Origin of the sequence: Burkholderia sp. LFS061 (genome assembly GCF_047978125.1) — a bacterium.
In the GTDB taxonomy this organism is placed as follows: domain Bacteria; phylum Pseudomonadota; class Gammaproteobacteria; order Burkholderiales; family Burkholderiaceae; genus Burkholderia; species Burkholderia pyrrocinia_C.
This window is the reverse complement of sequence record NZ_JBFPFS010000007.1, coordinates 1-57,671: the sequence shown is the minus strand read 5'-3', so window position 1 is coordinate 57,671 and position 57,671 is coordinate 1. Positions and strand designations below refer to the sequence as shown.

Here is a 57,671-nt window from a genome sequence, read left to right as displayed (position 1 = left end):
GAGGCGCGCACCGGGCGTCAGCACGGCATCGCGCGTGACCTCGGCATCGACGTACGCAAGGTTGACGATGCCGCGCAAGCCGTGGCCCAGGTCGCCGTTCCATTCGAATTCGACGCCGCGGCTGCGCACCTCGCCGGCCGCGCGCGAGAAGCCGGCGTTGGCCGGATCGGCGGTCAGCACGTTGCGCTTGTTGACGTAGAACGCCGCGACCGTCGCGAGCCAGCGCGTGCCGGCCCATTTCGCGCCGGCTTCGTAGCCGTGCCCCTTCTCCGGGTCGAACGCGCGGCCGTTGGCGTCGGCGCCGTTGTTCGGCCGGAACGAATACGCGGTGTTCGCATACAGCGACAGCGCGGGGCTCATTTCGTACACGACGCCGATGCGCGGACTCAACGCGGTCTGCAGCTGGCTGCTCGTCACGCCCTTCAGGCGGTTCTCGACCGACTGGTGGAAGCGATCCCAGCGCAGCCCGGCGAGGATTTTCCAGTGCGGCCCGAACGCCAGCGTGTCCTGCGCGTAGACACCTTGCCCGTCGTCGCGCTCGAGCAGGTTGGTCGCGGTGCGCAGCGCGGGTGCCGGCTGGCCGTAGACCGGATCGAAGATGTCGATCGCATACGGCGCGGCGGCGCTCGGCGTCGAGCGCGCGACGAACTGGTCGTAGTTGAAGCGATACGCATCGACGCCCATCACGAGCGTGTGGCCGATGCCGCCGGTGCGGAACTTGCCGGTCGTTTCGATACGGCCTTGCAGGTCGTTCGAGTGAAACGCGACTTGCCGGTAGCGGCGCCACAGCGTGCGCTCGTCCGGCTGCAGCGCGAATGCTTCGGAAGATCGTCCGGACAGGTCGGTGTCGCGCTGCGCGAAGCCGGCATTGATCGACCAGTTCGCATCGACACGGTGCTCGAGCGTGAACTGGTGGCCCGTGTTGCGCACGTCGTAGTCGCCGTCGCGCGGCTCGCCGAGGAAGCGCGATGCCGGAATCGCGCCGAGCTGCCCGTTGACCGCGACCACGCCGCGATCGAGCGGCGCGCGCTGGCGCACGCTTTCGAACTCGTAGTGGAGCGTCGTGTCCGCGCCGATGTCCCACGTGAACGACGGCGCGAACAGGTAGCGTTTGCTCGATACCGTATCGCGGAAGCTGCCGTTGTTCTCGTTCATCGCGACGAAGCGGTACGCGAGCGATTTCGTGACGGGCCCGGTCGAATCGAGCGTCTCGCGCAACGCGCCGTAGCTGCCGGCCGACACGCCGATGGTGTTCGAGCGCGCGAACTGCGGCTGCTTGGTCGTGTAGCTGATGAGCCCGCCCGGATCGCCGCGGCCGTACAGCGCGGACGCGGGCCCCTTGAGCACTTCCATGCGCTCGAGGTTGGCGGTGTCGCGCGGCACGCTGATCCCGCGGTTCCACGAGAAGCCGTTGACGAGGTAGTCGGTGCCGGACGTGTTGCCGTCTCCGGCAAACCCGCGCACCGCGTAGTTGTCCCACAGGCCGCCGAAGTTGTTCTGCCGTGCGACGCCCGCGACCCAGTCGTACAGGTCTTCGCCGCGCGTGGCGGCGACGGTCTGGGCCAGTTTCGCGTCGACGCTGCTGACCGCGAACGGGATTTCCATCACGTCCGTCTCGGTGCGCGTCGCGCTCGTCGATTCGGGCGCGCGAAACGGCGCGGTCGTGCGCTGCCCCGAGACCTCAATGGCGGGCAGCGACAACTCCTGCGCATCGGCGGCGCCCAGGCCGGCCGTGCCGACGACGATGGCCATCGGTGCGGCCGCCCAGTTCTTCCTGCTCATACCCCGTCCTTTGATGTGGTCTGCGTCCGGGCATGGCGGATGGCCTCGCGCCGACGGCTGTGTTCGAAACAGTACATTCGCGCCGGAATTTAATGCAAATGAGAGGCATTTGCAATCGTAAGTTGGTGGTGTTGCCGAGCGGGATGTGAAGCGGCCGGCAACGGGGCGTCGGCCGTCGGCGCTCGTATGGCCATCCATGTCGATGAATCCCGAATTGAGGGAATTTCGTAAAACCTACGCGAGGCGTGGCGAGCCGGGAGACAAGAGGTTTTCCCGGAAAATTCGGATATGAATCGGGTAAACGAGGATCGAATCGATCGTTTCCTCGGGCTCGCGCGGTATGCGCCGGGCCTGAAGGACTACATCCTGCGGATGCGTTTCAAGCCGATGCCGAGCTATACGCGGGGCGTCGTGCTGCCGGGGGCGCCGGGCGATGCGGTCGGCGGGATGATCGCGCAGCCCGACGTCGAAACGGCCGACGGCGTGCGCCGCAAGCTCGACGACGTGCTGGGCCCGTGGTTCTCGATCGTCGGCTGGCAATGCGATCCGCAGGCGTGCCTGAGCGACGACGATCGTGCGTACTGGGCGGCGCTGGGCGCGACGTTCGTGCAGGTCAGCCGTTCGCGCAGCGGGACCGGCCGCGCAGGGCGCGCGAAAGGCGCCCGTGTGCCGGTCAATCAGGGTCCGATTTCAGGCCACCGTCGATCCATCGCGCTTCGGACGCGCGAAGATGCGCGCGGATGGCCGTCTGGGCCGCGATCGGGTCGCCGGCCTGCAGCGCGTGGAGCACGTCCTCGTGCTCCCGCACGGCGGCGGTCCAGGTCTGAGGATTCTCCGCGTGGCCGCGCATGGCCGCGGCGATCGGGTCGTGGCGGCTGTCGAACAGCTCGCCGACGAAGCGGGTGAGCACCGAATTGCCGGCGGCTTCCGCAATCAGCATATGGAACTGCCGGTCGGCTTCGACGGGCGATTTGCCGGCCTCCGCGAGCCGCTTCATGCGCTGCACCGTGCGGCGCAGGCGATCGAGCATCGCGGCCGTCATCCGCGCCGCGGCCAGCGCGGCGACGCTGCCTTCGATGGCCGCGCGTGCCTGCATCAGTTCCGACGGGCTGTCGCCGAGCGTGCCCATCGTGCCGACGTCGTCGGCCGCCGTGTCGCGCACATAAACGCCGGAGCCCATCCGGATCTCGATCTGGCCGCCGATTTCCAGCGCGATCAGCGCCTCGCGAAGCGACGGACGCGATACGCCGAGCGTCAGCGCCAGTTCGCGCTCGGGCGGCAGGCGTTCGCCGACCGCGAATTCGCCCTGGCGAATCAACGCGACGATCTGGGCCGCGACCGATTGGTAAAGCCGCTTGGGTTCTGTCGATTTCATCCGATGGATCTTGGTCAATGCACTTTCCGCGTAAGCGCGCGTCGCAAAGTCTATCACGCTCGTCGTGTCGCCCCGGACGGCAGCCCGTTCGTGCGGATGTGCGGGTTTTCACCATTGGTAAGATCGGATGTAGATATATAAATTGGCTTGACCAAAAGTGGCTGGATTGATGTAATTCATCGAAATTGGACTGACCAGACGAAAGCGAGGTCGGCCCTTTCCAAGGAGACGCAATGGCAATGCCTCGCAATCTGCCCGGTCAGGCCGCACAGGGCGAAGCGGACCGGGAGATCCTGCGCCTGGAAGGGATTCGCAAGCGCTTCCCGGGCGTCCTCGCGCTCGACGGGATTCGCCTCGACCTGCGCCGCGGCGAGGTGCATGCGGTGTGCGGCGAAAACGGCGCGGGCAAGTCCACGCTGATGAAGATCATCAGCGGTCAGTACCTGCCCGACGAGGGCGTCGTCCACTATCGCGGCGCGCCGGTGCGGTTTCGTTCGGCCTCCGAAGCGCAGGCGGCCGGCATCGCGATCATCCACCAGGAGCTCAATCTCGTGCCGCACCTGAGCGTGGCGGAGAACCTGTACCTCGCGCGCGAGCCGCGGCGCGGACCGTTCGTCGACACGAAACGGCTCAATGCGGATGCGGCACGCTGCATCGCGCGGATCGGCCTGAACGTCGCACCGACGACGAAGGTCGGCGTGCTGTCGATCGCGCAGCAACAGATGGTCGAAATCGCGAAGGCGCTGTCGCACGACGCGCGCGTGCTGATCATGGACGAGCCCACGTCGTCGCTGACGGAGTCGGAAACGGTGCAGCTCTTTCGCATCATCGAGGAATTGCGTGCCGACGGCGTGGCGATCCTGTACATCTCGCACCGGCTCGACGAAATGGCGCAGATCGTCGATCGCGTGACCGTGTTGCGCGACGGGCGCCACATCTCGACGGACGATTTCGCAGACGTGAGCATCGACGACATCGTCGCGCGCATGGTCGGGCGGACGCTCGACGACGCGTATCCGTCGCGGCAGTCGACGCCGACCGAACAAGTGCTGCTCGACGTGCGGGAACTGCGCCGCGAAGGCGTGTTCGGGCCGGTGTCGTTCACGCTTCGCAAGGGCGAGATCCTGGGTTTTGCCGGACTGATGGGCGCCGGGCGCACCGAAGTCGCGCGCGCGATCTTCGGCGCGGACCGCCCGGACGGCGGCACGATCGAGCTGCACGGCCGGCCCGTGACGATCCGCTCGCCGCGCGAGGCGATCCACCACGGCATCGCGTATCTGTCGGAGGACCGCAAGAAGGAGGGGCTCGCGCTGCCGATGCCCGTCGCGGCGAACCTCACGCTCGCGAACGTGCGCGGCATCGCATCGCGCCTGGGCTTCCTGCGCTTCGACGACGAGCTCGACGTGGCGCGGCGCTACGTGCAGGACCTCGCGATTCGCACGCCGTCGGTGCAGCAGGTCGTGCGCAACCTGTCCGGCGGCAACCAGCAGAAGGTCGTCATCGGCAAATGGCTGTATCGCGGCTCGAAGATCCTGTTCTTCGACGAGCCGACGCGCGGCATCGACGCGGGCGCGAAATTCGCGATCTACGGGCTGATGGACCGGCTCGCCGCCGACGGCGTCGGCGTGGTGCTGATCAGTTCGGAGCTGCCGGAGCTGCTCGGCATGACCGACCGGATCGCCGTTTTTCACGAAGGTCGATTGACCGCGTTTCTCGACACCCAACACACCAGTCAGGAGGAGATCATGCACTATGCGTCGGGGCGTTCCCATGCTTGAAATGACATCGGATCGAAGCCAGGCCGACGAACGGGCGGCGCGACAGCGGCGGCGCGACCTTATCCAGAAGTTCGCGGCGCTGGGCAGCCTGGTCGTGCTCGTGTTCGCGTTTTCCGTATCGAGCGCGGCGTTTTTCTCGGTCGACAACTTGATGACCGTCGGCCTGCAGGTGACCTCCATCGCCTATCTCGGCGTGGCCGCCACGTGCGTGATCATCACCGGCGGCATCGACCTGTCGGTCGGCTCGGTGCTCGCGCTGGCCGGCGTCTCGTCCGCGCTGCTGGTCAAGGCGGGCGTGCCGGTGCCGGCGGCCATGGCGGCCGGGATCCTGGTCGGCGCGCTGTGCGGGTTCGTCAACGGCATGTGCGTGACGCGCATGGGCCTGCCGCCGTTCATCGCGACGCTCGGCATGATGCTCGTCGCACGCGGCATCGCGCTCCAGATCACGGGCGCACGGCCGGTATCGGATCTCGGCGACGCGTTCGGCGCGCTGGGCAACGGCGCGCTGCTGCGCATCTCGCGCATCGGCGCGGACGGATTCCCCGACACGACGTTTCCCGGCATTCCGTATCCGGTCGTGATCATGGTCGTGCTGTTCGTCGTGGTTTCCGTGCTGCTGTCGAGAACGTCGCTCGGCCGCCATATCTATGCGGTCGGGTCGAACGCGGAGGCGGCCCGGCTGTCGGGCGTGAACGTACAGGGCGTGAAGCTCTTCACCTACGTGCTGTCCGGCGCGCTCGCCGGCGTGACCGGCTGCGTACTGATGTCGCGGCTCGTCACAGGGCAGCCGAACGAGGGCGTCATGTACGAACTCGACGCCATCGCCAGTTCGGTCATCGGCGGCACGTCGCTCATGGGCGGTGTCGGGACGATTTCCGGCACGGCGATCGGCGCGTTCGTGATCGGCGTGCTGCGCAACGGCCTGAACATGAACGGCGTATCGAGCTTCATCCAGCAGATCATCATCGGCGTCGTGATCCTGGGCACGGTCTGGATCGACCAGTTGCGCAATCGCCGGCCCTGACCGGCAGCAGTTCCCACCAACGAGAAGCGGAGCGAGACATGAACAAATCCATCCTGCTGGCAGCATCGGCATGCCTGTTCGCGGCATGCAACAGCGGTGCGTACGCGGCGGGCGGCGAGATCGCCGTGATCGTCAAGACGGTCAACTCGAACTACTGGCAGAACGTGCAGAAAGGCGCGAAGGCGGCGCTCGACGGCGCCAAGGGCTACACGATGACGTTCCAGGGGCCCGCGGCCGAGTCCGACATCAGCGGGCAGGTCAACATGGTCGACAACGCGGTCACGCGTCATGTGGCGGGCATCGTGCTCGCACCGTCCGATCCCGATGCGCTCGTGCCCGCGATCAAGAAGGCGTGGGAAGCGCACATTCCGGTCGTGCTGATCGACTCGGCGATCTCGGACACCGGCAAGCCGTATTACCAGGCATTCCTGTCGACCGACAACGAGAAGGCCGGCGCGCTGTGCGCGAAGGCGCTGATCGACCGCGTCGGGCAGTCCGGCAAGATCGCGATCATGTCGTACGTGCCGGGCGCGGGCTCCGAAGTCAGCCGCGTCGGCGGGTTCCGCAAGTACATCGCGAGCCATTCGAAGCTGCAGATCGTCGGCCCGTACTACTCGCAGTCGCAAATGGCGAACGCGCTGAACCAGACGACCGACGTGCTGTCGGCGAACCCCGAACTGAAGGGCATCTTCGGCGCGAACGAGCCGACCGCGGTCGGGATGGGCCGGGCGCTGAAGCAGTCGGGCAAGGCGGGCAAGGTGGTGGCGATCGGGTTCGACGGCAACGAGGATCTGCAGGGCTTCGTGCGCGACGGCACGGTGCAGGCGATCGCCGTGCAGGGCTCGTGGCAGATGGGGAACCAGGGCGTGCGCACGGCGCTCGACGTCGTCGAACGCAAGCCGGCGCCGAAGCTGATCGATACCGGCGTCGTGATGGTCGACAAGCAGAACCTCGATTCGGAGGCGGCCAGGAACGTTCTGTACTGAGCGGCCGCGCAAGCCGCCCGAGCGCGGGCGGCGGCTGCCGGCCATGCTTCTTTCCCGCACCCTGTCACGAATCATGAACGCAAACGATACGCGCGCATTGCCGCGCAGCGGGCTGACGGTGTCCGCGCTCGGCCTCGGCTGCTCGCAGCTCGGCGGCCTTTATCGCCCGATGTCGGCCGCCGACGCCGGCTCGCTCGTCGACGCCGCGTGGGCCGCCGGCCTGCGCTACTTCGACACGGCGCCGTATTACGGCTACACGCTGTCCGAGCGGCGCGTGGGTGCGGGGCTCGCGCCGCGCGAGCGCGGCGCGTTCACGCTCAGCACGAAGGTCGGGCGCTTGATGCGCGCGGACGCGAGCGTGCGCCCGGGCGACGACGGCTGGGCCGAGCCGCTGCCGTTCCGGCCGGTCTACGACTACAGCTACGACGGCATCATGCGGTCGCACGACGACAGCCGGCAGCGGCTCGGGCTCGCGCGGATCGACATCCTGTACGTGCACGACATCGGCGCGATGACGCACGGCGATCGTCACGCGCACTACTGGGAACAGCTGACCCGCGGCGGCGGGTTTCGCGCGCTGGATGCGCTGCGTGCGGGCGGCGAGATCGGCGGGTTTGGTCTCGGCGTGAACGAATGGGAAGTCGCCGCCGCTGCGCTGAACGAAGCGGCGCTCGATGCCGTGCTGCTGGCCGGCCGCTACACGCTGCTCGAACAGACGGCGCTCGAACCGTTGCTCGACGCGTGCGGCCGCGCGGGGACGGGCATCGTGGTCGGCGGCGTGTTCAATTCCGGCGTGCTGGCCGGCAACGGCAAGTTCAACTATGCGGACGCAAGCGCCGACGTGATCGACAAGGCCACGCGGCTCGGCGCGCTGTGCAAGCGCTTCGACGTTCCGCTGCCCGCCGCCGCGCTGCAGTTTCCGTTCGGCCATCCGGCGGTCGTGTCGTGCGTGGTCGGCGCGCGCAGCGTGGCCCAACTGCAACAGAACATCGCATGGTTCGAGCGCCCCGTGCCGGCCGAACTGTGGGCCGCGCTGCGCGACGAAGGGCTGATCGCGGCGCGCGCGCCGATGCCGGGAGCGCGCGCATGACGGCACGCATCGACGCACATCAGCACTACTGGCGGATCGGCGCGCGGGCCGGCTGCTGGCCGCCGGCCGAACTCGATGCGATTCACCGCGATTTCGGCCCCGCCGATCTGGCGCCGCTGCTCGACGCGGCGCGCATCGACCGCACCGTGCTCGTGCAATCGCTGCCGAGCGACGCCGACACGCGCTTCCTGCTCGATCTCGCGGACGACACCCCGACGGTCGGCGCGGTGGTCGGCTGGGTCGACCTGAAGGCCGCCGACGCGCCGGCGCGGATCGCGGCCTTCGCGTCGGCGCCGAAGGCGCGCGGGTTGCGCCCGATGCTGCAGGATCTGCCCGACGATGCGTGGATCGACGATCCGGTGCTCGATCGCGCGGTCGCCGCGATGCTCGAGCATGCGCTGCGTTTCGATGCGCTGGTGATGCCGCGCCATCTCGATGCGCTGCATGCGTTCGCGCAGCGCCACCCGGATCTGCAGATCGTGATCGACCACGGCGCGAAGCCGTTCATCGAACGCGGCGAGCTGCAGCCGTGGCTGTCGGCGATGCGCGGCCTCGCGAGCCTGCCGAATCTTCACTGCAAGCTGTCCGGCCTGTGGACCGAGGCCGGGCCGTCGGCCGGCCCGGACGCCGTGCGAGCGCGCACGCGGCCTTATGTGCATGCGCTGGCCGACCTGTTCGGGCCGGCGCGACTGATGTGGGGCAGCGACTGGCCGGTGCTGCGTGTCGCGTCGGCGTGCGGCGGCTACGGCGACTGGCTGGCCGCGTGCGAGGACGACTGCGCGCAGTTGCTCGGCTCCGCGGCGCTTGCCGACCTGTTCGGCGGCAACGCGCGCCGCTTCTACCGGATCGACGCCGCGCGCGGCGGTGCATGACGTCGTGAAGGCGCTCGTCGAATGCTGATCCGCCATTCGCGAGTCGCGACTCGCGGCGGCGTGCGGCCGCCCGCGCAATCGGGCTGCGAAGGAAAACCCGCGATGCAAACCCTGATGCGCGAACCGGCGGTCGGCGCCGTCGCACGGATCGATGCCTGCTGCCGGTTATGACGCCGACAGCGTGATCGACACGCCCGTCGCCGTATAGACCGGCGTCGCCTTGAAGCCGTCGACCGTCACCGTCGAGAACTTCGCGGCGCCTGCTACCGCGTCGATCAGTGCGATGGTGTCGCCGGCTTTCGGCGCATAACCGTTCACGAACTTCACGTGCAGCGTGCCGCCCGCGACGGTGAACGCACCGCCCACGCGCAGGCGTCCGCCGCCGTTGCCGTCGATGTCGAGTTCGAGCGTCGTGTTGTCGAGCTGCGTGTAGCGGGTCGCGATCGTGACGGGCGCGCCGGCCGCGATCCGGATGCCGCCGCCGGAGCCGACATACACGTCGCCGTTGCCGAACGCCATCGTGGAAGCGGCGGCGAGCGTGCCGCCGCTGACCTGCGTGCCGCCCGTATAGCTGTTGTTGCCCGCCAGCGTCAGCGTGCCGCTGCCTTGCAGCGTCAGCTTGCCGGCGCCCGCGATGTCGTTGCGCCACAGGTCGGCGGCGTTGAGGCCGCCCTTCGACGCATCCATCGCGACGGTCACGTTGCCGTTGAACGCGCCGTAGCCGTCGGCGGCGGTGAACAGGTTCAGCCGGCCCCAGCCTTCCGCATCGTCCATCACCGGGTAGCCGGACGGCAGTTCGGTGGTCTTCAGCACGACGCGCCGCTGGTCCGCGCCCAGGTACGGGAAGCGCGTCTGCAGCAGGATCTCCGCGCCCTTCGGCACGACCGGCGGCGCGCCGGTCGCGTCGATCGCGCCGAAGCCGTACGTCATGCGGCGCGTGAACGCCGCCTTGTTCGTCGCGTAGTCGGCGAACCGGTCGGTCGCCGTCGTGCCCGAGCGCGCGAATGCCGGGAAGGTCGCATCGGTCGTGCCGGTGAGCTGCTGCAGCGTCTGGTGCGCCTGGCCGTACGCGGCCTGCGCGTCGCTCGCGTACGCGGCGAGGTTGGCCGCGCTGACGGCCAGCGCGAGCATGCGGCCGCCGATCACGTCGAGCGGCGAGTGCATGCCGGCGAGGATCCGGTTCTCGCCGAGCTCGAGGCCGCGGCCGACCATTTCCTGGAAGCGCTCGGGCACGAGCCACGCCATCGTCACGGCGTCGCGCATCGCTTCGGCCTGGTGGCCGCTGATGAAGCCGCCGTCGGTCGCCGGCGTCGCGCTTTCCGCGGGCACGAGTGTCGGCGCGACGACGACGCTCGAGCTCCAGCGGTACGGCCGTGCATACTTGTAGAAGCGCTTCGCGGGTTCGGTCGACGCGTTGTTGCCCATTTCGTTGAGCAGGTCGACGACTTTCCCGAAACTCGCGTTGCCGCTGCTGCCGACGCCGACGTTGTTGCCGGTGTCGTTGTACAGCACGGTCGTGGCATCGGCCGGCACGCTGGTGATGCTGGTCGTCTGCTGGGCCGCGGTGCGCCATGCCGCGGTGAGCGGGCCCATGCCGTCCGTCACGCTGTAGCCCTTGCCGCGCCGGTCGTCGTAATAGGCGGCGTCGGCCTGCTGCGGCGTGCGCGCGGTCGTCGCGTTGACCACGTATTGCACGTTCGCCGACAGCACCGCGTCGTTCAGGCTCGTGCCGCACGGCGTGCCGTTGCCGGGCAGCCCCGTGCAGGGGGAAGGCGAGATGGCGGGAAACGCGCCGTTGGCCGGCGCGGTCACGCCCGCATCGACGAGCATCGTCGACGGCTGCCACAGGTCGAGGAAGCGGCTCACCACGCGCACGGCGGCGTTGGTCGACAGCGTTGCATAACGAGCGTCGCCGCGCTGGTTGGTCGCGACGTTGTCGACGAACGCGGGTACGCTCGGAACGGGCGCGCTGTCGACGAAGCCGGGGTCGGCCGGCGGTGCCGGGACCGCGGCGTTCGTCGAGCTCGTTGCGACGACATCGTCGCCGCCGCCGCAGGCAGCCAGTAGGATCGCGGTCGACAGCGCTGCGACGTGCAGCGGGAGACGGCTCGGTGACGCAAGCATGCAAACTCCATCCTGAGGGTAGAAGACGGAGCATTGTGGTGGCCGATCGTGACGCGACGGTTACGAAACCGCTTCACGTCATTCGGCGCGACCGAGCGCGTCCCGCTTTCGGGGAATGATGTTTAGTCTGTTTTCCTAAACGGGACGGGTGTCGGAAGCAAAGTGTGTGTCAGCAACGGTGCGACGCGCCGACGTGGCTACGCGTGCGATGCGCTCGCTTCCAGCCGGAACAGGGATACCGACTCGGAAAGCTGATTTCCCTGTTCCTCGAGCGACTTCGATGCGGCGGCGGCCTCTTCGACGAGCGCCGCATTCTGTTGCGTGACTTCATCCATTTGCGTGATGGCCAGGTTGACCTGCTCGATGCCGCGGCTCTGCTCGTTCGATGCCGCCGCGATCTCGCCCATGATGTCCGTCACGCGCGCCACCGCCTGCGTCACCTGGCCCATGGTGTCGCCCGCATTGTGCGCGAGACGCGAGCCGTCCTGGATCTTCTGGACCGATTGCGTGATCAACTGCCGGATTTCCTTCGCGGCGGTCGATGAACGTTGCGCGAGACTTCTCACTTCGCTGGCCACGACCGCGAAGCCGCGGCCTTGTTCACCCGCGCGTGCCGCTTCCACGGCCGCATTGAGCGCGAGGATGTTCGTCTGGAACGCGATCCCTTCGATCATCCCGGTGATCTCGGCGATTTTCGACGAGCTGTCGCTGATGTCCGTCATCGTTTCGACCACCAGGCCGACCACGGTGCTGCCGCGCTGCGCGACTTCCGATGCGTTGTTGGCCAGCGAGCTTGCCTGCTGCGCATTGTCGGCGTTCAGTCGCACGGTGGACGTCAATTCTTCCATGCTGGATGCGGTCTCCTGCAGCGACGCGGCCTGCTGTTCCGTGCGCGACGACAGATCCTGGTTGCCGGACGCGATTTCGCTCGCGCCCGTCGCGACGTTGCCGGACGCGATGCGAACCTGCGAAATCAGGCGCACCAGATTGGCCTGCATTTCGCGCATGGAGGCCAGCACGCTGCCGCGCGGCGCGTCGACGGTAGCGGACCCGGCGGCGAGGTCGCCGCCGGCGATGCGCTGCGCGATGTCGCTGAGCGTGGCCGGCTCAGTGCCGAGCGAACGGGTCAGCCCTCGCACGATGATGACGCCCGCTGCCACCGCGCCCGCGACAGCGGCGAGGCAGATGACGATGAGCAGCACCCGTCGCGACGCATAGCGGTCTTCCGACTCTTGCACCATCTGCACGGCGCGTTCGCGCGTGTACACGATATAGGCCTGCGATGCGTCGACCAGCTGCGCCAGAAGCGGTCGGCATTGTTCGTTCATCATCGTGACGGCCTGATCGCGCCGGTTGTTCAGCGCGGCGTCGACGATGGCCCGTGCCACCGGGCCGTACCTGGTCTCGATCTGGTCGATCTGCCGCACCAGCTCGCGTGCCTTGTCGGTCGCGTCGGTGCCTTCACCTACGGCGTTCTTGAGTGCGGCGATTCGTGCGCTGACGTCGCGGTCGGCCTGCAGCGCTGCTTCCTTCTCGATCTCCAGGTCGCGTGGCGTCGTCACGAGCACCAGGTTGCGCGCCGCGATGGCGCGCCGATCGACGGCGACGCGTACCTTGGCTGCCAGTTCCGCGCGAGCGTTGATGCCATTGACATAATTCGCGAATACCGCGTTCGCGTTGCTGAGCGATACGATGCCGAGGAACGAAACGAGCAGCACCACGCACGTCAGGAAGCCAAACGTAAGGGTGAGTTTCGTGCGAACCATCAACTGTTTGTTATGCATCATTCAGGATCCGTTGTGTCGATATTGGGTAGCGTTCCTTATTATCGGATTGGTTAAAGAAGGATTTAGGGGGCTTGAAGAACGCAATCGTTTGCGGGTTGAGAAACTTCGAAATGGTCAAGAACGCACTATTCGGAGCGTTCTCGCGAGAGGTTTTTTACTTCTGACGTTATCGAGTGCGTGATTCCGGAAGCGATGCCGTCACGAAATTGACGCCATCCGTCCGGAAAACCATGAGGTCGTCGATCGACGCGGGCCCGAAAGCCCGGAACGGCAGGTGTGTCACGTTCCGGACGCGAAGCCGCCGGATTGCCGGAACCGGTGAATGGCGGCAGCGGTACGATCGCGCGGCCGGCGATCGGTGTGCTGCATTACCGGGCGAGACGGACGCCGAAAGGAAAAAGCGCCCGCAGTCGACCGCAACGGCCCTCACGCCGATTGCGCAAACGCTCCCGTGTCGCCGCGGCACACGCGGTTTCTACCGTGGCGCTTCGCCGTATACAGCGCGAGGTCTGCCTGATGCGTGAGCGCGTCGATGGACGCCGGGCGTGCGCGATGCCCGGTCGCGTATCCGATGCTCACCGTAAAAGCCGGAACCGTCTCGGCGAATCCGGCGAGCTGGTTGCGTTCCACTTCGGCGCGAATGGCCTCGGCGACCTTCGCGGCGCCGCTTTCATCCGTATCCGGCAGCACCGCGACGAACTCTTCGCCGCCGTAGCGCGCGGCGATGTCGGCGCGCCGCCGCGTGTGAGTCCGGATGCATTCGGCCAGGAATCTCAGCGCGGTGTCACCCTGCGCATGCCCGTATCTGTCGTTGTACTGCTTGAAGTGGTCGGCATCGATGAACAGCACCGACAGGCTGCCTTCATTGCTGCGCCGGAGTCGCTTCCATTCGTCGGCCAGCGCGACGTCGAGCGCGCGGCGGTTGTGCAGGCCCGTCAGCGGATCGGTGCGGGTGAGATCGGTCAGCAACGTCTGCTTGCGAAGATTGTCCCGCAATGCGAATGCGAGCAGCCAGACGACCGCGCAGAAGAGCGCGCAGATGAACGAGGCCGACACGCCGACCGACCATGACATGCGCGTGAAGCCGGCCAGCACGTCGCGCTCGGCAGGGGCGACGACGGCAATCAGCGGGGTGCCGGGCACCCGCTGGAACGTATAGAGCCGCAAGGTTCCGTCGATGCGCGAGTAGGCCGCATAGAACCCCGATTCCTGGTTCAGCATGCGATCGAAGACCTTCGATCGGCTCAGGCGGACCATCTGGTGGTCGCTCAGCGGCGGATTTCTGGCCAGGATGGTGCCGTCCGTGCGCAGGATCGCGCTGATGCCGTTCGGCCCGACGTCCAGTCGGGCAAGCAGCTGATCGAAGTAGGCGATGTCGATGGCGACGATCGCGATCCCGTTGAACGCGTGATCCGGACCTTCGATGCGCCGGGACAGCGCGATGGACTCCTTGCCGTTGCGCGAGCGCGCGCGATAGACCTCCGATACGTAAAGGCCGACGTTCGCCGAGTCGCGATGAACCTTGAAGTAGTCGCGATCGCCGAAGTCCCAATGGTGAGTCGGGCCGCAACATCCGTCGATCAGGCGACCGTTCTGGTCCGTCGCGCCCATGCCGGTCACGTATTGCGCGGCCGCGCGCTGGAACAGCAGATCGTGCCGCAGCCCGGCGTCCATATTCCGGACCTCCGGCTTGCCGAGATTGGATGCGAGCGCGATCAGTGCGTTGTTGGACGTTTCGACGGTCCGTGCGATCTCGCTGACCAGCACGGCGGCGACGTTGCGCGAAGTCTCGTGCGCGTGCTCGACGACGCCGCTTCTCATGGCCCACAGCGTCATCGCGCTGATGCTCAGCGCGGCGAGCGACATCAGTGTGCCGAGCGCGCCGACGACAAGATGGTTTCGTCCCGCCCAGTCGGCGATTTTCTCGATGGAAGTGGATGCGGACATGCTCGCGCTCGTGGGGGAAGCCAGGTGCGATGACCGAGGCTGCGCTGAAATCCGGGTTAACGGCAGGTATGCGAGGAAATGGAGGTCTGCATGCGAAGCGAATCGGCGCGGCGTTGCCGCAAACGTGTGCGGCCGCCGCGCCGGTCGGGTTGAAGCCGATCCGTCAGACGGGCGCTGCGGATTCGTCGACGAGCCGCCCGAGCCGGACGACGGTGACGCCGGGCCGCAATTGCCGCAGCGACGGCATCACGAGCACGCAGTCGGGATAGGGCGTCACGACGGGAACCTCGTTCGACCGGCCGATCACGGTGCCGGTGTCCGGGAAATGTTCGAGCCCGGTAGGGTTGCCCCGGTCGACGAAGCGCGTCGTGTCGGGCCGTGCGCGATCAGTCGAGCCCGCCCTGGCACAGGTACTTGATCGACAGGTAGTCGTCGAGGCCGTAGCGCGAACCTTCGCGGCCGTAGCCCGATTCCTTCACGCCGCCGAACGGCGCGGCCTCGCTCGCGAGCGCGCCTTCGTTGATGCCGACGATGCCCGTTTCGAGCCGCGCCGACACGCGTGCGATGCGCCGGACGTCCTGCGTGTAGAAATACGCGGCGAGCCCGAACGGCGTGTCGTTCGCGGCGCCGACGGCTTCATCCTCGGTATCGAACGGAAACAGCGCGGCGACCGGCCCGAACGTCTCCTCGCAACCGAGCTGCATGCCGGCGGCAGCATCGGCGAGCACGGTCGGCGCGTAATAGTTCGGCCCCAGTTCGGGCAGGCGCCTGCCGCCCGTCAGCACGCGGGCGCCGCGCTCGAGCGCATCGTCGACATGGCGCGCGATCTTGTCGACCGCGCGTGCGTTGATCATCGGGCCGATCTGCGCGGCAGGGTCGGTTGCCGGGGCAACTTTCAACGCGCCGACCCGCGCGGCGAGCTTCGCGGCGAAGGCGTCGTAGATTCGGGCCTGCACATACACGCGGTTCGGCGACACGCATGTCTGGCCGCCGTTGCGGAACTTGGCGGCCATCAGCCCGTCGACGGCGGCGTCGAGTTCGGCATCGTCGAACACGATGAACGGCGCATTGCCGCCGAGCTCGAGCGACAGCTTCTTGAGCGTTGCGGCCGATTCGCGTGCGAGCAGCTTGCCGACGGGCGTCGATCCCGTAAACGTGATCTTGCGCACGCGGCCGTCGGCGAGCCAGTCGGCCACCGCGTCGATGCCGTGCTCGCGCGATGCGGCGATCACGTTCAGCACACCGGGCGGCACGCCGGCTTCCTGCGCGAGGAACGCCAGCGCGAGTGCCGTGAGCGGCGTGTCCTCGGCCGGCTTCGCGACGACCGTGCAGCCGGCCGCGAGCGCGGGCGCGATCTTGCGCGCGATCATCGCGAGCGGGAAATTCCACGGCGTGATCGCGGCGACGACGCCGATCGGCTCCTTGACCGCACTCAGCCGCTTGCCGCGCTGCTGTTGCGGAATCAGGTCGCCGTAGGTGCGGGTCGCTTCCTCGGCAAACCACAGCACATACGACGCGCCATACGCGACTTCGCCGCGCGCTTCGGCGAGCGGCTTGCCCTGTTCGCGCGACATCAGTTTCGCGAGATCGTCGGTGTGCGCGACGATCGCCGCATGCCATGCGCGCAGGACCGCCGCGCGTTCGCGGGCCGGCGTCGCGCGCCACGCGGGCAGCGCGCGCACGGCCGCGTCGGTCGCGGCACGTGCGTCGGCCGCACCGCTGTCGGGCACGTCGGCCACGCGTTCGAGCGTCGCCGGATCGGTGATCGTGAAGCGACGGCCGTCGAGCGCGTCGCGCCACGCGCCGTCGATCAGGTTTGCACTGCGAACGAGTTCGGTGCGGGAGAGGGTAAGTGACATGTCAGATCCTTGGATGAGGGCGGCTCGACGGCGGCAGGCGGGCGCGTCGCGACGACGGGCGTACGGCGTGGCCGCCGCCCGCCGCTCGTCAGTGCCGTTCGCCGAACAGCGATTCGAGCGGGTAGTGCCGCTTGACGAACGGCGACTTGATGATCACGTAGCTGAAATACTTCTCGATGCCGATGTTCTGCTCGAGCAGCCCTTCGACGATCGTCTGGTAGTGGCTCACGCTGCGCGTGACGAACTTGAGCAGATAGTCGTAGCCGCCGCTCGCGAGATGGCACTCGACGATCTCGTCGACATCGCGGATCGCCGCGACGAACCGGTCGAAGTCCTCGCGCCGGTGGTCGGCGAGCGTGACCTCGGTAAACACCACCTGCACGTCGCCGAGCTTCTCGAGCTGGATGTGCGCGCCGTACCCGGCGATGTAGCCGGCTTTTTCGAGCCGCTTCACGCGGATCAGGCACGGGCTCGGCGACAGCCCGACCGCATCGGCCAGTTCGACGTTGGTCATGCGCCCGCGCTTCTGCAACTGGGAAAGAATGCGCAGGTCGATCCGGTCTAGCTTGCTGTCCGTCATGTTCGCGTGAGAAGGCAGAAATGGAATGTCCGGTTACTTTAGAGTCGAACGGTAGCCGCCACAAGTCCGGCTTTCCCTCGCCCGCTTCATGCCCGCGTCATGCCGGCTGCGCGTGGGCGGCGTCGAGCGCGCGCTGCACGCCCGCGTCGGCCAGCACGTCGTCGAGCGTTTTGCGCACGCGTTCGAACATCAGGTCGAACTCGCCCGCGGTGAAGCTCAGTGCCGGCGCGAAACCGAGCACGCCGTCGCCGAATGCGCGGAACACCACGCCGTTCGCGTACGCGGCGGCGGCGATCTTGTCGGGCAGGTTCAGCGCCGGGTCGATGCGCGTCTTGCGTGCCTTGTCGGCCACCAGCTCGAGCGCGCCGAGCAGGCCGACCGAACGGGCGTCGCCGACGAGCGGATGCGCGCGCAGCGCATCGAGCCCCGCGGCGAAACGCGGCGCCATCGCCTGGCCGTTCGCGAGCAGCCCGCCTTCGTGATAGAGCTTCAGCACTTCGAGGCCGATCGCGGCGCTGACCGGATGCGCGGAATACGTGTGGCCGTGCCCGACCACCGCGGTGTCGGCGCGGCTGCCCGCGATACCTTCATAGATTTCGTCGGACATCAGCACCGCGCCCATCGGCGCATAACCGGCCGTCAGCCCTTTCGCGACGGTCATCAAGTCCGGATCGAGCTGCTCGGTCTCGCACGCGAACAGCGGGCCGGTGCGGCCGAAGCCGGTAATCACCTCGTCGGCGACGAACAGGATGCCGAGGCGCCGGCACGCGTCGCGCATTGCCTTCAGCCAGCCGGCCGGCGGCACGATCACGCCGCCGGAGCCCTGTACCGGCTCGCAGAAGAACGCGGCGACGTTGTCCGCGCCGAGTTCCGCGACCTTCGCTTCGAGCGCGGCGACGGACGCGGCGATCAGCGCCTGCGGATCGTCGCCGAGCGGGTGGCGATACGGGTAGGGCGACGGAATGTGGTGCTGGTCGGCGCGCGGCAGATCGAAATGGCGATGGAACGCGGGCAATGCGGTGAGCCCGGCGCCGATCGACGACGAGCCGTGATAGCCGCGCTCGAGCGCGATCATGTGCTTCTTCGACGGGCGGCCGGTCGCGTTGAAATAGTGCGTGATGAAGCGCACCGCGGAATCGACGGCGTCCGAGCCGCCGAGCGTGAAGTACACGCGGTTCAGCGACGCGGGCGCGAGCGCCGCGAGCCGCTCGGCAAGCTCGATCGCGGGCTGCGATCCGAAATGGAAATAGCCGGTTGCGTAGGGCAGCTTCGCCATCTGGTCGGCCGCGGCCTTCACGATGCTGTCGCGGCCGTAGCCGACGTTCACGCACCACAGGCCGGAAAACGCGTCGAGCAGCGTGTGGCCTTGCGCGTCGCGCAGGAACACGCCGTCGGCGGAGTCGAGCACGGTGACGCCGCGCGTCTCGTGCGTACGGTAATTGACGACCGGATGAATCAGGTGTTGACGATCGGCTTCGATCAGCGCGGAGTAGGTCATGGCAGGGCGGGACTCTCGTTGGGTGTCAGCGTGAGTTCATGCTACCGGGCGGGAAATCCGCACGCGTCTTCAATTTGTCGCTCGAAACGTATGGATACGGCGTTTGCACGGGGCGCTTCGGCATTTTCTGCTGCACGCCCCGCCGGGCCGGGCGCGCGCGTCAGTAACCGCGCATGCGATCGACGACGCCGATCATCGGCTGGCCCGCGCGATGGCGCGCGAGGTTCGCGAGCACGGCATCGACCGCGGTATCGGGCCGCGTCGCGCTCGCGATGTGCGGCGTGATCCGGATGCGCGGATGAGCCCAGAACGGGTGTCCGGCCGGCAAAGGTTCGGGGTCCGTCACGTCGAGGATCGCGCTGTCGAGGCGGCCGCTGTCGAGCGCGGCGAGCAGCGCGGCCGCGTCGAGCTGCGGGCCGCGACCGACCTGCACGAGCGACGCGCCGGCCGGCAGCGCGTCGAACACGCGCGCGCCGAGCAGCCCGCGCGTGCCGTCCGTCAGCGGCAGCAGGCAGATCAGGATGTCGGTGCGGGCCAGGAACGCATCGAGCGCCGCGTCGCCCGCGTAACAGTCGATGCCGTCGAGCGTGCGCGGCGTGCGGCTCCAGCCTGCGCACGGGAAGCCGAAGCGCCGCAGCGTGTCGAGCACGGCCTGCCCGAGCGTGCCGAGCCCGAGCACGCCGACGCGGCGGGATGCGGCCGCGCGCACCGGCCGCTCGTGCCATGCCTGCGCGCGTTGCTGCGCCGCGTAGTCGAACAGGTCGCGATGGATCGTCAGCACGGCCTGCGTCACGTATTCGACCACGCCGTCGACGATGCCGGGCTCGATCATCCGCACGACCGGAATGTGCGCGGGCACGCGCGACAGGTCGAATTGATCGATGCCGGCGCCGACCGAAAACACGATCTCGAGGTTCGGCAGCAGCGCGACCGGATCGTCGGGCGGCTGCCATGCGGCGAGGTAGCGCACCGCGCGCGGATCGCCGATGTCCGGCCAGATCCGGAACGCGAGATCGGGCGCCTGTTGCGCGAAGCGCTGCGCCCATTGTGCGCCGCGCACCGGGTCGGCCTTGTAGAGGAAGCTCATCGTGCGTGCCGCTCAGCCGAGCGCCTGGTTGACGATGGCGAATGCGCGCAGCGCCGGATCGCGCGCGGGCGCCGCACCGCGCGCCATCGCGACGACGGTATCGACGCGCGGCAGGCCGAGCCCCTGCAGCCAGTCCGACAGCCCGCTGTCACCGGGCACGTCGACGCGCACGAACATGCCTTCGTGCAGCGCGAGCCAGTGGCTGATCAGCGCCTGCGCGCGCAGCGCGTCCGGTGCGATCACCGGGCCGATCGCGTGGCCGCGGCCGAAACGGCGAAACAGCGCGAAGCCGAGCAGTTCGCCGTCGCGATCGAGCGCGATCCCGTTGGCGACGCCGAGCAGCGCATCGACCACCGCATCGCGCGGGTAGCCGGCCGCGCGCGCTGCGAGCGCCGCGAGTCGCGGGCCGTCGTTGGTGCCGAGCGGCCGCAGCCGCTCGCCGGGTGGCAGCGAAATCAGCGGCGGCTGGAACGCGGCGCCCTGGTGCTGGTCGATCGTGCCGATCGCACCGAATCCGAACTTCACGTAGAGCGGCTCGCCGGCCGGCGTCGCATGCAGGAACACGGTCCGCGGGCCGAGGCTGTCGACGACGCGCGCGAGCAGTTCGCGGCCGATGCCGCGGCCCTGGCGCTCGGGCGACACGATCACCATGCCGAGCGATGCGTGCGACTCGCCGAAGCGCCAGCCGAGCGCGGTGCCGACGACGCCGGATTCGTCTTCGGCGACGAAGCCGCTGCCGAGCTGGAGCGCGAAGCGCCAGTCGTCGAGCCGGTGCGGCCACTTGACCGCCTCCGACAGCCGGTGCGCGGCGGGCAGGTCGGTTTCGGCGAACGGGCGATAGGTAAGCGTGCTGGAAGAATTGAGGTCGGCCACGCCGGACTCCGGATGGGTAGGAATGACATCTCGACTCTGCCAGCGCCGCCGCGGCGCGGATAGGACGATTCGCCTGTTTTCCGGCGGCAGCGGCCGCTCGCGTCAGATCGACGCAAACCCGCTCGATCGGCGCGAACGAACACGCGTATCGTGCCGGCGCGCGCTGCCGATCCGGCAACTCCTGCTGTGGGAATGCCACTACGATGAAGGCACGGTGTCGCTGCCGCTTGCCGGCGAGCCGCGTCGGCCGGCAGCCTGCCCGGGTTTTCGCGAGGCTCGCCGGATCGTGCCGCACATCGTGCTGCACGATCCGGGCAACTCGCGGCGATTGTGCGTTTTGGGCGGCGCCGAACGATGTGCGAACGACTTTTTGCCCTGATTCAATTTCGTTGAACCCAGCCCGTCCCCGGCCCTGCCGGGGCTTCACACCGACAGGACGTCATCATGATCCAATTTGAACCGAAGTTCATCACGTTCGACTGCTACGGCACGCTGACCCGCTTCCGGATGGCGGAGCTTGCGCGCGAGATTTACGCGGACCGGCTGTCGCCGGTCGCGATGGAGGACTTCGTGCGCGCGTTCGCCGCTTATCGGCTCGACGAGGTGCTCGGCGCCTGGAAGCCGTACCGCGACGTCCTCGTCAACGCGATCCGTCGCACCTGCGCGCGGATCGGCGTGACGTTCGACGAAGCCGAGGCCGAGCGTTTCTATCATGCGGTTCCGACCTGGGGCCCGCATCCGGACGTGCCGGCCGGCCTGTCGCGACTCGCGAAGAAGTACAAGCTGGTGATCCTGTCGAACGCAATGGACGACCAGATCATGAGCAACGTCGACAAGCTCGGCGCGCCGTTCCACGCTGTGTTCACCGCGCAGCAGGCGCAGTCGTACAAGCCGCGCATGCAGGGCTTCGAATACATGTTCGGCAAGCTCGGCTGCAAGCCCGAAGACGTGCTGCACGTGTCGTCGAGCCTGCGCTACGACCTGATGACGGCCGAGGATCTCGGGATCAAGCACAAGGCGTTCGTCAATCGCGGCCACGAGCCCGGCACGCCGTTCTACAACTACTACGAGGTGTCCGACATCGGCCATCTCGCGACGCAGCTCGGCCTGTAAGCGCCGCGCCGGCTGCGCGCGAATGTGCCGTGCGACGAGCAGCCACCCGGGCACACCCGGGGCGAATCCAGGAGCGGCCGGCCCGGCCGCTTCGTCGTGCGCGTACGATCGGCGCACGAAACAAGGGTAATTACCGATGCGGTGCCGTTCAAGGTAGAGCCGCCAACGCCGATATATGTACCGAATGGTTAATATCGCGAGGCCCCGCATGAAGTTGTCCACGAAACTGCTGATGCTCGTCGCAGCCGCGCTGCTCGGTGTCGTATTGCTTGCCGCCATGTCGCTGCACACGCTGCGCGGCGCGCTGATCGACAGCCGTCGCGAAGAGATCGTCATTCTTTTGACGAAGGCCGAACATCTGGTCAATTCGTACCGCGCGTTGCAGGCGAGCGGTACGCTCACCGCGGATCAGGCCCAGCAGCAGGCAAAAGCCGCGCTGTCGGCGCTCAACGCGGATACGAAAAGCTACTACTGGGTCACGACTGCCGACGGCGTCAACCTGGTTCACCCGAACGCGAAGTTCGTCGGCACGCGGGCCAAGGGCAACCGCACGACCGGCGGCCTGACCGATAGCGAGGCTTACCGCGCGGGGATGGCGCAGGCGCATTTCGCGCTCGTCGACGTGCTGGTCAAGCGCAGCCCCGACGCGGATGCGGTGCCGAAACTGCAGGGCGTGGTCGCCATTCCGGACTGGAACTGGTGGATCGGCACGGGATTCTTTTACGACGATATCGACGCGGCCTTCACGCGGCTCGCGACGGTGCTGGGCGCCATCGCGCTCGTCATCGCCGCGACGCTGGCGGCAATCGCATGGGGCGTCCTGCGCAGCGTCAGGCGCACGCTGGGCGGCGAGCCGGCGCACGCGACGCACATCGCGGCGCGCATCGCCGCCGGCGAACTGGACGTCGAGTTCGATGCGGCCAAGGCCGCGCCGGGCAGCCTGCTCGCGGCGCTCGGCGAAATGAAAGCGCGCCTGACCGAGACGATCGCCGAAATCCAGACCACGACCCACTCGATCGCCGTCGGCACCGGCGAGATCGCGCAAGGCAACCTGGACCTGTCGCAACGCACGGAGGAACAGGCCGCGTCGCTGCAGGAAACGGCCGCCAGCATGGAACAGATCACGTCGACGGTCAGACAGAATGCCGAGAATGCGCGTCAGGCCAATGCGCTCGTCACCACGGCCAAGGAGGCGACCGAACTCGGCGGTGCCGCCGTGCAGGAGGTCGTCGAAACGATGCGGCAGATTTCCGAAGAGTCGGTGCGGATCGCCGACATTACCGTCGTGATCGAAAGCATCGCGTTCCAGACCAACATTCTTGCGCTCAACGCCGCGGTCGAAGCGGCGCGAGCCGGCGAGGAAGGGCGCGGGTTCGCGGTCGTGGCCTCGGAGGTCCGCTCGCTTGCCCAGCGCAGCGCCGCGGCGGCGAAGGACATCAAGGGGCTGATCGAGGTGTCGGTCGAGAAGGTCGGCAGCGGCAGCCGGCTCGTCGAGGCGGCGGGGACGCGCATGACGGAGATCGTCCGGTCGATCGACCGGGTGGCCGACATCATGGGCGAGATCTCCACGGCCTCCGCCGAGCAAAGTACCGGCATCGAACAGGTGGGCAAGGCGGTGTCGCAAATGGACGAAGTCACTCAGCAGAACGCCGCGCTCGTGGAGCAGGCTGCCGCGGCCGCTTCCTCGCTGGATGAACAGGCGGCGCGGTTGAGGTCCGCGGTAGCGGTGTTCCGGCTGGCCGGCTGAGCGGCCTGCCCGGGGGAGAAACCGGGCGCGGCGCGCATGCGCGGCCCGCCCGCGTCAGAAGATCACATACACCTTGCGCATCGTCTCGCGCACGTCCCACAGCCCTTCGGTGTTCGCGGCGAAGAACAGCGTGTCGCCCGCGCCGAACTCGATCGCTTCCTCGCCATCCGGCGCGAACATGCCGGCGCCGGCGAGGAAATGCATCACCTCCGCTTCCTTCACTCCGCGCCGGTAAGTGTCCTGCGTGCATTCGAACACGCCGGTGTCGAACGCCTCGCTGCCCGGGATCACGACCTGCCGCCCCGACACGCGGGCGCGCCCGGTGCCGGGCAATCCGGCCGTGCCCCGGTCTTCGGGCAAGTCGGTGTCGACGGAGCGGGAAATCTTCTGAACTTTCATGCGCGGGTGTCCTCGCGGTGGTGGGAAATCGCCCCGGCGCGGCGGCTGCGAGGGCGGCTCACGGTCGCACGCGCGCGCGGCCGGCGCCCGGGACATTTCGCTCGTTTCGACCCGCACCGGCCCGCGAGCGTGCAATCGACGCAAAACATGCGGTTTGGGGCCGTCGAACGCGTTTCGGATGCCGAACGGGCAATTTTGTCGGTGCAATCTGCGGCGGCCGTCGCTTTACGATTCTCTTCGTCGCGCATGTGTCGCGGGGCGACGGGAAGACAACGCGGCACACGCGCTCGCGCAGCAATTCATGCTGCGCGGACGGCCCAAAACGGTCGAATCGTGTCGTGCAGGTGCCCCGAATCGCGACAACCGCCATTTTGGCGGTGCTTAAATGAACTCAATGCGTACGACGTTGCACTCGCTACCAGCAGGCGGGCGCGACGGGAACCACGAACCACGCTGGACCCCAGGACCCACTTTCCACAGTCAGGAGCAGTTCGGATGAGCGACGATATCGACAACGGCGGAGATCACCGCGGCTTCACGCGCCGCGACATGATGCGGATCATGGCGGCGGGCGGCATGATGGCCACCGGCGCCGGCGGACTGCTGATGGGGACGCAGCCGGCGTTCGCCGCGCCCGCACCGAAGCGCGGCGGCAAGATCCGCGTGGCCAACGAATCCAGCTCGACGGCCGATACGCTCGACCCGGCCAAGGGCTCGACGGGCGCCGACTACGTCCGCTTCTTCATGTTCTACAGCGGCCTCACGCAGCTCGATGCGAGCCTGACGCCGCAGATGAATCTCGCCGAGTCGCTGCAGACGACCGATGCGAAGACCTGGATCGTCAAGCTGCGCAAGGGTGTCACGTTCCACGACGGGAAACCGGTCGGGCCGGCCGACGTCGTGTTCTCGCTGATGCGCCACAAGAACGCGGCGACCGCATCGAAGGTCAAGCCGCTCGCCGACCAGTTCGCCGACGCGAAGGCGACCGGCCCGGACGAAGTCACGCTGACGCTCACGAGCGCGAACGCCGATCTGCCGGTGATCCTCGCGACGCCGCAACTCGTGATCGTCAAGGACGGCACGACCGACTTCACGACCGGCATCGGCTGCGGCCCGTACAAGTTGAAGGCGTTCAAGCCGGGCGTGTCGACGGTCGGCGTGCGCAACGACAGCTACTTCAAGCCCGGGATGCCGTATCTCGACGAGATCGAGCTGATCGGCATCAGCGACAGCGCCGCGCGCCTGAACGCGCTGCTGTCCGGCGACGTGCACCTGATCAACGCGATCGATCCGCGCTCGACGCAGCGCGTCGCGTCGACGCCCGGCTATGCGCTGAAGGAAACCAAGTCGGGGCTCTATACCGACCTCATCATGCGCAGCGAAAGCCCGCTGACCGCGAACCCCGATTTCGTCGAAGGGATGAAGTACCTGTTCGATCGCGAGCAGATCCGTTCGGCCGTGTTTCGCGGCTACGCGGTGATCGGCAACGACCAGCCGATTCCGCCGGGTCATCGCTACTTCAACGCGTCGCTGCCGCAACGGTCGTACGATCCGGACAAGGCCAAGTTCCTGTTCCGCAAGGCGGGCGCGCTCGGCGTCGCGCTGCCGCCGGTCTATGCGACGTCCGACGCGAACGGGTCGATCGAAATGGCCGTGCTGCTGCAGCAGGCCGGCCAGAAGATCGGGCTGAACCTGCAGGTGAACCGCGTGTCGCCCGACGGCTACTGGTCGAACCACTGGATGAAGCATCCGCTCGGCTTCGGCAACATCAACCCGCGTTCGAGCGCCGACGTGCTGTTCACGCAGTTCTTCAAGTCGGACGCACCGTGGAACGAGTCGGGCTGGAAGAATGCGAAGTTCGACCAGTTGCTGCTCGCCGCGCGTTCGGAGACCGACGATGCGAAGCGCAAGCAGATGTACGGCGAAATGCAGGCGATCGTCGCGCAGCAGGGCAGGGTCGGCATCCCCGCGTTCATCAGTTTCCTCGACGGGTACGACAAGCGGCTCGCGGGCCTCGGCTCGATTCCGACCGGCCCGATGATGGGCGGCATGTTCGCCGAACACGTATGGTGGAACGCCTGACGCCGTCGCCTGCCGCCGCCGCGCGGCCGGTGCGGGCCACCGCCCCGGCCGCGCGCGGCCTTTCCGGGAGTGCCGCTGCATGAACCGAATCCTCATCGGGCTGATCGGCCGGCGTATCGCGGTCACCGCGCTGACGTTGCTGATCGTGTCCGCGATCATCTTCACGATCACGAACCTGCTGCCGGGCGATGCCGCGCAGGCCGCGCTCGGCCAGTCGGCGACGCCGGAAACGATCGCCGCGCTGCGCCAGCAGTTCGGCCTCGACATGCCGGCGCACGTGCGCTACGTGCACTGGCTCGCCGGGTTGCTGCACGGCGATTTCGGCCGCTCGCTGTCCGGCGACATGCCGGTGTCGGACATGATCGGCGGGCGCCTGCCGAAGTCGCTCGCGCTCGCGGCGATCACGACCGCCGTATCGGTACCGATCGCGCTGCTGCTCGGGATACTCGCGGCGGTCAAGCGCGAGTCGGTGGTCGATCGCGTGATCAGCCTCGGCACGCTGTCGCTCGTCGCGACGCCGGAATTCCTGATCGCGACGGTCGCCGTGCTCGTGCTGGCCGTGAAGCTGCACTGGCTGTCCGCGCTGTCGTACAGCGGCCCGATCGAAAGCGTCCACGATTTCCTGCGCGCGTATGCGATGCCGGTGCTCACGCTGTGCGCGGTCGTGATCGCGCAGATGGCGCGGATGACGCGCGCCGCGGTGATCGAGCAACTGAGCGCGTCGTATGTCGAGATGGCCGTGCTCAAGGGCGCGAGCCCCGCGCGCGTCGTGCTGCGCCATGCGCTGCCGAACGCGATCGGGCCGATCGCCAATGCGGTCGCACTGAGCCTGTCGTATCTGCTCGGCGGCGTGATCGTCGTCGAGACGATCTTCAACTATCCGGGCCTCGCCAGCCTGATGGTCGATGCGGTCGGCAACCGCGACTTCCCGCTGGTGCAGGCGTGCACGCTGATCTTCTGCGTGGCCTATCTGACGCTCGTGCTGTTCGCCGATCTGTGCTCGATCGTGTCGAACCCGAGACTGCGGACCTGACCGTCCCGTCCTTCTCCCGAGATGCCGAACATGCACCCGACCGAACCCGTACAACGCAGCAGCGCGCTGCCGCCGCCCGGCGATCCGCGCCCGTCGTGGGGCGACACGCCGCCTGCCGCACCTTCTCCCGAGCAGCCGCGCAAGCGCCGCGCGATGCGCCCGGCATTGACCGCCGGCGGCTGGATCGGCCTGTCGATGGCCGGCCTGATGCTGTTCGTCGCGGTGTTCGCGCCGCTCCTCGCGCCGCACGAAGTCGGCACGATCGTCACGCCCGACGTGTTCGCGCCGTTCAGCGCGAAGCTGCCGTTCGGCTCGGACTTCCTCGGCCGCGACATGTTGAGCCGGATCCTGTACGGCACGCGGCTGACCGTGCTGCTCGCGCTCGCGGCGGTGCTGCTCGCCGCGCTGACCGGCACGACGCTCGGGCTGCTCGCGACGGTGTCGGGCCGCGCTGTGGACGAGACGATGAGCCGGCTGCTCGACGCGCTCACGTCGATTCCGTCGAAGATGTTCGCGCTGATGTTCGTCGCCGCGTTCGGCTCGTCGCTGCCGCTGCTGATCCTGACCGCCGCGGTCAGCTACATGCCGGGCTCGTACCGGATCGCGCGCGCGCTGGCCGTGAACATCAGCACGCTCGAATTCGTGCAGGTGGCGCGAGCGCGCGGCGAGAGCGCGCTGTACATCGCGTGCGTCGAGATGCTGCCGAACATGATCCACCCGATGCTCGCCGATACCGGGCTGCGCTTCACGTTCGTCGTGCTGCTGCTGAGCGGCCTGAGCTTTCTCGGGCTCGGCGTGCAGCCGCCGTACGCGGACCTTGGCTCGCTCGTGCGCGAGAACATCGCGAGCCTCGGCGATGGCTCGGCCGTCGCGATCATGCCCGCGGTCGCGATCGCGATCCTGACGGTGGGCGTCAACCTGTTGATCGACGGCCTGCCGCATCGCGGCCGCCGCAAGGGCGCGGCCGCCGCCGCGGGAGAACACTGATGCGACATGAATCGACTCCGCTCGTCGAGGTCAGCGGGCTGCGTGTCGTCGGCGGCCGCCCGGGCGGCGCGGAAACGACGATCGTCCACGGCGTCGACTTCGAGATCCGGCGCGGCGAGGTGCTCGCGCTGATCGGCGAGTCCGGCTCCGGCAAGACGACGATCGCGCTGGCGTTGATGGGCCATGCGCGCGCCGGCTGCCGGATCGCGGGCGGCTCGGTGAAGCTCGCCGGCACCGACGTATGCGCGCTGTCCGCGCCGGCGCTGACCGCGCTGCGCGGCCGCAAGGTCGCGTACATCGCGCAGAGCGCGGCCGCCGCGTTCAACCCGTCGCGCACGATCCTCGACCAGGTGATCGAGAGCGCGCTGATTCACCGGACGATGTCGAAGCGCGACGCGCAGGCGAAGGCGGTCGAGCTGTTCCGCGCGCTCGCGCTGCCGGAGCCGGAAACGATCGGCAAGCGCTATCCGCACCAGGTGTCGGGCGGCCAGTTGCAGCGGCTGATGGCGGCGATGGCGCTGATCACCGATCCGGAACTGGTGATCCTCGACGAGCCGACCACGGCGCTCGACGTGACCACGCAGATCGACGTGCTGCAGGCGTTCAAGAGCGTGATCCGGCGCTACGGCATGAGCGCGGTATACGTGTCGCACGATCTCGCGGTCGTCGCGCAGATGGCCGACCGGATCGTCGTGCTGAGCGACGGCGTGATCCGCGAGTCGGGCGATACCGAACAGATCCTGCATGCGCCCGCGCACCCGTACACGCAGAGCCTGATCGCGGCGGTCACGCCGAACGGCGCCGAACGCGACGCGAAACCCGCGGCCGCCGCGCCTGCGCCGTTGCTCGACGTGCGCGGCGCGGTCGCCGGATACGGCGCCCGCACCGCGAAGGGCCTGCCCGCGAAAGTGATCCTGCACGAAGTGGACCTGCGCATCGGGCGCGGGCAGACGGTCGGCGTGATCGGCGAATCGGGCTCGGGCAAGACGACGCTCGCGAAGGTGATCGCGGGCCTCGTGCCGGCCAACGGCGGACAGATCCTGCTCGACGGCGAGCCGCTCGCGCTCGATATCGGCAAGCGCACGAAGGAGCAGCATCGCCGCGTGCAGATCGTGTTCCAGAACGCGGATACCGCGCTCAATCCGGTGCATACCGTCGAGCGCACGCTCGCGCGGCCGCTCGCGTTCTATCACGGGATCAAGGGCGCGCGTGCGCGGCAGCGCGTCGCGGAGCTGCTCGAACTCGTGCGGCTGCCGCCGGCGGTCGCGGGGCGGCGCACCGGCGAGCTGTCCGGCGGGCAGAAGCAGCGCGTGAACCTCGCGCGCGCACTCGCGGCGGAGCCCGACCTGATCCTGTGCGACGAAGTGACGTCGGCGCTCGATACCGTGGTCGGCGCCGCGATCATGGACTTGCTGCGCGAACTGCAGGCGAAACTCGGCGTGTCGTACGTGTTCATCACGCACGACATCGCCAAGGTGCGCGCGATCAGCGACGACATCGTCGTGCTGTACGCGGGTCGCCGCGTCGAGACGGGTAGTCGCGACGCGCTGTGCGCGCCGCCTTATCACCCGTACTCGCACCTGCTCGTGTCGTCGGCGCCGGAACTGCGCGCGGGCTGGCTCGACGATGCGGCCGAGCGTTGCCACCGGCCGCTGGTGCCGATCGGTGCGAGCGCGGACAACACCGGGCTGTGCCCGTTCCTGTCGCGCTGCCCGATGCGGATCGACGGCGTATGCAATCAAACGGCACCCGTGCTGCGCACCCTCGACAACGGCGCGCAGGTGCTGTGCCATCGCAGCGAGGACGACCTGACGCGCTTCCAGGCCGAGCCGGCGGCGGTCGTCCCGCCGGTGCAGCCGGTGCGCCTGTAGCGTGTCGCACCGTTCGTTTTCCGTGCTCGCGTGCGCCGGCGATCGGCTTTCCGCACAGGCTGCCGCGGCGGTCGCGAAAAACGGTGGATTGTGCGTGCGCCGTACCCGAATACGCGGCAACTGCGCTTCTTGATGGTGATTAAATGGTTTTCAACGAGCGATCGCCGATCGTCGTCGCCGGAAGGCTTGGAAAGGATCCGATGAAACCCGAATCGTACTGGCTGGATATTCGCCGCGCGTGTCGCGCCGGCCGTGAAGGGCCCGCCGAAGGGCGCGCCGACGTGGCCGTCGCCTCTATCGTGCGTTCGGGGTCCGCGAACATCGCTCCCGGTTCGCACCCGGCGTCGGCGGCACCATGGCGCGGTTGATCGACACCGGCGCGGCCGGCACGCCGATCGAGCCGTTCGCGATCGCGCGCTTCGTCGCGCCGGCCACTACCGCGCGGGCGGCCGCATGAGGACGGCGAACATGGTCGATCTGTTCCACGAGCCGGTCGAAAGTGCGGTGCTCCGCGCTGCCGGCGTCGGGCGCCCCGTATCGACGGCCATCGACGACGTGCTGCGCACGATCGATGCGTCGTTCGCGCAGCCGCTGAATCTCGGTACGCTCGCGGCGGTGGCCGGGTTGAGCGTGTCGCGTTTCACCGCGCGTTTTCGCAGCGAAATCGGGCTGTCGCCGCATCGGTATCTGTGTCTGGTACGGGTTCGGCGAGCGCAGGACTTGCTGCGCGGCGGCGTGGCGCCGTCGGTCGTGGCGACCGAGGTCGGGTTCTTCGACCAGAGCCATCTGTGCCGGCATTTCCGGCGGGTGCTCGGGATTACGCCGCGCGATTACGTGAGCGCGCGCTCGGGTGGGGCGCCGGGGCGAACCACGTCGATGCGTACGCGCGCCGAACGCCGGGACGCGTCCTGTCACGCCGCGTAAGCGCAAGCGCGGGCACGCGGTTGCGACCGGCCCTGGCTGCCCGGTGAAGACGCCTGCCGGCCATGGCGTGGTCATTAAACCGTGCTTAACGATCGCTTTGCTGGAGGTTAATCAATCGGGAAGACCTGCACCGCATAATTGGAGGCACGAACCACCAGCGGCGCGATTCAATTATTTCGCAACGAATACGCGTTATCGAACAAATCAATACTCCTGACTGTTTACGGATGCGAAGTCGCGAGAACGACGATTTCCGGTACCGTCCAGGGATATTTCAACAAGATCGTCGCGCCATGCGCAGGAGCAGAAATGACCGTAGCGTTCGTGTTGCACCGTGCCGACGGCACGCCTTTGTCGACTGTTTTCCGCAGGAAGCCGTTCGGCGAGAACGACCCGTTCGGGCCACATCGTGAAATCGCATGGGAAGGCCCCGACTCGATGGCCGCGGGCCGTATCGGCTTCGTCGGCGAACTCGACGTGCCGAGCTTTCCGCACATTGAAACCATCGTCGTCGTGGCAGGCGAGCTGACGCTCGAAGTGCCCGGAGCGGCGCCGTTGGTGCTCGGCCCGCAAGCTGGGGCGGTCATCGGCAGCGGCACGACGGTTCGCGTCAGCGCGGCATCGCCCGTGCTTTTCATGTTCTGCGCGGCGGCTTGCACGAACCCGACGAAGCGCGGCCTCTTCGCGCTGCGCGCCGACGCCGACTTCAAGCCGTCCGCATCGCTGCCGGCCGACGTGCTGCTCGGTCCCGCTCCGCAATGCCGCAGCGACAACGTCTTCGTCGACGACGGCGCGGATTACTGCGCGGGTACGTGGGATTCGACGCCGTATCATCGGATCGTTCGCCCGCATCGCGTGAACGAGTTCATGCAACTGCTGGCCGGCAGCGTACGCTTCGCCGCGCCTGACGGCAGCGTGCTGTCGCTCGGCGCCGGCGACGCGCTTTTCGTACCGCGGGGCGCACCGGTTGGGTGGGAAAGCAGCGATCGCGTGGCGAAGTTCTACGTCGTGCAAAACGTCCAGGTTTCAACCGAGCAACATTGATCATGTCACCTCCACTGCAGCACATACAAACTTCGCCCACGCTGCCGGCCGCGGCCGACGTCGTCGTGATCGGAGGCGGGATCATCGGCGTCTTTACCGCCTACTACCTGGCCCGGCGCGGGGTGTCGGTCGCGCTGGTCGAGAAGGGCAGGATCGGAGCGGAGCAGTCGAGCCGCAACTGGGGCTGGTGCCGACAGCAAAACCGCGACGAGCGCGAGTTGCCGATGGCAAGCAAGAGCCTCGATCTGTGGGAACGATTTGCCGCCGAATCCGGCGAAGACACCGGTTTTCATCGTTGCGGGCTGTTGTATCTGAGCAATGACGAAGCCGAATTGTCGCGTTGGTCCAGTTGGGGCGAGTTCGCCAAGACCGCGGGCGTGACGACGTACATGCTCGACAGCCGGCAGGCGAGCGAGCGCGGGCAGCCCACCGGGCGCTCGTGGAAGGGCGGCGTCTTTTCGCCGACCGACGGCACCGCCGATCCGGCGAAGGCCGCGCCGGCCGTGGCCGCTGCACTGATGAAGCTCGGTGGCAGCGTCATCCAGCAGTGCGCGGCCCGCGGCATCGAACGCGAGGGCGGGCGCGTTTCCGGCGTCGTCACGGAAGCCGGGGTGATCAAGACCAGGACGGCCGTGCTCGCCGGCGGCGCGTGGGCGTCGTCGTTCTGCCGCCAGCTCGGCATCCGGTTTCCCCAGGCGTCGATCCGCCAGTCGATCCTGAGCGTGTCGCCGGTCGAGCAGCGCTTGCCGGATGCGCTGTACACCTCCGGCGTGTCCATTACGCGCCGCAGCGACGGACGCTACGCACTGGCCATCAGCGGCCGCGCGCGCGTGGACGTGACGCCGCAGTTCCTGCGATTCGCGCCGTATTTCGTGCCGATGTTCGCGAAGCGCTGGCGCAGCCTTCTTCCGGGCGGCCTCGAAGGCATGCGCGGCGGCCACGAAACGCTGAAGCGGTGGCGGCTCGATGCACCGACACCGATGGAGAGGGTGCGAATTCTCGATCCGAAACCCGATATGCCGACCGTCACCGAAACGTACCGCCGTGCCGTCGAACTGCTGCCCGAACTTCGCGAAGCAACGATCACGCACGCATGGGCCGGGTTTGTCGACAGCACGCCGGATGGCGTCCCGGGTATCGGCGAAGTGCCGGGCTTGCCGGGATTGATCCTGGCCGCCGGCTTTTCCGGGCACGGCTTCGGCATCGGCCCGGGCGCAGGCCACTTGATCGCGGATCTCGCCACCGGTGCGCAACCGATCGTGGACCCGCTGCCGTATCGGCCCGGCCGATTCGGCGAATCCGCGTGGGGCAAGGTCGCCGATTTTTAGTTGACGGCCGTGACGCGGAAGGCGGTGGCGGCGTTTGAACGATGCGCTTCGGTTCGGATCGCGCGGCCGGCAGGATCGGTGCGGCGAATGTCCGCCGGCTTTCCGGTCTGGCACGTCAGCTTTGGAGTGTGTGATGCGTTTCAGTTCCTACTGGCTCGATACGTCCGAGCCATTCGTGGGCAGCTCGCCGGAGCTGCCTGACGGAAGTTGCGACGTGGTCGTGGTGGGCGGCGGGATCACGGGCTCGGCGGCTGCGCTGGCGCTGTCGAAAAAAGGCGCACGGGTCGTCGTTTGCGAAGCGGGCACCGTGGGGCAGGCGGCGTCGGGGCGCAACGGCGGCATGTGCAACAACGGCTTCGCGCAGGATTACGCGTCACTGTCGCAGCGCATCGGCACCGAACTGGCCAACCGGTTGTATCTCGCGTTCGATGCGGGTGTCGACACGGTCGAGCGGCTGGTCGCGGAGGAGTCGATCGACTGCGATTTCGCGCGCCGCGGCAAGCTCAAGCTCGCGGCGAAGCCGGAGCACTACGACAAGCTGGTGCGAAGTCAGGCGCTGCTCGCCGCGAGCGTGGACCCCGACACGCGCGTGGTGACGAAGGCGGAACTGCGCGACGAGATCGGCTCGAACCGTTATCACGGCGGGTTGATCTTCGCGAAGAGCGCCGGGATGCACGTCGGCCGCTACGTGCGCGGTCTTGCTAGCGCCGCGCAGGCGCGCGGCGCGCACATTCTGGAGCATGCGCCCGTGCTCGGCTTGAAGCGGGAGGCGGGCGGTGCATACGCGGTGCATACGCCGCTCGGCGAGATTCGTGCGCGCCAGGTGCTGCTCGCGAGCGGCATTTCGCAGGTGGGGCCGTTCGGCTGGATCCGGCGCAGGATCGTGCCGGTCGGCGCGTTCATCATCGTCACCGAGCCTTTGCCGCGCGAGCTCCTGGACCGGTTGCTGCCGACTCGCCGGATGGTCACCGACACGAAGAACTTCGTCAATTTCTTTCGCGTCACGCCCGACAACCGGATGCTGTTCGGCGGGCGTGCGCGTTTCGCGGCGTCGAACCCCCGTTCGGACGAAAAGAGCGGGCTGATCCTGCGACAACAGATGGCCGGCGTGTTTCCCGAGCTGGCCGGCGTGCGCATCGACTATTGCTGGGGCGGCATGGTCGACATGACGGCCAACCGCCTGCCGCGCGCGGGCCAGCGACAAGGCGTTTACTACTCGATGGGCTATAGCGGCCACGGCACGCACATGGCCACGCTGATGGGCACGCTGATGGCGGAGATCATGGACGGGCGAGCCGATCTCAACCCGTGGAAAAACTTCGACTGGCCCGCCATTCCCGGCCACTTCGGCAAACCATGGTTTTTGCCGTTCGTGGGCGCGTGGTACCGACTCAAGGACACCCTGCAATGAATTCACCTGTGCGTCACCTGATGCAAGCCGGAAGGCTGGACCGGTTCTTCATCGACGGAGACTGGGTCATGCCCGACGGCGGCGACCGGTTCGCCGTAGTCTGCCCGTCCACCGAAGACACGCTCTGCGACATCCCGCTCGGCAACGCACGCGACGCCGACCGCGCGGTGCGGGCCGCGCGCGATGCTTTCGAACGCTGGGCCGCGACGTCGCCGCAGCAACGCGCCGCGCTGCTCGACCGCATTCATGCGCTGATCCTGGAGCGCGCCGAATTGTTCGCCGCCGCGCTCGCGATGGAAATGGGCGCGCCGATCAGCTATGCGCGCGGTGCCCATGTGCCGCTCGCGGCCGAACATGTCCGGGTCGCGCGCGATAACCTGGCGAGCTACCCGTTCGTCACGCGGCGGGGGACGACCGCGGTCGTGCGCGAGCCGATCGGCGTGTGCGCGCTGATCACGCCGTGGAACTGGCCGATCTATCAAATCACCGCGAAGGTCGGCCCCGCGCTCGCGGCAGGCTGCACGGTGGTCCTGAAACCGAGCGAGCTGTCGCCGCTCAGCGCGTTGCTGTTTGCGGAAGTGATCGCCGATGCGGGCGTGCCCGCGGGCGTATTCAACCTGGTGAGCGGCAGCGGAACGGAAGTGGGCGCGGCGCTCGCGTCGCACCCGGAGGTCGACATGGTTTCGATCACGGGGTCGACGCGTGCGGGCGTACTGGTCGCGCAAGCGGCGGCGCCGACCGTCAAGCGCGTCGCGCAGGAGCTGGGCGGCAAGTCGCCGAACATCGTGTTGCCCGATGCGGACCTGTCGCGTGCCGTCGCGCCGGGCGTGGCCGCCGCGTTCCGGAACATGGGCCAGTCGTGCAGCGCGCCGACCCGTCTGATCGTTCCGCGCGGCGTTCTGGGCCGAGTCGAGGAACTGGCCGTCGCGGCAACGGAACGGATGGTCGTTGGCGATCCGTTCGCCGAAGCGACGACGCACGGCCCGCTGGCCAATCGCGCGCAGTTCGATCGCGTCGGGCAGATGATCGACGCGGGCATCGACGAACGGGCGAAGCTCATCGCCGGCGGGCCCGGCCGGCCCGCGGGTTTCGATCGAGGCTTTTATGCGCGGCCGACCGTCTTTTCCGATGTCCGCACCGACATGACGATCGCGCGGCAGGAGATCTTCGGTCCGGTTCTCGCCATCCTTCCTTACGATACCGTCGAGGAAGCCATCGTGATCGCGAACGACACGGTCTACGGGCTCGGCGCACATGTGCAGGGTACCGACATGGAGCGCGTGCGCGCGGTGGCCGCGCGCATCCGGTCGGGTCAGGTGCATCTGAACTACCCGGCATGGGACCCGCAGGCTCCGTTCGGCGGCTACAAGCAGTCGGGGAACGGTCGCGAGTACGGGATCGAAGGCATGGAAGAGTACATGGAAATCAAGTCGATCCTGGGTTTTCATGATTGAAGCCGCTGCTGCGCGCGATGCGGCGGCAGTCCTGATTTGAATCCGCTTGCCTTGTAAAGGTGCCGAAATTGGAAAACCCCGTGATCCCCGACGCGTCGCTGAAAGCCCATTACGCGCACTGGGCGACGTTGCGCCGCGACCTGCATGCGCATCCCGAGTTGCGCTTCGAAGAGCACAGGACGGCCGACGTCGTCGCCCGCGAGCTTGAAGCTCTCGGCTATGCGGTGTCGCGCGGGCTCGGACGCACGGGCGTCGTCGCGAGCCTGCCCGGTGCGGACCCGGGCCGCGGCATCGTGCTGCGTGCCGATCTGGATGCGTTGCCGATCCAGGAAGCCAACGACTTTGCGCATGCATCGGGCGCCCATGGGGTCATGCACGCGTGCGGGCATGACGGGCATACCGTCATGTTGCTGGGGGCCGCGCGCATCCTGAAGGAACTGCCGCAGTTGCCGGGCACGGTTCATTTCGTGTTTCAGCCCGGCGAAGAGGGGGGCGCGGGCGCGCGCAAGATGATCGACGACGGGCTGTTCGAGCACTATCCGACGGAGGCGGTATTCGGCATGCACAACTGGCCGGGTTTGCCTGCCGGGCATTTCGGGTTGCGTACCGGCCCGATCATGGCCGCGGGCTGCCGATTCAGGATCACGGTAACGGGCAAGGGCGCGCATGCGGCGCAGCCGCATCTGGGCATCGACCCCGTCCCGCTCGCGTGTTCGATGGTGCTGCAGTGTCAGACCATCGCCGCGCGGCACAAGGATCCCGTGGATCCGGCCGTCGTTTCCGTCTGCATGTTCCATGCGGGAACGACGGACAATGTCATTCCGGACAGCGCCGAGTTGCGCGGGACGATTCGCACGCTGTCGTCGACATTGCAGCAGAAGCTGCAGCGCGACGTCCAGCTCGTGTGCGAGGGGCTGGCCCGTGCCTACGGCGCGCAAGTCGACGTCGAGTTTTTCCAGTACTACCCCGCGACGGTCAACACGGCGGCCGAGACCGCACTCTGCGAAGCGGTCATTCGCGAGACGTTCGGCGCCGAACGCCTTAACCGCGACGTGCCGCCGAACATGACGTCCGAAGATTTCGGCTTCATGCTGGAGGAGCGGCCCGGCGCGTATGTGCTGATCGGCAATGCGCAGGCCGGAACGGCCGCGCCGGCGCTGCATCACCCGAAATACGATTTCAACGACGACATCATTCCGGCCGGCGTCCGGTATTGGGTCGCGCTGGCGCAGCATTACTTCGCGACCGCATGACGCGGCGGTTCGATCGATCGTGCCCGGCGGATTCGTCGCGCGATCAGGGCGCGGTGCCCGTATCGCGCATGCGGAGCAGTCACGACAGGCGTTCGCCGGGGACGTATGCCCGATGCCGAACAAGTCGGTCGCCGAGCCGCATCGAATGGTAATGCGCGGGCTGAACATTAAAGACGCGTTAACAGCCGGTTTACGGGTTGTTAAGCATGACGAAGTCATTATTTCCTATAGTCGACTCCGTGAACTTGCCGGTACGACGCGTATGCCGCGAACGCCCGGGTATCGATGCGGGCTCGTCGAACATCCGGTGAGGCCGGGTCGCGCCGGCGTTCGCGCCCGGTTGCGGAATGGTGCCCTTTGGAAGGATCGCTTGATGAAACAGGAACACGTGATGAACGACTCTCGCTCGATGACGGAGCTTCGCTATCGAAGGTTCACCGCGGCCGATATACCCGCGGCCCACGCGCTCTCCATGGCGCTTCGCTGGCCATTCAGGCTGGAAGACTGGCAGTTTTCCGCCGACACGTCGATCGCGTTCGCGGCCGAGGAGAGCGGTGCGGTCATCGGTACGGCGATGTGCTGGAAGTTCGGCGCGGACCGTGCGTCCATCGGGCACGTCATTGTGTCGTCCGCACACCAGGGCCGGGGTATCGGCCGCGAGCTGATGGAGACGCTCCTCGAGGAACTGGGGCCGCGCATCACGTTCCTGCATGCGACACCGGCCGGCCAGCCGCTCTACGAAAAGCTCGGTTTCGACGTGTGCGGATCGCTGGACCAGTATCAAGGGAACGTGAGCCGGCCTGCCGCGGCCGCACTGCCCGATGGCGAGCGACTGCGGGCCGGGACGCCTGCCGATTTGCGCCGCCTCGTCGAACTGGACGCGCGCGCTTCCGGCCTCCAGCGCGATGCGCTTTTGTCGGCATTGCTGACGCGCGGGGAAAGCGTCGTGCTCGAGTGCGACGGCGAAATCGCCGGATTTTCGGTGCTGCGCCGCTTCGGCCGTGGCTACCTGATCGGCCCGGTGGTCGCACCGCGTTCGACCGGCGACGCGCGTGCGAGGGCGCTGATCGGCTATTGGTTGAGCGGCTTGGAGAACGAATTCGTCCGCATCGACGTACCTTCGGGAACGAGCTTGCCGGACTGGCTCGATATGCAGGGATTGAAGCGGGTGGACACCTGCTCGAAGATGGTTCGCAACGCGCCCGCCGCGGCACACGGCGGAGCGCCCGATCCGGCATGCGGGCTATACGGACTCGTCAGCCAGGCGATGTTGTAGGCCACGGCCGCGCACCCGGCGGCGGCGGTCGACGTCCAGCCAGGCCGCCGATCGCGATCCCGGCCGCTACGCTTGCGACGCGGACCCGCGCTTCAAGCGCGCCCTGATCGACATGTCGTTGGGGCGTGACGCACGGCGCCGGCGCCTGCCATGAAGCGATCGGACGGCATTCGGCCGGTGCGCGGGCTGCCGCGCGGCTTGCGCATGTTGTGCTGCCGCGGCTGCACAAAACAGCGGATGATGCGCGCGCCATGCGTCAATACGCGGCAACTGCGCTTTTTGGCGATGCTTAAATGCTATTCATCGGGCGGCCATCGCCCGATCACGAACCTGCGGCGACAGGCGGGCCGGCGCTCCGCATGCACGTCATTCGCGGCGCCCGAATGCTCACGAAGGACCCGATGAAATTCGAATCATACTGGCTGGATACCCGCCCCGACTTTCGCGCCGGCAGCGAAGGGCCCGTCGAAGGGCGTGCCGACGTGGTCGTGATCGGCGGTGGTTTTACCGGGTTGTCGGCGGCGCTGGCGCTCGCGCAGCGCGGCGTGTCGGTCGTGGTGCTCGAAGCCGCACAGGTTGCGGCCGAGGCATCCGGCCGCAACGGCGGCCAATGCAATACCGGCGTCGCTCAGGACTACGCGTCGCTCGCCGGGAGAATCGGCGCCGCGCAGGCGAAGCAGTTCTATCGCGCCTACGAGAGCGCGGTGCGAACCGTCGAAACGATCGTCGCCGAACAGGCGATCGACTGCGACTTCCGGCGCGCCGGCAAGCTGAAGCTTGCCGCGAAGCCGCAGCATTTCGCGGGGCTCGCGAAGACCTTCGACGCATTGCGGCGCGACGTCGATCCGGACATCGAACTGATCGACCCGGCGCGAATTCGCGACGAGGTCGGCTCCGACGGCTTTTACGGAGGCCTGCTGCAGCGCAACGGCGCACAAATGCACATGGGCAAGTTCGGGGTCGGGCTCGCGCAAGCCGCGGCGCGGGCCGGCGCGCGCATCTACGAGCATGCGGCCGTCACGCAACTCGAGCGGCTCGATGGCGAGCGCCACGCGATCACCTGCATGCGCGGCACGATCGTGGCCGATCGCGTGCTGGTCGCGACCGGCGCATCGCAGCACGGGCCGTTCGCGTGGTTCCGGCGGCGCATCGCGCCGGTCGGCAGTTTCATCGTGGTGACCGAGCCGCTTCCCGACGAACAACTGAACCGGCTGCTGCCGCACCGCCGCGCCTACGTGACGTCGCGCCAGATCGGCAATTACTTCCGCGTGACGCCCGACAACCGGCTGCTGTTCGGCGGCCGCGCGCGCTTCGCGATGTCGAGCCCGCGCTCCGACGCAAAAAGCGGCGACATCCTGCGCGCCGGGATGGCCGAGTATTTCCCGGCGCTCGCGAACGTGCGGCTCGACTATTGCTGGGGCGGGCTCGTCGACATCACCGCCGACCGCCTGCCGCGTGCCGGCCAGCACGACGGCGTCTATTACTCGATGGGCTACAGCGGCCACGGCGTGCAGATGTCGGTGCACATGGGCCGCGTGATGGCCGACGTGATGTATGGCGCGGCCGCGTCGAATCCGTGGCGCGAACTCGACTGGCCGGCGATGCCGGGCCATTTCGGGCACGCGTGGTTCCTGCCGTTCGTCGGCGCGTATTACCGGCTGCAGGACATCCTGCACTGAACGATGAAAGGACGCGCGCCGGGCCGGCCGCGTGCGCTGTGCACAGACGCTGGTGGAAGCCGGCGTGCGGTCGTTCGCGCGCGGCTTCCGGCGAATCCGGGCTGACCGGGCATTTGCGTCGCCCAGCTCGTCGAGCGGGGCGATTGTCAGCGGCGTCGAACGGCGGTTGAGCGACGTGCCCCGCTATCGCGTCGGCCCGGCCGTATCCGCCTCGACGTCGAACGACGCATCCGCGATACGCGCGCGTTTCAGCGAGCCGGCAAGCTTCTCGATCGCGTGCAGATCGAGTGCGTCGAGGTGCTCGCGCGTCGCCTGCGCGAAGGCTGCATGGGCCGGCTGGTCCGCAAACCGGCCGAGCCATTCCTCGATATCGGTGAGCCGGCCCTCGCCGGCGAGCTGGATCAGTTCGTCGAGCGCATCGTCGGACGGGCCGTGCGGTACGGGCGCGGCGAGCTCCGGTTCGGCGTCGCGCATCGGCTGAAACCGCCGGACGAGCCACGACGCCGGCACGAGCGCGTGCCCGACGGCCGGCGCGACGACCGGGAACGAGAACGACGTGCCGACGCCCGGCCGGCTGGAGACAGCCAGTTCGCCACCCATCGCGGCGACGATACGCTGCGCGATGAACAGGCCGAGCCCCGTTCCTCCGTTGACGGCCTGCACCTGCTGGTACGCACGGAAGATGTCGGCCGTTCCGGCGATGTCGATCCCGATGCCCGTATCGGCGACCTCGAACACGAGGCGCCATGCATCGCCTTCCCGCGATGCACGAACCGACAGTGTTACCGTGCCGTCGCGCGTGAACTTCGATGCGTTGGACAGCAGGTTGAGCAGCACCTGCTGCAGCCGGATGCCGTCGATCGACAGCTTGCGCGGCAACGGCGTCAGCGGCCGATAGTCGAACCGGTTGCCCTGCTGCGAACACAGCGCGACCGCATAGTCGCCGATATCGTTCAGCAGGCCGGGCAGGTCGGTCACGTCGGGCGAAATGCCGAGCGGCTGAAGCTCGGCTTTGGTGAACGCGAGCAATTCGTCGATCAGCGCGAGCTGGTAGCGGATGCTGCGGTCGATCGACCGGATCAGCCGCGCCTGGCCGCGCGTCGCGCTTTGCAGCAGCAGCTTTGCGTAGCCGTTGATCGTGGACAGCGGTGCGCGCAAATCGTGGCTGACATAGCCGAGCGTCTCGATCTTTTGCTGCATGTGCGTCTTCGCCTGCTGCAGCGCGTCGTTGAGCGCGACGGTGCGTCTCGCCACTTCGTCGCGCAGCCGATCCTGTTCGGTGAGCTGCCAGTGCTCGAGCCGCTTGCGCGCGTCGGTGCGCTGGCGGCCCACGTGGTCGATCCATGCGGCCAGCACCAGCAGATGCGTGGCGAGCCCGATGATCGCGATGACGGGGTTCGGATAGAGGTCGGATTTCAGCCAGAACAGCCAGGCCGGCATCGCGTTCATGCCGTCGAGCATCCGGAGCAGGATGTTGAAGGTGGCGAACGTGACGGCGATCAGCATCACGCGGCTCGTCGGCGTGCGGCGGATCGCGAGCATCAGCGCGACGCTGATGTTCACGATCCCCATCGCCGTGTTCAGCCGCAGGCAGAACCACGCGAACGTCAGCAGGTCGCCGAACGCCGCGCCGGCCATGCCGACGCATTCGAGCGCGAGGAACGCAACGTAGACCGCACGCATCGGCATGCCGGCCTTTTCGCGGTGCGCCACCATCAGGATGAAGGCGATGAAGCAGGCCACCGACAGATACGCGAAGATCATCTCGCCGCGCGCGGACCACGCGTAGGCGCCGGGCCACAGATACATTGCGGTATAGCCGCGGTACGTCGCTTCGAACAGCGTCGTGCTCAGGGCCAGCACCGCCAGCACGACGAACTTGCCGCTGCGCGAAAAGAAACCGATCAGCAGCGCGCACCACACGAGTGCGAGCAGCCCGCCGAAGAAGCCGAAGTTCCACATCGCGGCGCGAAGTTCCTGCGCGTTCCACGCGTCGCGGGTGAACGCAGCTGGCGCGAGCCGCATTTCCTTGCGCGACGTGACGCGGATCAGCACGGGCAGCCGTTCGCCCGCGCGCAGCGTCATGTCGAGCACCGGATATCGGGAAGCCGCACGGTTCGCGTCGCCGTTATCCGCCGGGAATCGGGCGGCGAGCGTCCACGCGCCGCCGCGTTCGACATAAAAGTCTGCCCGATCGACGCGTGCGTCGCGAATCGCGAGCACCAGCGCGCGCTCGACGCTGTCGCGATTGGCCAGCGTCGCGCCCACCCACCACGCCGAGCGGGAAAACTCGATGTTGAAAGACGGTTCCGCTGCCGCAGCCGCAGGCGCGCCGCGTGGCGAACCTTCAAGCCGCGCGGCCACCTCGCCGACGGACATCGCCGCGCCCGGATCCTCGACGATCGATACCGCTTCCACGCGCGCGGAGCGTCCGGATGGCTCCGTCGCGTCGGCGCGGGGCGCCGCGCACGCGGCCACCAGCACCAGCAGGAGCGGCAGGACGGCGAGCCAGCCCGACGCGCGGTGCCTATGCATCGCGCGGGTGTTCATGCGACGGGGGCGGTGCGTCGACCATCGGGCGCTGGCGCCGCCAGTCGGACGGCGTGATGCCGAAGCGCTCGCGAAACGCCGTGGCGAAATTGCCCGGCGTCGAAAAGCCGATTTCCTCGGCGATGTCGCCGATTCCCATCGACGTCTCCGCGAGAAAGTGCTTCGCCGCGCGCAGTCGCGTATCGCGCAGATATTCGAACACGGTCTGGCCAAGGTGATCGCGGAACACGCGGGACAGGCGCTTCTCGTGCGTGCCGACCTGCCGCGCGAGTTCGTCGAGCGCCGGCGGGTTGCGCAGTTCGCGCAGCAGGATCTCGCTGGCCGCACGCACCAGCGCGGCGTCGGGATGATCGGGCAGTTCGGGCAGGTGCGCAAACGGCTGGCTGCGACGCGCGCGTTTCAGGTGATTGCGGATTCGGGCGATCACCTCGGCCGGTTCGAACGGCTTCACGATGTAGTCGAGCGCACCGGTTTCGAGCCCCGCGATCCGATCCTCGAGATCGCCCGCCGCGGTCAGGATGATGACGGGAATGTTCTGCGTCGATGGCGTTGACGCCAGCAGCCGGCACGCGGCGAAACCGTCCATGCGCGGCATCCGCACATCCATCAGGATCAGGTCGGGTGCGATGGCCTGCGCGCGGTGATACGCCTGCAGGCCGTCGAATGCGACGCTGATCCGGCACCGCGCGGCGCGCAGGATTTCCGTCAGGAGCCGCAGGTCGTTCGGGCGGTCGTCCACGACGAGAATGTGTGCGCCAGCGAGATCCGGCGTGGCGCGGAGCGACGCCGGACTGGACGAGCGGGATGACATGGTTGCGAAAGCTTAGGGAGGTAGGCCGGGGGGCGGACGCGATGCATCTTTGTGCACGATTGTTGCAAAAAATTATATGCCGACAAAGACACAGGCGGTGGGGATTCCGTGCGGCGCGTGTGGGCATGTTTGACAACACGACGGTCTGTCGCGATCGCCGCAACCGGGGGCGGAAAGCGGGCGGAAAACCGAGTGGAAAAAAATTCCGGTTTCGATATTAAATACCGGATTTTATTTCCGATCGAATGGCCGATGAATCGAATTGGCCCGGACGATGAATTGACGTTCGTTATATCGAGAAGGTGGTCGGCACGGCGGCGGATCGGGTTCATCGATTCACTGTCTCAACGATTAAGGTTTTTTTATGATTCGTTAAAAATACTTTCACATATATCCGGCTCGTCGCGCGGAATTGTATGAATGTAAATAACATCCGCTCCGGAAAACAATTTGTCCGCTCCGGAAAAGGTTCGATCGAAAGAAGCTCGGCACACTAGGCAGGACGCGGCTGGAATCGGTTCTTTGACATGACCCGGTCCCGCGCGAAAATTCCTGTCGCTGCCGTCTTTCCGAGAATGCGGCATTCAATGTGACATTGAATGCTGGCGGTCCCACTTTTCGGGACGACGGCGATGCGGCGAAGGTTGGCACGAGGTAATGCGAGCTTCATCGTTCGTCGAATGCACCGATATGAAAAATGATCGATGAATCATGAAGCAGATGCGAGTTTGGCACATCAGGCAACAAAAAATCGTCAAAGAAAGTCAGTAGATTAATTCAGTGCAGGGGTCATCCGGCAGTCGTCTGCTTTTCCGGAAATCCGGAATGGCCGATGCGTGCCAGGATGGAAAGTGTGAGTGGGTTCGCGTCGATCGCCGGGCGGTTCGATCCTTCGGGAGGCGGTTGCGCGAGATGCACTCTCGAATCAGGCGGGCGCGAAAAAACATGAACATCAAAAGCATGGCAGATCAAGGCACCGGTTCGCCCGAGCCGTTGTCGGCCGTCAGCGGCCGCGGGCCGGCGGCGCATGCATCTGCTCCGGGGGCCACGCGACGCCATCCTCCCCCCGAATGACATAGCGGGACCGCGCGGCGGTTCGGCGCGGCATCCGTCCATCCGGCGTCTGAACGACGCTTTCTCATGAAATCCGAGGTCGCCCGCGGTTCGGCGCGACGGCGTGCGCACGCGTTTTTTTCGCGGTGCGGCGCGCCGCGTGCCGCCTGATCCGGGAGCCCGGTTTCGATGATTCGATAAACCACGATCGTCGTCGTGCGTCGCGTGTGTCGTGCAGAGCCGTCCGGCAGTCAAGTTAGAAGTCCGAAGTAGGTTGCGGAGCGTCGCGAGACGGGTGAAAACGGAGACGGAGACAGTCTTCGCCCGGCCGCGTTCGCTGTTGCGTCATCCAGCACATGTGAACCGAGGGAAAACAAGATGAACAAGTCGTTCAAGTCGATCTGGAACGAAGCACTGGGCGCGTGGGTCGCGGCGTCGGAGCTCGATCGTGCGCGCGGCAAGCGGGTTGCGTCGTCAAGAAGCGCGTGCGCGCATGCGGCGGAGGCGGGCTCCGCCGCGGGCATCGCTACGCCGCCGGCGCTGTCGCCCAGACGACTCGTCGTGATGATGGCGGCCGCGTATCTGGGGCTGTTTCAGGCCGGCGCGCATGCGCAATATTCGGCGGGCGGCGGCTCCGCGACCGGCGGCGCCAGTTCGATCTCGATCGGTAACGGGTCGGTAGCGTCGCAGGTGAATGCCACCGCATACGGCAACCTGTCGACGGCGGCGGGCGTGTCGTCCACCGCGATCGGGCCGGGCGCGCATGCGATGGCCGATGGCGGGACCGCCATCGGCATCAACGCGCAGGCGACCGGCACCAATAGCGCGGCGCTCGGGGTGCAGGCGATCAGCTCGGGCAGCTTTTCAGTGGCGGTCGGCAATCTGGCCCAGGCTACCCAAACCGGCGCTGTAGCGATGGGCAGCGGCGCGATCGCGAGCGGCGTTTCGGCGGTGGGGCTCGGCAACAATGCGCTGGCGTCCGGCCAGTATGCGGCCGCGCTCGGTCTCGGGGCGAGCGCGGTGGGGGCGCAAAGCGTCTCGCTCGGCTTTGCATCGAATGCAACGAATACGGGCTCGGTCGCGCTCGGCAACCAGTCGACGAGTTCGGGCGCGGCCGGCGTTGCGGTGGGCAGCGGCGCGCTGGCTTCCGGAAATTCGGCCGTGGCGATGGGCGTCAACAGCGGCGCGAAGGGCGGCTCGTCGATCGCGATCGGCTGGGGCGGCGTTGCAGGCGTGCCCGGTTCGGGCACGCAGTCGCTCGGCACCAGCTCGATTGCGATGGGCTCGAAAACGACGGCCGGCGCTGACAACGCGATTGCGTTCGGCCTGAGCGCCAATGCGTCGGGCCTCAGTTCGGTCGCGATGGGCGTTCAGTCGAGCGCGACGCAGCAGTTCGGCGTGGCGCTGGGCAATCTCGCGCTCGCAACCGGCATATCGGCGACGGCGCTGGGCCCTGGCGCGACGGCGTCGGCGGTGAATGCGACGGCGATCGGCATCAACAGTGTCGCGGCGGCGGGTTCCACCGTGGCGCTGGGCGACAGCAATTCGGTTGCCGCCGCGGCAGGCGCGGGCTCGATCGCCGGCGGTAACAGCTCGAAGGTGCTGGGCGGCATCGGCGCGGTGGCGCTCGGGTTTGGCCAGACCGTCAGCGGCAACGGCGCGGTGGCAATCGGCGATCCGAGCACCGCGATCGGCACCGGCGCGGTGACGGCCGGTTCGAACAACACCGCGAACGGCGACGGTGCGGTGGCGATCGGCAACACGAACAACGCGCAGGGCATCGGCTCGGTCGCGCTCGGCAATACGTCGACCGCGGCGGCAGCGGGCGCGGTGGCGTTCGGCGCGTCGGCGGTGGCGAACAACGCGAACGACGTCGCGCTCGGCTCCGGCTCGGTGACGGCCGCGCCGAATCCGACCGCGACCGGCACCATCGGCGGCGTCACGTACACGTTCAACGGCGTCAATCCGACCAGCGTCGTCAGCGTCGGCGCGCCGGGCAGCGAGCGCCAGATCACCAACGTCGCGGCGGGGCGGATCAGCTCGACCAGCACGGACGCGATCAACGGCTCGCAGCTCGATGCGACGAACCAGGCGGTGACGTCGCTGTCGACGTCGACGTTGTCGAGCATCACGTCGTTGTCCACGTCGACTTCGACGGGCATCGGCTCGCTGTCGACCGGCCTGAGCTCGACGAACAGCACGGTCACGTCGTTGTCGACGTCCACGTCTACCGGCTTGTCGTCGGCCAACAGCGCGATCACGTCGCTGTCGACGTCGACTTCGACGGGGATCAGCTCGCTGTCCACCGGCCTGAGTTCGACGAACAGCGCGATCACGTCGCTGTCGACGTCGACGTCGACGGGCATCGGTTCGCTGTCGACCGGCCTGAGCTCGACCAACAGCACGATCACGTCGTTGTCGACGTCGACGTCGACGGGCATCGGTTCGCTGTCGACCGGCCTGAGCTCGACGAACAGCACGATCACGTCGCTGTCCACATCGACGTCGACGGGCATCAGCTCGCTGTCGACCGGCCTGTCCAGCACCAACAGCAACCTGACGTCGCTGTCGACGGCCACGTCGACGGGCATCAGTTCGTTGTCCACGGGCCTCAGCTCGATCGCGTCGAACAACAACAACCTCGGTAACAGCACGGCCGGCGCGATCGGCGGCGGTTCGACCTACGATCCGACGACCGGGACGATCTCGGCGCCGTCGTACGTGACGTACAACCGCGACGGCTCGACGACGATCAACAACAACGTCGGCTCGGCGATCGACAACATCAACGCGAACGGCATCAAGTACTTCCACGCGAACTCGACCGCGCCGGACAGCCAGGCGCTGGGCCTCGACAGCGTGGCGATCGGGCCGAAGGCGATCTCGCAGGTGGACGGCGGCATCGCGCTCGGCTCGGGTTCGGTGTCCGATCGTCCGATCGTGCAGTCATCCGGGATCATGCGCAACGGCAGCGCGTCGATTCCGTTCGATACGACCGACGCGACGCTGCTCGGCGCGGTATCCGTCGGCAGTGCGGCGGGCAATTCCTATCGCCAGATCACCAACGTCGCGGACGGCACGGGGCAGCACGACGCGGTGACGCTGCGGCAGCTGACCGGCGCGTTGCAGTCGTTCGCGGTCACGCCTCAGAAGTACTTCCATGCGAATTCGACTGCGGCGGATTCGCTCGCGGTCGGCGCGGAATCGGTCGCGGTGGGGCCGACGACGGTAGTAAACGGTGATAACGGCGTGGGCATCGGCAACGGCGCGATCGTCGACCAGACCGCTCCTGGCGGTGTTGCAATCGGGCAGGCCGCGCATTCCGCGCAAGCCGACGCTATCGCGCTCGGCAGCGGCGCGACGGCGACCGGCGCGCAGTCCGTCGCGCAGGGCGCCAATGCGGTCGCGGTCAGCGTGGGCAGCGTCGCGCTCGGCTCGGGCGCGCGCAGCTCGGCGACCGATGCGCTCGCGCTCGGGGCCGGCGCGACGTCGACGTTCGCGAACAGCGTCGCGCTCGGCGCCGGTTCGCTGACGACGGTCGGCGCGCTGACGAACTACATCGCGTACGGCCTGAGCAGCCCGCAATCGTCGGCCGGCGAAGTGAACGTCGGCAACCGGCAGATCACCAGCCTCGCGGCCGGCAAGAACGGCACCGATGCGGTGAACGTGTCGCAGCTCGATGCGGTCGCCAACCAGCTGACGACGCTGATCGATCAGCGCACCGCGAACGGCTCGTATTCGACGAATCCGACCGGCACGAAGTCCGCGCCGCTGCCGGCCGGCTCGAATTCGTCGGCGGGCGGCTCCGGTGCGGTGGCATCGGGCTCGAACAGCACGGCGGTCGGCAACAGTTCGACGGCGTCCGGCAGCGGCTCGACCGCGATCGGCGTCGGCGCGGTGTCGTCGGGCAACAACTCGACCTCGATCGGCGCCGGCAGCAACGACGGCGGCCGGTCGAACGTTGTCGCGGTCGGCTCGGCGGATGCGCCGCGGCAGGTCGCCAACGTCGCGGCGGGCACGCAGGGCACCGACGCGGTGAACGTCAATCAGCTGAATGCCGTATCGAACCAGTTCACGCAGTCGCTGAACACGGTCAACAACCAGCTCACGCAGATGCAGCAGCAGATCCAGCAAACCGACTCGATGGCGCGTGAAGGTATCGCCGCAACGGCCGCGATGGCGTCGATCCCGCACATGGACCGCGATTCGAACTTCGCGATGGGGGTCGGCACGGCGACGTTCCAGGGCCAGAAGGCCATGGCGGTCGGCGTGCAGGCGCGCATCACGGAGAACCTGAAGGCGACGTTGAACGGCGGTTTCGCCGGCAGTCAGCGCGTCGTCGGCGCCGGTATGTTGTATCAGTGGAAGTGATCGAGCGCGAACCACACGGAACGCACGCGAATGCGGCTGTGCCGCGCGCACCGCATTCGCTGCGCCCATCGCATTTTCGGAGTCATCAAGTGAAAAAACACCATCTTGCATTGCTGGCGTCCGTCGTTTCCCTGGCTGCGTGTTCGAGCGCATCGGGGCCGACGTTCAACGCGTACGAACTGCAGCCGCGCGACGGCATTCGAACCTTCCGCGTGGACTGCCACGGCATCCTGTCGAGCGAGAAGACCTGCATGAAAGTCGCGACGCGCATGTGCGGCAGCGATGCCGTGCGCACGGTCGATTCCACGGCGCCGTTCCGCGACGGCGCGGACCCGCGCTCGCTCGTTTTCCAGTGCGGCGCGCCGGCAGCGCCGGCCCCGGCAGCCGCGCCGGCCGCACCGGCGGCCGCCGAGAAAGTCAGCCTGACGGGCGATGCGTACTTTGCGACCGACTCCGCCGCGCTGACGCCCACCGCGCAGGCCGCGCTCGACGCGTTGCTGAATCGTCAGGGCGACAAGCATTACTCGCGCGTGGACGTGACCGGCTATACCGACTCGACCGGCTCGGATGCGCACAATCTGTCGCTGTCGCGGCGGCGTGCGGAGGCGGTCGCGGCCTATTTGCGCGAGCATGGGCTGAAGGCGGATTCGTTCGCGGCGACGGGGCGCGGCGAGGCCGATCCGGCCGCGTCGAACGATACGGCGGAAGGGCGCGCGCGCAACCGGCGCGTGGAAATCCTGCTGCAGAAGTAGCCGCGGCGACACGGCATCGGCACGCGCGAGCGTCGCAACCGGCGGCGCGCGTGCCGCCGCTGCTTTGCCGGCCCGCCCGGTGGCGGGATCGCGATCCCGTCATGGAAAACTGTATGAATATACAGTATAGTATCCGTCGAACTCGAGCCGCCCGGGCATGATCCGGGCGGCACGCGCGCCGCGCCTGCGGGCATTCGCCGCAGCGTTCCGGCACCGTGAACCCTGGCTAACTCATTCGACGGGCAGGCAAATTGTCATCCAGCAATCTGATCCGCATTCGCGGAGCACGTCAGCACAACCTCAAGAATCTCGATCTCGACCTGCGCACCGGCGAAATGACGGTCGTCACCGGCCCGTCGGGCTCCGGCAAGTCGAGTCTCGTGTTCGATACGCTGTACGCGGAAGGCCAGCGGCGCTACGTCGAAACCTTCAGCGCGTATGCGCGGCAGTTTCTCGACCGGATGGACCGCCCGCAGGTCGACCGCGTCGACGGCGTGCCGCCCGCGATCGCGATCGACCAGACCAACCCGGTGCGCAGCTCGCGCTCGACCGTCGGCACGATGACCGAGCTGAACGATCACCTGAAGCTGCTGTACGCGCGCGCGGCCGAGCTGTTCGACCGCAAGACCGCGCGGCGGGTGCGGCACGACACGCCGGAGACGATCTACGCGGAGCTCGTCGCGCGCACGCAGGCGGACGACCCGCGCGTCGTCGTCACGTTTCCGGTCGAGTTGCCGGACTCGGCATCCGATGAAGAAGTCACGCAATGGCTGTCCGCGAGCGGCTATACGCGCGTGCAGGCGCAGCGCGAAGTCGCATCGCCCACCGGGCCGCGCAAGGTGCTCGACGTGGTGGCCGACCGGTTCCGCGTGCAGCAGGCCGACAAGGTGCGCGTCGTCGAGGCGATCGAGGCGTCGCTGAAGCGCGGCGGCGGGCGCGTGAACGTCTACGTGCTCGCGGCTGAGCCGGAAAACGCGGTCGGCACGCCCGCGGAGCCGCAGGTGTGGCGCTTCTCCACCGGGCTCCATGATCCCGACAGCGACCTGCGCTACGCGGAGCCGCAGGCGGCGCTGTTCTCGTTCAACTCGGCCTACGGCGCGTGCGAAACCTGCCGCGGCTTCGGCCGCGTGATCGGCGTCGATCTCGGCCTCGTGATTCCCGACGCGCGCAAGACGCTGCGCGGCGGCGCGATCAAGCCGATGCAGACGCCCGCGTGGAAGGAGTGCCAGGACGACCTGATGCGCTACGCGGCGAAGGCCGACATCCGGCGCGATGTGCCATGGGCCGAGCTGACGGACGCCGAGCGCGACTGGGTCGTCAACGGCTCGCCGGACTGGAACGGCAAGTGGCAGAGCCAGTGGTACGGCGTGAAGCGCTTCTTCGGCTACCTCGAATCGAAGGCGTACAAGATGCATATCCGCGTGCTGCTGTCGAAATACCGCAGCTACACGCCGTGCGACGTGTGCGGCGGCGCGCGCCTGAAGACGGAATCGCTGCAATGGCGGCTCGGCTCGAAAGAGAATGCCGACGGCGTGCTCGCGCCGGCCGGCCGCTTCATGCCGCGCGGCGTCGACTGGAGCCGCGCGCAGCTCGAAGCGCTGCCGGGCCTGACCGTGCACGACCTGATGCTGCTGCCGATCGAGCGCATCCGCCGGTTCTTCGACGAAGTCAGCCTGCCGAGCGCGCTGCTCGACGACGCGCTGAAGCTGCTGCTCGCCGAAGTGCGCACGCGCCTGAAATACCTGTGCGACGTGGGTCTCGGCTACCTGACGCTCGACCGGCAGAGCCGCACGCTGTCGGGCGGCGAGGTGCAGCGGATCAACCTGACGACGGCGCTCGGCACGTCGCTCACGAAAACCCTGTTCGTGCTCGACGAACCGAGCATCGGGCTGCATCCGCGCGATCTCACGCGGATCGTCGAGGCGATGCAGCGGCTGCGCGACGCGGGCAATACGCTGGTCGTCGTCGAGCACGATCCGTCGGTGATGCTCGCGGCCGACCGGCTGATCGACATGGGCCCCGGCCCGGGCGAGCGCGGCGGCACGATCGTCTACGACGGCACGCCGGCCGACATCCGTTCGGCGCACACGCTGACGGGCGAGTATCTCGGCGGCCGCAAGCATGTCGCGCATGCGTCGAACTGGGCGCGCCGGCCGGTCGACGCGGATACGCCGCGGATCGTGCTCGGCGGCGCGAGCGAACACAACCTGCGCGACGTGACGGTCGAGATTCCGCTGCAACGGCTCGTGTGCGTGACCGGCGTGTCGGGTTCCGGCAAATCCACGCTGCTGCAGGACGTGCTTTATCCGGCGATGGCGCGGCACCACGGCAAGGCAACCGAGTCGCCGGGCGCATATCGCAGCCTGACGGGCGCCGACCAGGTGGGCGATGTGGTGTTCGTCGACCAGTCGCCGATCGGCAAGACCACGCGCTCGAACCCGGCGAGTTATGTCGGCGCGTTCGACGAGATCCGCAAGCTGTTCGCGAAGGCGCCGCTCGCGCTGCAACGCGGCTACGGCGCCGGCACGTTCAGCTTCAACTCGGGCGATGGCCGTTGCCCGACCTGCGGCGGCTCGGGCTTCGAGCACATCGAGATGCAGTTCCTGAGCGACGTCTACCTGCGTTGCCCGGACTGCGACGGCAGCCGCTACCGCGCCGAGATTCTCGAAGTGCGCATCGAGCGCGACGGCCGCGCGCTGAACATCGCCGACGTACTCGACCTGACCGTCAGCGAAGCGGCCGCGTTTTTTGCGACCGACGCCGAGGTGCTACGCGTGCTGCAGCCGATCGTCGACGTCGGGCTCGAATACGTGAAGCTCGGCCAGCCGGTGCCGACGCTGTCGGGCGGCGAAGCGCAGCGCCTGAAGCTGGCCGGTTTCCTCGCCGAATCCGCGGCGGCGGTCAACGGCCGCCGGGTCGTCACGGAAGAGGCGCGCGTCGCGCGTGCGCGGCTGTTCATGTTCGACGAGCCGACCACCGGGCTGCACTTCGACGACATCGCGAAGCTGATGCAGGCGTTCGGCAAGCTGCTTGCAGCCGGCCATTCGCTGATCGTGATCGAGCACAACCTCGACGTGATCCGCGCGGCCGACTGGCTGATCGATCTCGGCCCGGAAGGCGGAGACGGCGGCGGCCTCGTGCTGTGCGCGGGCACGCCCGACGACGTGAAGGCCTGCCCCGAATCGCATACCGGCGTTGCGCTGCTGCAGTACGACCGTGCGATGGATGCCGAAGTGCCGCTCGGCGACGAAGGCGTGCCGCTGCAGGCCGTGCTGAACGCCGCGCGCGAGCGCCGTGCGATCGAAGGCGAGGATGTCGTGCGGATCGTCAACGCGCGCGAGCACAACCTGAAGTCGCTCGACGTCGATATCCCGCACGGCAAGTTCAACGTGATTACCGGCGTGTCGGGTTCCGGCAAGTCGACGCTCGCGTTCGACATCCTGTTCCACGAAGGCCAGCGCCGCTACCTCGAATCGCTGAATGCGTATGCGCGCTCGATCGTGCAGCCGGCCGGCCGCCCCGAAGTCGACGCTGTGTACGGCATTCCGCCGACCGTCGCGATCGAGCAGCGGCTGTCGCGCGGCGGCCGCAAGAGCACGGTCGCGACGACGTCCGAGGTCTGGCACTTCCTGCGGCTGCTGTATGTGAAGCTCGGCCTGCAGCATTGCATCCACGACGGCACGCCGGTCACGTCGCAATCCGTCGAATCGATCGCCGCGCAGTTGCTGCGCGATCATCGCGGCGAGCACGTCGGGCTGCTCGCGCCGCTCGTCGTCAACCGCAAGGGCGTGTATACCGATCTCGCGAAGTGGGCGAAGGCGCGCGGCAGCACGCATCTGCGCGTCGACGGCGAGTTCGTGCCGGTCGATCCGTGGCCGAAGCTCGACCGCTTCCGCGAGCACACGATCGAGCTGCCGGTCGCCGATATCGTCGTATCGCCGGACAACGAGGCCGAGCTGCGGCGCGTGCTCGACGAGACGCTCGAACTCGGCAAGGGCGTGATGCATCTGCTCGCGCCGCTCGACGGGCTGCACGATGCGATGCAGAACGATCGTTCGACCGCGCGCGTCGGTGCGGTCAAGGTGCTGTCGGTCAAGCGTGCGTGCCCGGTGTGCGGCACGAGCTACCCGGAGCTGGACCCGCGGATGTTCTCGTACAACAGCAAGCACGGCTGGTGCACGACCTGTGTCGGCACCGGCGTCACGCTCACGCGCGAACAGCGCGCGGCGTACGACGACACGGTGCTTGCCGAGGACAGCCGCGGCCGCGAGCAGACGCTGCCGTCGGACGAGCAGGAACCGGATGGCGTCGGCAACGAGCCGTGCCCGGATTGCGGCGGTACGCGGCTGAATCCGTCCGCGCGCGCGGTCACGTTCGACGCGCATCCGATCGTCGAGGTCGCGCAGTGGACGGTGTCGGATACGCGGCGCTGGATCGACGGGCTGGAACTCACCGGGCGCGACGCGCAGATCGCGCGCGACATCGTCAGCGAGATCGGCAGCCGCCTCGCGTTTCTCGAGGAAGTCGGGCTCGGCTACCTGAGCCTCGACCGTGCGGCGCCGAGCCTGTCGGGCGGCGAAGCGCAGCGCATCCGGCTCGCCGCGCAGCTCGGCAGCAACCTGCAGGGCGTCTGCTACGTGCTCGACGAGCCGACGATCGGCCTGCATCCGCGCGACAACCAGATCCTGCTGGACGCGCTGCGCAAGCTCGGCGACAAGGGCAATACGCTGGTCGTCGTCGAGCATGACGAAGACACCATCCGCCGCGCCGATCACATCATCGACGTCGGCCCGGGCGCCGGCAAGCGCGGCGGCACGCTGGTCGCACAAGGCGCGGTCGCGGATCTCGCCGCGCAGTCCGATTCGGTGACGGGGCGCCTGCTCGCGCATCCGATGGCGCATCCGCTGCAAACGCGCCGCGGCGTGAGCGTGCCGGGCAAGAAGGGCGGTGCCGCGGTGCCGGAAGCCTGGCTGACCGTGCATGGGGCACGGCTGCACAACCTGCGCGACGTCACGGTCGGCATTCCGCTCGCGCGGCTCGTCGCGGTGACGGGCGTCAGCGGGTCGGGCAAGTCGACGCTCGCGCGCGACGTGCTGATGACGAACCTGCTCGACGCGGTCGGCCGCTCGGTGCTGTCGTCGCCGGCCACGCGGCGCGCGCGCAAGGCCGCGCAGCAGGACGCACCGGCGGCCAACCGCCGCTCGAGCGTGCTCGCGCGCAGCGCGCCGCGGCCGTCGCTGAACGTCACGCATGCGTGGCAGGGCTGCGAGTCGTTGAGCGGCTGGGAACAGATCGATCGCGTGCTCGAAGTCGATCAAACGCCGATCGGCAAGACGCCGCGTTCGTGCCCGGCCACCTATATCGGCGTATGGGACACGATCCGCAAGCTGTTCGCGGATACGCTGGAAGCGCGTGCGCGCGGCTATACGGCGTCGCGTTTCTCGTTCAATACCGGCGACGGACGCTGCCCCGCGTGCGAGGGGCAAGGCGTGCGCACGATCGGCATGAGCTTCCTGCCCGACGTGAAGGTGCCGTGCGACGTGTGCCACGGGCAGCGCTTCAACCCGGAGACGCTCGCGGTCACGTGGCGCGGCCGGAACATCGGCGACGTGCTGACGATGGAGATCGACGAAGCGGTGGAATTTTTCGCGCCGATCTCGAACATCGCGCATCCGCTGCAGCTGATGAAGGATGTCGGCCTCGGCTACCTGACGCTCGGCCAGCCGTCGCCGACGCTGTCCGGCGGCGAGGCGCAGCGCATCAAGCTCGTCACCGAACTGACGAAGGTGCGCGACGACATCACGCGGCGCGGCCAGAAGGCGCCGCACACGCTGTACGTGCTCGACGAACCGACGGTCGGCCTGCACATGGCGGACGTCGCGAAGCTGATTCGCGTGCTGCACCGGCTGGTCGACGCGGGGCACAGTGTCGTCGTGATCGAGCATGACCTCGACGTGATCGCGGAAGCCGACTGGATCATCGATCTCGGGCCGGAAGGTGGCGTGGGCGGCGGCACGATCGTCGCGGCCGCGCCGCCGGAGGCGCTCGTGCAGGTGAGCGCGAGCCATACGGGGCAGGCGCTGAAGCCGGTGCTCGCGCGCACGGCGGCGGATGAGCGTGAAGCCGAGCGGCAGGGGGAAGCGCGGGTCGGTTGAATGCGGCGTGTCGAATGAACGGCTCCGGTGTCGGTTCAGACACCGGGGCCGTTTTTATTTCACGCGGTTTTCGGTCAGGCTGGCGGTGCGACGGACGCGCCGGTGATGCCGTGCCGCCGCAGGGAATCCGCGACGAAGCCCGACGCCTTCATGTCCTCGACGAATTCGTTCAGCGCCGCCGCGGCGGCCTCGCCGCGGCTCTTCGGCACGCCCATCGCCTGCCGGATCACCATGAACCGTTCGCCGAGCAGGCGCAGGCCCGTTGTCTTCGCTGCGTCGGCTTCGAGTTGTTGCTTCACGCCCGCCGCCACTTCCAGTTGCTGTTCGACGAACGTCTGCACGACGGCCTGCGACGTCGGCGCGCGCACGATCTGCGCGGCCTTCAGTTCGCGGGTGAGGAACAGGTCGTATGCGCTGCCCTTGCCGACGGTCACGCGGTTGTGCGGCTGGTCGACGTCCTCGTTCGTGCGGATCGGCGAAGCGTCGCGCACGAGATAGAAACCCTCGATCAGCACGTACGGCGCGGTGAACGCGACCATTTCGCCGCGCAGCGGATCGACCGCGAAGAAACCGAAATCGGCGCGCTCTTCGGTCAGCGCCTGCACCGATTTTCCGGCGGCGTCGAACACGACGAGTTCCAGCTCGGCCGACAGGCGTTCCGCGAACGCGCGCGCCAGGTCGATCGACACGCCGAACGGTTCGCCGGTGGCCGGATCGCGGTTCGCGAGGATCGGGTTGCCGAGATTGATCGACGCGCGCAGCTTGCCGGTTGGGGTGAAGGCGGAGAGGATGGCTGGGGCGAGGGGCATGAGGGGGCTCGTTTGGGGGCGGATGGGCGATGGTGCATCGACGTTGAGCTTATCACCGGGCCGTGCGGGGAGCAGCGTGTTGTGGTGATGGAGGATTAGTGTCTGCACATGTCCTGAACTACAATTCCTCATCTGGGGTGCTGGACGCCGTCCGGGCTTCGTCCGTGGCGACACTCGCAAGCTTCGTGCCGGAGGGATGCCGTGCCTACTTACCAATACCGTTGTGAGAAGTGTGGCGAGACGTTCGAACATGTTGAACATCTCGCGGAGCATGAAACCGCTCACCCGCAATGCCCGAAATGTGGAAGCGAACAGGTTCAGCATGCGCCCACGCCATTTGTAGCAAAGACGTCGAGCAAGAGTTGAGCCCGGTCCGCCAGCATCAATTCACTTTTTTGTGCGGTGATCCTTCCCGAAGCGAGAGACGCCTGCCCGGGGGATTCACATGCGGTCACTCGCGCAACGTCCGCGAATGGCCGCTTTGACCCGCGTCGCAGCCAAGCGCGTCGACGCATATGCGCACAGATCGAGGAAGCTTCACTTCAAGTGTGCTCGCTCATCGTAAGGATGATCTTTCCTACGTTCACGGACGACTCCATCCGTCGATGCGCATCTGCGGCATTCTTCAGGGGAAAAACACTATCGACGACCGGTTCCAGGCCTGCACCGCCCGCAAAGCGTTCGAGCCAATGTTCGCGGAAGCGCCGAACCATTGCGTGTTTCTCGTCCTGCTCGCGCGACTTCATCACGGTGCCGATGATCTGCAGATGACGATACAGGATCTGTTCGAGACCAAGGACCTATCCGTGATTTCGTGGGCGAGGCATATCATGAGGTGTAAAGGCCATGGATATGCCGATGAAAAAGAAAAGACAAACTTTAGCGCGTCAGGCAGCGGCCCGAGGGC

38 protein-coding genes and 3 pseudogenes (1 of these 41 running past the window's edge) are annotated in these 57,671 nt (G+C 67.6%); 25 read left to right on the top strand and 16 right to left on the bottom strand.

Features of this window, described 5'->3' with window-relative positions; all coding sequences use genetic code 11:
- On the bottom strand, positions 1 to 1,782 hold the 5' portion of the coding sequence (locus ACNQQL_RS08540; RefSeq protein ID WP_347063830.1) for a TonB-dependent receptor. The gene continues 324 nt to the left of window position 1, outside the view; 1,782 of the gene's 2,106 nt are visible here — the first part of the coding sequence; it begins with the start codon at positions 1,780 to 1,782; its stop codon lies off the left edge, out of view.
- A 315-nt stretch (positions 1,783 to 2,097) separates the two neighbouring features.
- Between ACNQQL_RS08540 and ACNQQL_RS08535 the strand changes: the two are divergent.
- Positions 2,098 to 2,445: pseudogene (locus tag ACNQQL_RS08535) on the top strand (3-(3-hydroxyphenyl)propionate hydroxylase); the annotation flags it as partial.
- A 10-nt stretch (positions 2,446 to 2,455) separates the two neighbouring features.
- On the opposite strand, the gene ACNQQL_RS08530 reads toward ACNQQL_RS08535, so the two are convergent.
- Entirely contained in the window at positions 2,456 to 3,157 is a 702-nt protein-coding gene (locus ACNQQL_RS08530; protein ID WP_152856178.1) for a FadR/GntR family transcriptional regulator, read from the bottom strand.
- Between the two features lie 233 nt (positions 3,158 to 3,390).
- Here ACNQQL_RS08530 and ACNQQL_RS08525 point away from each other — a divergent pair, with 233 nt between their 5' ends.
- The 5 genes from ACNQQL_RS08525 (at position 3,391) to ACNQQL_RS08505 (ending at position 8,907) form a co-directional block, all read left to right on the top strand.
- Entirely contained in the window at positions 3,391 to 4,935 is a 1,545-nt protein-coding gene (locus ACNQQL_RS08525) for a sugar ABC transporter ATP-binding protein (protein ID WP_347063829.1), read from the top strand.
- Positions 4,928 to 5,959, top strand: coding sequence for an ABC transporter permease (locus tag ACNQQL_RS08520; RefSeq protein ID WP_347063828.1), 1,032 nt, complete (start codon positions 4,928 to 4,930; stop codon positions 5,957 to 5,959). Before ACNQQL_RS08525 ends, ACNQQL_RS08520 begins: the two co-directional genes overlap by 8 nt.
- Positions 5,960 to 5,997: 38 nt before the next feature.
- Entirely contained in the window at positions 5,998 to 6,945 is a 948-nt protein-coding gene (locus tag ACNQQL_RS08515) for an ABC transporter substrate-binding protein (protein WP_347063827.1), read from the top strand.
- 73 nt (positions 6,946 to 7,018) lie between these two features.
- The gene (locus tag ACNQQL_RS08510; protein WP_347063826.1) at positions 7,019 to 8,035 is read left to right on the top strand and encodes an aldo/keto reductase; all 1,017 of its coding nucleotides are present in this window, start codon (positions 7,019 to 7,021) and stop codon (positions 8,033 to 8,035) included.
- The gene (locus tag ACNQQL_RS08505; RefSeq protein ID WP_347063825.1) at positions 8,032 to 8,907 is read left to right on the top strand and encodes an amidohydrolase family protein; all 876 of its coding nucleotides are present in this window, start codon (positions 8,032 to 8,034) and stop codon (positions 8,905 to 8,907) included. Before ACNQQL_RS08510 ends, ACNQQL_RS08505 begins: the two co-directional genes overlap by 4 nt.
- A gap of 165 nt (positions 8,908 to 9,072) precedes the next feature.
- Here ACNQQL_RS08505 and ACNQQL_RS08500 read toward each other — a convergent pair whose 3' ends face one another.
- The 9 genes and pseudogenes from ACNQQL_RS08500 to ACNQQL_RS08460 all read right to left on the bottom strand — a co-directional run bounded on the left by ACNQQL_RS08500 (position 9,073) and on the right by ACNQQL_RS08460 (position 20,662).
- Complete coding sequence (locus tag ACNQQL_RS08500) at positions 9,073 to 11,031, bottom strand: phosphatase PAP2 family protein (RefSeq protein WP_347063824.1); 1,959 nt, start codon at positions 11,029 to 11,031, stop codon at positions 9,073 to 9,075.
- A 197-nt stretch (positions 11,032 to 11,228) separates the two neighbouring features.
- Positions 11,229 to 12,815 carry a methyl-accepting chemotaxis protein gene (locus ACNQQL_RS08495; RefSeq protein WP_347063951.1) on the bottom strand — a complete coding sequence of 529 codons (1,587 nt, stop codon included), beginning with the start codon at positions 12,813 to 12,815 and terminating at the stop codon, positions 11,229 to 11,231.
- 429 nt (positions 12,816 to 13,244) lie between these two features.
- Positions 13,245 to 14,765, bottom strand: a complete 1,521-nt coding sequence (locus ACNQQL_RS08490; protein WP_347063823.1) for a diguanylate cyclase — start codon at positions 14,763 to 14,765, stop codon at positions 13,245 to 13,247.
- A gap of 163 nt (positions 14,766 to 14,928) precedes the next feature.
- A pseudogene (locus ACNQQL_RS08485) lies at positions 14,929 to 15,105 on the bottom strand (succinylglutamate desuccinylase); the annotation flags it as partial.
- 46 nt (positions 15,106 to 15,151) lie between these two features.
- Positions 15,152 to 16,624: an NAD-dependent succinate-semialdehyde dehydrogenase gene (locus ACNQQL_RS08480; RefSeq protein ID WP_072440587.1), complete on the bottom strand. Its 1,473-nt coding sequence runs from the start codon at positions 16,622 to 16,624 to the stop codon at positions 15,152 to 15,154.
- 88 nt (positions 16,625 to 16,712) lie between these two features.
- The gene (locus ACNQQL_RS08475; RefSeq protein WP_034182400.1) at positions 16,713 to 17,204 is read right to left on the bottom strand and encodes an Lrp/AsnC family transcriptional regulator; all 492 of its coding nucleotides are present in this window, start codon (positions 17,202 to 17,204) and stop codon (positions 16,713 to 16,715) included.
- A gap of 97 nt (positions 17,205 to 17,301) precedes the next feature.
- Positions 17,302 to 18,702, bottom strand: a complete 1,401-nt coding sequence (locus ACNQQL_RS08470; RefSeq protein WP_072440589.1) for an aspartate aminotransferase family protein — start codon at positions 18,700 to 18,702, stop codon at positions 17,302 to 17,304.
- 160 nt (positions 18,703 to 18,862) lie between these two features.
- On the bottom strand, positions 18,863 to 19,789 hold the full coding sequence (locus ACNQQL_RS08465; protein ID WP_347063822.1) for a glyoxylate/hydroxypyruvate reductase A: 927 nt from the start codon (positions 19,787 to 19,789) through the stop codon (positions 18,863 to 18,865).
- Positions 19,790 to 19,801: 12 nt separating this feature from the next.
- A complete protein-coding gene (locus tag ACNQQL_RS08460; RefSeq protein WP_347063821.1) occupies positions 19,802 to 20,662 on the bottom strand; it encodes a GNAT family N-acetyltransferase in 861 nt (286 codons plus the stop codon).
- Between the two features lie 22 nt (positions 20,663 to 20,684).
- Here ACNQQL_RS08460 and ACNQQL_RS08455 point away from each other — a divergent pair, with 22 nt between their 5' ends.
- The 3 genes from ACNQQL_RS08455 (at position 20,685) to ACNQQL_RS08445 (ending at position 23,522) form a co-directional block, all read left to right on the top strand.
- Positions 20,685 to 21,041, top strand: coding sequence for a hypothetical protein (locus ACNQQL_RS08455; protein ID WP_204421065.1), 357 nt, complete (start codon positions 20,685 to 20,687; stop codon positions 21,039 to 21,041).
- 65 nt (positions 21,042 to 21,106) lie between these two features.
- Positions 21,107 to 21,775: a haloacid dehalogenase type II gene (locus tag ACNQQL_RS08450; protein WP_072440596.1), complete on the top strand. Its 669-nt coding sequence runs from the start codon at positions 21,107 to 21,109 to the stop codon at positions 21,773 to 21,775.
- 208 nt (positions 21,776 to 21,983) lie between these two features.
- The gene (locus ACNQQL_RS08445) at positions 21,984 to 23,522 is read left to right on the top strand and encodes a methyl-accepting chemotaxis protein (RefSeq protein ID WP_347063820.1); all 1,539 of its coding nucleotides are present in this window, start codon (positions 21,984 to 21,986) and stop codon (positions 23,520 to 23,522) included.
- Positions 23,523 to 23,576: 54 nt separating this feature from the next.
- Here the strand turns inward: ACNQQL_RS08445 and ACNQQL_RS08440 are convergent, their stop codons facing one another.
- On the bottom strand, positions 23,577 to 23,921 hold the full coding sequence (locus ACNQQL_RS08440) for a cupin domain-containing protein (protein ID WP_347063819.1): 345 nt from the start codon (positions 23,919 to 23,921) through the stop codon (positions 23,577 to 23,579).
- Between the two features lie 495 nt (positions 23,922 to 24,416).
- On the opposite strand from ACNQQL_RS08440, the gene ACNQQL_RS08435 reads away from it, so the two are divergent.
- The 12 genes from ACNQQL_RS08435 (at position 24,417) to ACNQQL_RS08380 (ending at position 40,263) form a co-directional block, all read left to right on the top strand.
- Complete coding sequence (locus tag ACNQQL_RS08435; RefSeq protein ID WP_204421066.1) at positions 24,417 to 26,003, top strand: ABC transporter substrate-binding protein; 1,587 nt, start codon at positions 24,417 to 24,419, stop codon at positions 26,001 to 26,003.
- A gap of 79 nt (positions 26,004 to 26,082) precedes the next feature.
- Positions 26,083 to 27,036 carry an ABC transporter permease gene (locus ACNQQL_RS08430; RefSeq protein ID WP_347063818.1) on the top strand — a complete coding sequence of 318 codons (954 nt, stop codon included), beginning with the start codon at positions 26,083 to 26,085 and terminating at the stop codon, positions 27,034 to 27,036.
- Between the two features lie 30 nt (positions 27,037 to 27,066).
- The gene (locus ACNQQL_RS08425) at positions 27,067 to 28,023 is read left to right on the top strand and encodes an ABC transporter permease (protein ID WP_347063817.1); all 957 of its coding nucleotides are present in this window, start codon (positions 27,067 to 27,069) and stop codon (positions 28,021 to 28,023) included.
- Positions 28,023 to 29,894 carry an ABC transporter ATP-binding protein gene (locus ACNQQL_RS08420; protein WP_347063816.1) on the top strand — a complete coding sequence of 624 codons (1,872 nt, stop codon included), beginning with the start codon at positions 28,023 to 28,025 and terminating at the stop codon, positions 29,892 to 29,894. The genes ACNQQL_RS08425 and ACNQQL_RS08420 overlap by 1 nt, the downstream gene beginning before the upstream one ends.
- A gap of 468 nt (positions 29,895 to 30,362) precedes the next feature.
- Positions 30,363 to 30,818, top strand: a complete 456-nt coding sequence (locus ACNQQL_RS08415) for an AraC family transcriptional regulator (RefSeq protein ID WP_347063815.1) — start codon at positions 30,363 to 30,365, stop codon at positions 30,816 to 30,818.
- A 309-nt stretch (positions 30,819 to 31,127) separates the two neighbouring features.
- Entirely contained in the window at positions 31,128 to 31,862 is a 735-nt protein-coding gene (locus ACNQQL_RS08410; RefSeq protein ID WP_204421069.1) for a cupin domain-containing protein, read from the top strand.
- A 2-nt stretch (positions 31,863 to 31,864) separates the two neighbouring features.
- Positions 31,865 to 33,190, top strand: a complete 1,326-nt coding sequence (locus tag ACNQQL_RS08405; RefSeq protein WP_072440611.1) for an NAD(P)/FAD-dependent oxidoreductase — start codon at positions 31,865 to 31,867, stop codon at positions 33,188 to 33,190.
- 133 nt (positions 33,191 to 33,323) lie between these two features.
- Positions 33,324 to 34,601: an FAD-binding oxidoreductase gene (locus tag ACNQQL_RS08400; RefSeq protein WP_347063814.1), complete on the top strand. Its 1,278-nt coding sequence runs from the start codon at positions 33,324 to 33,326 to the stop codon at positions 34,599 to 34,601.
- Positions 34,598 to 36,055 carry an aldehyde dehydrogenase family protein gene (locus tag ACNQQL_RS08395; protein WP_347063813.1) on the top strand — a complete coding sequence of 486 codons (1,458 nt, stop codon included), beginning with the start codon at positions 34,598 to 34,600 and terminating at the stop codon, positions 36,053 to 36,055. The genes ACNQQL_RS08400 and ACNQQL_RS08395 overlap by 4 nt, the downstream gene beginning before the upstream one ends.
- Positions 36,056 to 36,123: 68 nt before the next feature.
- On the top strand, positions 36,124 to 37,308 hold the full coding sequence (locus tag ACNQQL_RS08390) for a M20 aminoacylase family protein (RefSeq protein ID WP_347063812.1): 1,185 nt from the start codon (positions 36,124 to 36,126) through the stop codon (positions 37,306 to 37,308).
- Between the two features lie 373 nt (positions 37,309 to 37,681).
- Entirely contained in the window at positions 37,682 to 38,584 is a 903-nt protein-coding gene (locus tag ACNQQL_RS08385) for a GNAT family N-acetyltransferase (RefSeq protein WP_347063811.1), read from the top strand.
- 401 nt (positions 38,585 to 38,985) lie between these two features.
- Positions 38,986 to 40,263 (top strand): FAD-binding oxidoreductase, encoded by a 1,278-nt coding sequence (locus tag ACNQQL_RS08380; RefSeq protein WP_347063810.1) that lies wholly within the window; start codon positions 38,986 to 38,988, stop codon positions 40,261 to 40,263.
- A gap of 183 nt (positions 40,264 to 40,446) precedes the next feature.
- On the opposite strand, the gene ACNQQL_RS08375 is transcribed toward ACNQQL_RS08380, so the two are convergent.
- Positions 40,447 to 42,798, bottom strand: a complete 2,352-nt coding sequence (locus ACNQQL_RS08375) for a sensor histidine kinase (protein ID WP_347063809.1) — start codon at positions 42,796 to 42,798, stop codon at positions 40,447 to 40,449.
- Positions 42,791 to 43,624 (bottom strand): response regulator, encoded by an 834-nt coding sequence (locus ACNQQL_RS08370; protein ID WP_072440622.1) that lies wholly within the window; start codon positions 43,622 to 43,624, stop codon positions 42,791 to 42,793. Before ACNQQL_RS08370 ends, ACNQQL_RS08375 begins: the two co-directional genes overlap by 8 nt.
- A gap of 1,431 nt (positions 43,625 to 45,055) precedes the next feature.
- On the opposite strand from ACNQQL_RS08370, the gene ACNQQL_RS08365 reads away from it, so the two are divergent.
- The 3 genes from ACNQQL_RS08365 to uvrA all read left to right on the top strand — a co-directional run bounded on the left by ACNQQL_RS08365 (position 45,056) and on the right by uvrA (position 55,955).
- Positions 45,056 to 49,048 carry a YadA-like family protein gene (locus ACNQQL_RS08365; RefSeq protein ID WP_416392560.1) on the top strand — a complete coding sequence of 1,331 codons (3,993 nt, stop codon included), beginning with the start codon at positions 45,056 to 45,058 and terminating at the stop codon, positions 49,046 to 49,048.
- Positions 49,049 to 49,137: 89 nt separating this feature from the next.
- Complete coding sequence (locus tag ACNQQL_RS08360) at positions 49,138 to 49,800, top strand: OmpA family protein (RefSeq protein ID WP_347063808.1); 663 nt, start codon at positions 49,138 to 49,140, stop codon at positions 49,798 to 49,800.
- 251 nt (positions 49,801 to 50,051) lie between these two features.
- Positions 50,052 to 55,955: an excinuclease ABC subunit UvrA gene (uvrA, locus tag ACNQQL_RS08355; RefSeq protein ID WP_347063807.1), complete on the top strand. Its 5,904-nt coding sequence runs from the start codon at positions 50,052 to 50,054 to the stop codon at positions 55,953 to 55,955.
- Between the two features lie 74 nt (positions 55,956 to 56,029).
- Here uvrA and ACNQQL_RS08350 read toward each other — a convergent pair whose 3' ends face one another.
- A complete protein-coding gene (locus ACNQQL_RS08350) occupies positions 56,030 to 56,764 on the bottom strand; it encodes an ABC transporter substrate-binding protein (protein ID WP_347063806.1) in 735 nt (244 codons plus the stop codon).
- 201 nt (positions 56,765 to 56,965) lie between these two features.
- Here ACNQQL_RS08350 and ACNQQL_RS08345 point away from each other — a divergent pair, with 201 nt between their 5' ends.
- Positions 56,966 to 57,130 carry an FmdB family zinc ribbon protein gene (locus ACNQQL_RS08345; protein WP_034182361.1) on the top strand — a complete coding sequence of 55 codons (165 nt, stop codon included), beginning with the start codon at positions 56,966 to 56,968 and terminating at the stop codon, positions 57,128 to 57,130.
- Between the two features lie 176 nt (positions 57,131 to 57,306).
- Here ACNQQL_RS08345 and ACNQQL_RS08340 read toward each other — a convergent pair.
- Positions 57,307 to 57,555, bottom strand: a pseudogene (locus ACNQQL_RS08340) (zinc-binding dehydrogenase); the annotation flags it as partial.
- Positions 57,556 to 57,671 lie beyond the last annotated feature (116 nt).

What these genes read in the sequence shown, in the direction of transcription:
- ACNQQL_RS08530 (WP_152856178.1), bottom strand. Translation starts at nt 3,157, where the DNA reads ATGAAATCGACAGAACCCAAGCGGCTTTACCAATCGGTCGCGGCCCAG.
- ACNQQL_RS08525 (WP_347063829.1), top strand. Translation starts at nt 3,391, where the DNA reads ATGGCAATGCCTCGCAATCTGCCCGGTCAGGCCGCACAGGGCGAAGCG.
- ACNQQL_RS08520 (WP_347063828.1), top strand. Translation starts at nt 4,928, where the DNA reads ATGCTTGAAATGACATCGGATCGAAGCCAGGCCGACGAACGGGCGGCG.
- ACNQQL_RS08515 (WP_347063827.1), top strand. Translation starts at nt 5,998, where the DNA reads ATGAACAAATCCATCCTGCTGGCAGCATCGGCATGCCTGTTCGCGGCA.
- ACNQQL_RS08510 (WP_347063826.1), top strand. Translation starts at nt 7,019, where the DNA reads ATGAACGCAAACGATACGCGCGCATTGCCGCGCAGCGGGCTGACGGTG.
- ACNQQL_RS08505 (WP_347063825.1), top strand. Translation starts at nt 8,032, where the DNA reads ATGACGGCACGCATCGACGCACATCAGCACTACTGGCGGATCGGCGCG.
- ACNQQL_RS08500 (WP_347063824.1), bottom strand. Translation starts at nt 11,031, where the DNA reads ATGCTTGCGTCACCGAGCCGTCTCCCGCTGCACGTCGCAGCGCTGTCG.
- ACNQQL_RS08495 (WP_347063951.1), bottom strand. Translation starts at nt 12,815, where the DNA reads ATGCATAACAAACAGTTGATGGTTCGCACGAAACTCACCCTTACGTTT.
- ACNQQL_RS08490 (WP_347063823.1), bottom strand. Translation starts at nt 14,765, where the DNA reads ATGTCCGCATCCACTTCCATCGAGAAAATCGCCGACTGGGCGGGACGA.
- ACNQQL_RS08480 (WP_072440587.1), bottom strand. Translation starts at nt 16,624, where the DNA reads ATGTCACTTACCCTCTCCCGCACCGAACTCGTTCGCAGTGCAAACCTG.
- ACNQQL_RS08475 (WP_034182400.1), bottom strand. Translation starts at nt 17,204, where the DNA reads ATGACGGACAGCAAGCTAGACCGGATCGACCTGCGCATTCTTTCCCAG.
- ACNQQL_RS08470 (WP_072440589.1), bottom strand. Translation starts at nt 18,702, where the DNA reads ATGACCTACTCCGCGCTGATCGAAGCCGATCGTCAACACCTGATTCAT.
- ACNQQL_RS08465 (WP_347063822.1), bottom strand. Translation starts at nt 19,789, where the DNA reads ATGAGCTTCCTCTACAAGGCCGACCCGGTGCGCGGCGCACAATGGGCG.
- ACNQQL_RS08455 (WP_204421065.1), top strand. Translation starts at nt 20,685, where the DNA reads ATGACATCTCGACTCTGCCAGCGCCGCCGCGGCGCGGATAGGACGATT.
- ACNQQL_RS08450 (WP_072440596.1), top strand. Translation starts at nt 21,107, where the DNA reads ATGATCCAATTTGAACCGAAGTTCATCACGTTCGACTGCTACGGCACG.
- ACNQQL_RS08445 (WP_347063820.1), top strand. Translation starts at nt 21,984, where the DNA reads ATGAAGTTGTCCACGAAACTGCTGATGCTCGTCGCAGCCGCGCTGCTC.
- ACNQQL_RS08440 (WP_347063819.1), bottom strand. Translation starts at nt 23,921, where the DNA reads ATGAAAGTTCAGAAGATTTCCCGCTCCGTCGACACCGACTTGCCCGAA.
- ACNQQL_RS08435 (WP_204421066.1), top strand. Translation starts at nt 24,417, where the DNA reads ATGAGCGACGATATCGACAACGGCGGAGATCACCGCGGCTTCACGCGC.
- ACNQQL_RS08430 (WP_347063818.1), top strand. Translation starts at nt 26,083, where the DNA reads ATGAACCGAATCCTCATCGGGCTGATCGGCCGGCGTATCGCGGTCACC.
- ACNQQL_RS08425 (WP_347063817.1), top strand. Translation starts at nt 27,067, where the DNA reads ATGCACCCGACCGAACCCGTACAACGCAGCAGCGCGCTGCCGCCGCCC.
- ACNQQL_RS08420 (WP_347063816.1), top strand. Translation starts at nt 28,023, where the DNA reads ATGCGACATGAATCGACTCCGCTCGTCGAGGTCAGCGGGCTGCGTGTC.
- ACNQQL_RS08415 (WP_347063815.1), top strand. Translation starts at nt 30,363, where the DNA reads ATGGTCGATCTGTTCCACGAGCCGGTCGAAAGTGCGGTGCTCCGCGCT.
- ACNQQL_RS08410 (WP_204421069.1), top strand. Translation starts at nt 31,128, where the DNA reads ATGACCGTAGCGTTCGTGTTGCACCGTGCCGACGGCACGCCTTTGTCG.
- ACNQQL_RS08405 (WP_072440611.1), top strand. Translation starts at nt 31,865, where the DNA reads ATGTCACCTCCACTGCAGCACATACAAACTTCGCCCACGCTGCCGGCC.
- ACNQQL_RS08400 (WP_347063814.1), top strand. Translation starts at nt 33,324, where the DNA reads ATGCGTTTCAGTTCCTACTGGCTCGATACGTCCGAGCCATTCGTGGGC.
- ACNQQL_RS08395 (WP_347063813.1), top strand. Translation starts at nt 34,598, where the DNA reads ATGAATTCACCTGTGCGTCACCTGATGCAAGCCGGAAGGCTGGACCGG.
- ACNQQL_RS08385 (WP_347063811.1), top strand. Translation starts at nt 37,682, where the DNA reads ATGAAACAGGAACACGTGATGAACGACTCTCGCTCGATGACGGAGCTT.
- ACNQQL_RS08380 (WP_347063810.1), top strand. Translation starts at nt 38,986, where the DNA reads ATGAAATTCGAATCATACTGGCTGGATACCCGCCCCGACTTTCGCGCC.
- ACNQQL_RS08375 (WP_347063809.1), bottom strand. Translation starts at nt 42,798, where the DNA reads ATGCATAGGCACCGCGCGTCGGGCTGGCTCGCCGTCCTGCCGCTCCTG.
- ACNQQL_RS08370 (WP_072440622.1), bottom strand. Translation starts at nt 43,624, where the DNA reads ATGTCATCCCGCTCGTCCAGTCCGGCGTCGCTCCGCGCCACGCCGGAT.
- ACNQQL_RS08365 (WP_416392560.1), top strand. Translation starts at nt 45,056, where the DNA reads ATGAACAAGTCGTTCAAGTCGATCTGGAACGAAGCACTGGGCGCGTGG.
- ACNQQL_RS08350 (WP_347063806.1), bottom strand. Translation starts at nt 56,764, where the DNA reads ATGCCCCTCGCCCCAGCCATCCTCTCCGCCTTCACCCCAACCGGCAAG.